Source organism: Enterobacter sp. FB, assembly GCF_000805795.1.
GTDB lineage: Bacteria > Pseudomonadota > Gammaproteobacteria > Enterobacterales > Enterobacteriaceae > Enterobacter > Enterobacter roggenkampii.
In genome coordinates this window covers 630,677-688,347 of the sequence record NZ_JSZC01000013.1, presented here as the reverse complement: position 1 = coordinate 688,347, position 57,671 = coordinate 630,677, and the positions used below count along the sequence as shown (strand labels likewise).

The 57,671-nt window shown below is 56.8% G+C and carries 47 protein-coding genes and 1 pseudogene (2 of these 48 running past the window's edge); 19 read left to right on the top strand and 29 right to left on the bottom strand.

The window, feature by feature from the left end:
- The 3 genes from focA to pflA form a co-directional block, all read left to right on the top strand.
- Positions 1-503, top strand: the 3' portion of a protein-coding gene (gene focA, locus PI91_RS25645; protein WP_008499974.1) for a formate transporter FocA. It extends 355 nt beyond the left edge of the window; the window shows 503 of its 858 coding nt (coding positions 356-858); the start codon falls outside the window, past its left edge; its stop codon occupies positions 501-503.
- A gap of 51 nt (positions 504-554) precedes the next feature.
- Complete coding sequence (gene pflB, locus PI91_RS10095) at positions 555-2,837, top strand: formate C-acetyltransferase (protein ID WP_008499975.1); 2,283 nt, start codon at positions 555-557, stop codon at positions 2,835-2,837.
- A gap of 203 nt (positions 2,838-3,040) precedes the next feature.
- Positions 3,041-3,781 (top strand): pyruvate formate lyase 1-activating protein, encoded by a 741-nt coding sequence (gene pflA / locus PI91_RS10090; protein ID WP_008499976.1) that lies wholly within the window; start codon positions 3,041-3,043, stop codon positions 3,779-3,781.
- Between the two features lie 35 nt (positions 3,782-3,816).
- On the opposite strand, the gene PI91_RS10085 is transcribed toward pflA, so the two are convergent.
- The 10 genes from PI91_RS10085 to lrp form a co-directional block, all read right to left on the bottom strand.
- Positions 3,817-4,347, bottom strand: a complete 531-nt coding sequence (locus PI91_RS10085; protein ID WP_021240880.1) for an anti-virulence regulator CigR family protein — start codon at positions 4,345-4,347, stop codon at positions 3,817-3,819.
- A gap of 123 nt (positions 4,348-4,470) precedes the next feature.
- A complete protein-coding gene (locus PI91_RS10080) occupies positions 4,471-5,619 on the bottom strand; it encodes an MFS transporter (RefSeq protein WP_008499979.1) in 1,149 nt (382 codons plus the stop codon).
- 275 nt (positions 5,620-5,894) lie between these two features.
- A complete protein-coding gene (locus tag PI91_RS10075) occupies positions 5,895-6,758 on the bottom strand; it encodes a dimethyl sulfoxide reductase anchor subunit family protein (RefSeq protein ID WP_039266073.1) in 864 nt (287 codons plus the stop codon).
- A gap of 1 nt (position 6,759) precedes the next feature.
- Positions 6,760-7,377 carry a DMSO/selenate family reductase complex B subunit gene (locus tag PI91_RS10070; protein ID WP_021240882.1) on the bottom strand — a complete coding sequence of 206 codons (618 nt, stop codon included), beginning with the start codon at positions 7,375-7,377 and terminating at the stop codon, positions 6,760-6,762.
- Between the two features lie 10 nt (positions 7,378-7,387).
- Complete coding sequence (gene dmsA / locus PI91_RS10065) at positions 7,388-9,832, bottom strand: dimethylsulfoxide reductase subunit A (RefSeq protein ID WP_039266072.1); 2,445 nt, start codon at positions 9,830-9,832, stop codon at positions 7,388-7,390.
- A gap of 211 nt (positions 9,833-10,043) precedes the next feature.
- A complete protein-coding gene (gene serS / locus PI91_RS10060; protein WP_008499983.1) occupies positions 10,044-11,336 on the bottom strand; it encodes a serine--tRNA ligase in 1,293 nt (430 codons plus the stop codon).
- A 92-nt stretch (positions 11,337-11,428) separates the two neighbouring features.
- Entirely contained in the window at positions 11,429-12,772 is a 1,344-nt protein-coding gene (gene rarA, locus PI91_RS10055) for a replication-associated recombination protein RarA (protein ID WP_008499984.1), read from the bottom strand.
- Between the two features lie 9 nt (positions 12,773-12,781).
- Positions 12,782-13,396, bottom strand: coding sequence for an outer membrane lipoprotein chaperone LolA (lolA, locus tag PI91_RS10050; protein ID WP_021240884.1), 615 nt, complete (start codon positions 13,394-13,396; stop codon positions 12,782-12,784).
- Positions 13,397-13,524: 128 nt separating this feature from the next.
- Complete coding sequence (locus PI91_RS10045; RefSeq protein WP_039266071.1) at positions 13,525-17,199, bottom strand: DNA translocase FtsK 4TM domain-containing protein; 3,675 nt, start codon at positions 17,197-17,199, stop codon at positions 13,525-13,527.
- Positions 17,200-17,334: 135 nt separating this feature from the next.
- Positions 17,335-17,829 carry a leucine-responsive transcriptional regulator Lrp gene (gene lrp, locus PI91_RS10040; protein WP_000228469.1) on the bottom strand — a complete coding sequence of 165 codons (495 nt, stop codon included), beginning with the start codon at positions 17,827-17,829 and terminating at the stop codon, positions 17,335-17,337.
- A 544-nt stretch (positions 17,830-18,373) separates the two neighbouring features.
- Here lrp and trxB point away from each other — a divergent pair.
- The 6 genes and pseudogenes from trxB (at position 18,374) to infA (ending at position 24,197) form a co-directional block, all read left to right on the top strand.
- Entirely contained in the window at positions 18,374-19,342 is a 969-nt protein-coding gene (trxB, locus tag PI91_RS10035) for a thioredoxin-disulfide reductase (RefSeq protein WP_021240886.1), read from the top strand.
- Positions 19,343-19,456: 114 nt separating this feature from the next.
- Complete coding sequence (gene cydD, locus PI91_RS10030; protein WP_039266070.1) at positions 19,457-21,223, top strand: cysteine/glutathione ABC transporter permease/ATP-binding protein CydD; 1,767 nt, start codon at positions 19,457-19,459, stop codon at positions 21,221-21,223.
- Positions 21,223-22,944: a cysteine/glutathione ABC transporter ATP-binding protein/permease CydC gene (gene cydC, locus PI91_RS10025; RefSeq protein ID WP_039266068.1), complete on the top strand. Its 1,722-nt coding sequence runs from the start codon at positions 21,223-21,225 to the stop codon at positions 22,942-22,944. Before cydD ends, cydC begins: the two co-directional genes overlap by 1 nt.
- 45 nt (positions 22,945-22,989) lie before the next feature.
- A complete protein-coding gene (gene aat / locus PI91_RS10020; RefSeq protein WP_008499991.1) occupies positions 22,990-23,694 on the top strand; it encodes a leucyl/phenylalanyl-tRNA--protein transferase in 705 nt (234 codons plus the stop codon).
- Between the two features lie 183 nt (positions 23,695-23,877).
- Positions 23,878-24,051 (top strand): annotated as a pseudogene (locus PI91_RS26615) (hypothetical protein); the annotation flags it as partial.
- The gene (gene infA, locus PI91_RS10015; protein WP_002211347.1) at positions 23,979-24,197 is read left to right on the top strand and encodes a translation initiation factor IF-1; all 219 of its coding nucleotides are present in this window, start codon (positions 23,979-23,981) and stop codon (positions 24,195-24,197) included. The pseudogene PI91_RS26615 and the gene infA, both read left to right, overlap by 73 nt.
- Positions 24,198-24,403: 206 nt before the next feature.
- On the opposite strand, the gene clpA is transcribed toward infA, so the two are convergent.
- Together clpA and clpS are read right to left on the bottom strand one after the other, a co-directional pair.
- On the bottom strand, positions 24,404-26,683 hold the full coding sequence (gene clpA / locus PI91_RS10010) for an ATP-dependent Clp protease ATP-binding subunit ClpA (RefSeq protein WP_014831269.1): 2,280 nt from the start codon (positions 26,681-26,683) through the stop codon (positions 24,404-24,406).
- Between the two features lie 27 nt (positions 26,684-26,710).
- On the bottom strand, positions 26,711-27,031 hold the full coding sequence (gene clpS / locus PI91_RS10005; RefSeq protein WP_006174393.1) for an ATP-dependent Clp protease adapter ClpS: 321 nt from the start codon (positions 27,029-27,031) through the stop codon (positions 26,711-26,713).
- Between the two features lie 267 nt (positions 27,032-27,298).
- Here clpS and cspD point away from each other — a divergent pair, with 267 nt between their 5' ends.
- Positions 27,299-27,520 (top strand): cold shock-like protein CspD, encoded by a 222-nt coding sequence (gene cspD, locus PI91_RS10000; protein ID WP_008499993.1) that lies wholly within the window; start codon positions 27,299-27,301, stop codon positions 27,518-27,520.
- A gap of 70 nt (positions 27,521-27,590) precedes the next feature.
- On the opposite strand, the gene macB is transcribed toward cspD, so the two are convergent.
- On the bottom strand, positions 27,591-29,531 hold the full coding sequence (gene macB / locus PI91_RS09995) for a macrolide ABC transporter ATP-binding protein/permease MacB (RefSeq protein WP_039266067.1): 1,941 nt from the start codon (positions 29,529-29,531) through the stop codon (positions 27,591-27,593).
- A complete protein-coding gene (gene macA / locus PI91_RS09990; protein WP_023327007.1) occupies positions 29,528-30,643 on the bottom strand; it encodes a macrolide transporter subunit MacA in 1,116 nt (371 codons plus the stop codon). Before macA ends, macB begins: the two co-directional genes overlap by 4 nt.
- A gap of 159 nt (positions 30,644-30,802) precedes the next feature.
- Here macA and PI91_RS09985 point away from each other — a divergent pair, with 159 nt between their 5' ends.
- Positions 30,803-31,759: a VirK/YbjX family protein gene (locus tag PI91_RS09985; protein WP_039266066.1), complete on the top strand. Its 957-nt coding sequence runs from the start codon at positions 30,803-30,805 to the stop codon at positions 31,757-31,759.
- Here PI91_RS09985 and PI91_RS09980 read toward each other — a convergent pair.
- On the bottom strand, positions 31,756-33,414 hold the full coding sequence (locus tag PI91_RS09980) for an ATP-dependent endonuclease (protein ID WP_021240893.1): 1,659 nt from the start codon (positions 33,412-33,414) through the stop codon (positions 31,756-31,758). The two genes, PI91_RS09985 and PI91_RS09980, sit on opposite strands and share 4 nt — an antisense overlap.
- A 290-nt stretch (positions 33,415-33,704) precedes the next feature.
- Between PI91_RS09980 and aqpZ the strand changes: the two genes are divergently transcribed.
- The 4 genes from aqpZ to hcr all read left to right on the top strand — a co-directional run bounded on the left by aqpZ (position 33,705) and on the right by hcr (position 38,246).
- Complete coding sequence (gene aqpZ / locus PI91_RS09975) at positions 33,705-34,400, top strand: aquaporin Z (RefSeq protein ID WP_039266892.1); 696 nt, start codon at positions 33,705-33,707, stop codon at positions 34,398-34,400.
- 170 nt (positions 34,401-34,570) lie between these two features.
- On the top strand, positions 34,571-35,470 hold the full coding sequence (locus tag PI91_RS09970; protein ID WP_021240895.1) for a lysine exporter LysO family protein: 900 nt from the start codon (positions 34,571-34,573) through the stop codon (positions 35,468-35,470).
- A 144-nt stretch (positions 35,471-35,614) separates the two neighbouring features.
- Positions 35,615-37,267, top strand: a complete 1,653-nt coding sequence (gene hcp, locus PI91_RS09965) for a hydroxylamine reductase (protein ID WP_039266065.1) — start codon at positions 35,615-35,617, stop codon at positions 37,265-37,267.
- 10 nt (positions 37,268-37,277) lie between these two features.
- Entirely contained in the window at positions 37,278-38,246 is a 969-nt protein-coding gene (hcr, locus tag PI91_RS09960) for an NADH oxidoreductase (RefSeq protein WP_039266064.1), read from the top strand.
- 90 nt (positions 38,247-38,336) lie between these two features.
- Here the strand turns inward: hcr and PI91_RS09955 are convergent, their stop codons facing one another.
- Positions 38,337-38,771: a DoxX family protein gene (locus tag PI91_RS09955; RefSeq protein WP_039266063.1), complete on the bottom strand. Its 435-nt coding sequence runs from the start codon at positions 38,769-38,771 to the stop codon at positions 38,337-38,339.
- Between the two features lie 151 nt (positions 38,772-38,922).
- Here PI91_RS09955 and poxB point away from each other — a divergent pair, with 151 nt between their 5' ends.
- From poxB to PI91_RS09935, 4 genes are all read left to right on the top strand, one after another.
- A complete protein-coding gene (gene poxB, locus PI91_RS09950) occupies positions 38,923-40,641 on the top strand; it encodes a ubiquinone-dependent pyruvate dehydrogenase (protein ID WP_023343670.1) in 1,719 nt (572 codons plus the stop codon).
- A 38-nt stretch (positions 40,642-40,679) separates the two neighbouring features.
- Complete coding sequence (gene ltaE, locus PI91_RS09945; RefSeq protein WP_021240900.1) at positions 40,680-41,681, top strand: low-specificity L-threonine aldolase; 1,002 nt, start codon at positions 40,680-40,682, stop codon at positions 41,679-41,681.
- 10 nt (positions 41,682-41,691) lie between these two features.
- On the top strand, positions 41,692-43,128 hold the full coding sequence (locus tag PI91_RS09940) for an SDR family oxidoreductase (protein WP_039266062.1): 1,437 nt from the start codon (positions 41,692-41,694) through the stop codon (positions 43,126-43,128).
- 92 nt (positions 43,129-43,220) lie between these two features.
- Positions 43,221-44,234 (top strand): NAD(P)-dependent oxidoreductase, encoded by a 1,014-nt coding sequence (locus PI91_RS09935; RefSeq protein ID WP_008500006.1) that lies wholly within the window; start codon positions 43,221-43,223, stop codon positions 44,232-44,234.
- A 160-nt stretch (positions 44,235-44,394) separates the two neighbouring features.
- On the opposite strand, the gene PI91_RS09930 is transcribed toward PI91_RS09935, so the two are convergent.
- The 13 genes from PI91_RS09930 to gspE all read right to left on the bottom strand — a co-directional run.
- Entirely contained in the window at positions 44,395-46,206 is a 1,812-nt protein-coding gene (locus PI91_RS09930) for a chitinase (protein ID WP_039266061.1), read from the bottom strand.
- Positions 46,207-46,356: 150 nt separating this feature from the next.
- Positions 46,357-46,791, bottom strand: a complete 435-nt coding sequence (gene iagB, locus PI91_RS09925) for a type III secretion system invasion protein IagB (RefSeq protein WP_039266060.1) — start codon at positions 46,789-46,791, stop codon at positions 46,357-46,359.
- A 136-nt stretch (positions 46,792-46,927) separates the two neighbouring features.
- Positions 46,928-49,639, bottom strand: coding sequence for a glycosyl hydrolase family 18 protein (locus PI91_RS09920; protein ID WP_039266059.1), 2,712 nt, complete (start codon positions 49,637-49,639; stop codon positions 46,928-46,930).
- A 257-nt stretch (positions 49,640-49,896) separates the two neighbouring features.
- Positions 49,897-50,694: an A24 family peptidase gene (locus tag PI91_RS09915; RefSeq protein WP_023326999.1), complete on the bottom strand. Its 798-nt coding sequence runs from the start codon at positions 50,692-50,694 to the stop codon at positions 49,897-49,899.
- A complete protein-coding gene (gene gspM / locus PI91_RS09910; protein ID WP_021240906.1) occupies positions 50,691-51,176 on the bottom strand; it encodes a type II secretion system protein GspM in 486 nt (161 codons plus the stop codon). The genes PI91_RS09915 and gspM overlap by 4 nt, the downstream gene beginning before the upstream one ends.
- Positions 51,173-52,315, bottom strand: a complete 1,143-nt coding sequence (gene gspL, locus PI91_RS09905; protein WP_032656399.1) for a type II secretion system protein GspL — start codon at positions 52,313-52,315, stop codon at positions 51,173-51,175. Before gspL ends, gspM begins: the two co-directional genes overlap by 4 nt.
- Positions 52,316-52,330: 15 nt before the next feature.
- Positions 52,331-53,341, bottom strand: coding sequence for a type II secretion system minor pseudopilin GspK (gspK, locus tag PI91_RS09900; protein ID WP_039266058.1), 1,011 nt, complete (start codon positions 53,339-53,341; stop codon positions 52,331-52,333).
- The gene (gene gspJ, locus PI91_RS09895; protein ID WP_039266057.1) at positions 53,338-53,967 is read right to left on the bottom strand and encodes a type II secretion system minor pseudopilin GspJ; all 630 of its coding nucleotides are present in this window, start codon (positions 53,965-53,967) and stop codon (positions 53,338-53,340) included. The genes gspK and gspJ overlap by 4 nt, the downstream gene beginning before the upstream one ends.
- A complete protein-coding gene (gspI, locus tag PI91_RS09890; RefSeq protein WP_023292909.1) occupies positions 53,964-54,347 on the bottom strand; it encodes a type II secretion system minor pseudopilin GspI in 384 nt (127 codons plus the stop codon). Before gspI ends, gspJ begins: the two co-directional genes overlap by 4 nt.
- Positions 54,340-54,825, bottom strand: a complete 486-nt coding sequence (gene gspH / locus PI91_RS09885; RefSeq protein ID WP_008500017.1) for a type II secretion system minor pseudopilin GspH — start codon at positions 54,823-54,825, stop codon at positions 54,340-54,342. The genes gspI and gspH overlap by 8 nt, the downstream gene beginning before the upstream one ends.
- The gene (gspG, locus tag PI91_RS09880) at positions 54,825-55,274 is read right to left on the bottom strand and encodes a type II secretion system major pseudopilin GspG (RefSeq protein ID WP_008500018.1); all 450 of its coding nucleotides are present in this window, start codon (positions 55,272-55,274) and stop codon (positions 54,825-54,827) included. Before gspG ends, gspH begins: the two co-directional genes overlap by 1 nt.
- Before the next feature lie 3 nt (positions 55,275-55,277).
- The gene (gene gspF / locus PI91_RS09875) at positions 55,278-56,486 is read right to left on the bottom strand and encodes a type II secretion system inner membrane protein GspF (protein WP_023343664.1); all 1,209 of its coding nucleotides are present in this window, start codon (positions 56,484-56,486) and stop codon (positions 55,278-55,280) included.
- Positions 56,486-57,671 carry the 3' portion of a type II secretion system ATPase GspE gene (gene gspE / locus PI91_RS09870; protein WP_039266056.1) on the bottom strand. 293 nt of this gene lie beyond the right edge of the window, so only the last 1,186 of its 1,479 coding nucleotides appear in the window; the start codon falls outside the window, past its right edge; it ends in the stop codon at positions 56,486-56,488. Before gspE ends, gspF begins: the two co-directional genes overlap by 1 nt.

The window sequence follows — 57,671 nt, the reverse complement described above, 5'->3', positions numbered from 1 at the left end:
TGGGTAACCTGGTTGGCTGTCTGCTCTTTGTTTTGTTGATGTGGCTTTCTGGCGAGTACATGACCGCCAACGGTGGCTGGGGCCTTAACGTCCTGCAAACTGCCGACCACAAAATGCACCATACATTTATCGAAGCCGTTGCTCTCGGCATCCTCGCGAACCTGATGGTCTGCCTGGCTGTATGGATGAGCTACTCGGGTCGTAGCCTGATGGACAAAGCCTTAATTATGGTTCTGCCGGTTGCGATGTTCGTTGCCAGCGGCTTTGAGCACAGTATCGCGAATATGTTCATGATCCCAATGGGCATTGTTATCCGCGACTTTGCGAGCCCGGAGTTCTGGACCGCAGTTGGTTCATCCCCGGAAAGTTTCTCTCACCTGACTATTATGAATTTCATTACTGATAACCTGATCCCTGTCACTATCGGGAACATTATCGGTGGGGGTCTGTTAGTTGGGTTGACATACTGGGTCATTTACCTGCGTGGCGACGATCATCATTGATGGTTTTCTCAGGCAGTAAATAAAAAATCCACTTAAGAAGGTAGGTGTTACATGTCCGAGCTTAATGAAAAGTTAGCCACAGCCTGGGAAGGTTTTGCGAAAGGTGACTGGCAGAATGAAGTAAACGTACGTGACTTCATTCAGAAAAACTATACCCCGTATGAAGGTGACGAATCCTTCCTGGCTGGCGCAACTGACGCGACCACCAAGCTGTGGGACAGCGTAATGGAAGGCGTTAAACTGGAAAACCGCACTCACGCGCCAGTTGATTTTGACACCTCCGTTGCTTCCACCATCACTTCTCACGATGCTGGCTATATCAACAAAGCCCTTGAGAAAATCGTTGGTCTGCAGACTGAAGCACCACTGAAACGCGCAATCATCCCGTTCGGTGGTATTAAAATGGTTGAAGGTTCCTGCAAAGCGTATAACCGCGAGCTGGACCCAATGCTGAAAAAAATCTTCACCGAATACCGCAAAACCCACAACCAGGGCGTATTCGATGTTTACACCAAAGACATTCTGAACTGCCGTAAATCTGGCGTTCTGACTGGTCTGCCAGATGCATATGGCCGTGGCCGTATCATCGGTGACTACCGTCGCGTTGCGCTGTACGGTATCGACTTCCTGATGAAAGACAAGTACGCGCAGTTTGTTTCCCTGCAGTCCGATCTGGAAAACGGCGTAAACCTGGAAGCGACTATCCGTCTGCGTGAAGAGATCGCTGAACAGCACCGCGCGCTGGGTCAGATCAAAGAGATGGCGGCTAAATACGGCTGCGATATCTCTGGTCCTGCTACCAACGCTCAGGAAGCTATCCAGTGGACCTACTTCGGCTACCTGGCCGCAGTTAAATCTCAGAACGGCGCAGCAATGTCCTTCGGTCGTGTATCCACCTTCCTGGATGCCTATATCGAACGTGACCTGAAAGCAGGCAAAATCACCGAGCAAGACGCTCAGGAAATGATTGACCACCTGGTCATGAAACTGCGTATGGTTCGCTTCCTGCGTACCCCTGAATACGATGAGCTGTTCTCCGGTGACCCAATCTGGGCAACTGAATCCATCGGCGGTATGGGCGTTGACGGCCGTACTCTGGTGACCAAAAACAGCTTCCGCTTCCTGAACACCCTGTACACCATGGGTCCTTCTCCGGAGCCGAACATCACCGTTCTGTGGTCTGAAAAACTGCCTCTGAACTTCAAGAAATTCGCCGCTAAAGTGTCCATCGACACCTCTTCTCTGCAGTACGAGAACGATGACCTGATGCGTCCGGACTTCAACAACGACGATTACGCTATCGCTTGCTGCGTAAGCCCAATGGTTGTTGGTAAGCAAATGCAGTTCTTCGGTGCGCGTGCAAACCTGGCGAAAACCATGCTGTACGCAATCAACGGCGGCGTTGATGAAAAACTGAAAATGCAGGTTGGTCCTAAGTCTGAGCCGATCAAAGGCGATGTGCTGAACTATGACGAAGTCATGGAACGCATGGACCACTTCATGGACTGGCTGGCGAAACAGTACGTCACTGCGCTGAACGTTATCCACTACATGCACGACAAGTACAGCTACGAAGCCTCTCTGATGGCGCTGCACGACCGTGACGTTATCCGCACCATGGCGTGTGGTATCGCAGGTCTGTCCGTTGCTGCTGACTCCCTGTCTGCAATCAAATATGCGAAAGTTAAACCAATTCGTGACGAAGACGGTCTGGCTATCGACTTCGAAATCGAAGGCGAATATCCGCAGTTTGGTAACAACGATTCTCGCGTTGATGACATGGCGGTTGACCTGGTAGAACGTTTCATGAAGAAAATTCAGAAACTGACTACCTACCGTAACGCTATCCCGACTCAGTCTGTTCTGACCATCACCTCTAACGTTGTGTATGGTAAGAAAACCGGTAACACCCCAGACGGTCGTCGTGCTGGCGCGCCATTCGGCCCAGGTGCAAACCCAATGCACGGTCGTGACCAGAAAGGTGCGGTTGCCTCTCTGACTTCTGTCGCTAAACTGCCGTTTGCTTACGCGAAAGATGGTATCTCCTACACCTTCTCTATCGTGCCAAATGCGCTGGGTAAAGACGACGAAGTGCGTAAAACTAACCTCGCGGGTCTGATGGATGGTTACTTCCACCACGAAGCGTCCATCGAAGGTGGTCAGCACCTGAACGTGAACGTGATGAACCGTGAAATGCTGCTCGATGCGATGGAACACCCTGAGAAATATCCTCAGCTGACCATCCGCGTATCTGGCTACGCAGTACGTTTTAACTCCCTGACGAAAGAACAGCAGCAGGACGTTATTACCCGTACTTTCACTCAGTCCATGTAAGTGGAATTGACTGAAATCACGCGTTAAAAAGCGTACAATAAAGGCTCCACGTCAGTGGGGCCTTTTTAGCACCCTCTCCACCTCAGTCTCTTTTGTCCGCTATCTATACTGAATGGATAACAGCCAAAACAGACTTAACACAGCCGGCTTTGAGCTGTGCATACACAGGCCCCGGACGGGCCGATGATGGAGATATCACCGCAATGTCAACTATTGGTCGTATTCACTCCTTTGAATCCTGTGGCACCGTCGATGGCCCGGGTATCCGCTTTATCACCTTTTTCCAGGGCTGCCTGATGCGCTGCCTGTACTGCCATAACCGCGACACCTGGGACACGCACGGCGGTAAAGAAGTCACCGTCGACGATCTGATGAAAGAGGTGGTGACCTATCGCCACTTTATGAACGCCTCCGGCGGCGGTGTGACCGCGTCCGGCGGTGAAGCCATTCTTCAGGCTGAGTTTGTCCGCGACTGGTTCCGCGCCTGCCATAAAGAAGGCATTCATACCTGCCTCGACACCAACGGCTTTGTACGTCGCTACGATCCGGTGATTGATGAACTGCTCGAAGTGACCGATCTGGTGATGCTCGATCTCAAACAGATGAATGATGAGATCCACCAGAATCTGGTGGGCGTCTCCAACCACCGCACGCTGGAGTTTGCCAAATACATTGCCGACAAGGGCATCAAAACCTGGATCCGCTACGTGGTTGTTCCTGGCTGGTCAGATGACGACGACTCCGCGCACCGCCTGGGAGAATTTACCCGCGACATGGGCAACGTCGAGAAAATCGAGCTTCTGCCCTATCATGAGCTGGGTAAACATAAATGGGTGGCCATGGGTGAAGAGTACAAGCTTGATGGCGTGAAGCCGCCGAAAAAAGAGACGATGGAACGCGTCAAAGGTATTCTTGAACAGTACGGTCACAAAGTGATGTATTAAAGAAAAGGCTCGGTGAGAACCGGGCCTTTTTTATTCTATTTAAAGACGCCGTTAATAACGGAAGTCACAATCGCAGTACTCAGCGCAATTAAGACCAGGTCGTCACCCACTACGCGCCATTCATAGCCGGGATAGGAAGGAAGCTGGTCCAGCATTGAGGCCGGAACGGCCTTCTTCGCAATACCCGGAGGCAGTGGTTTACCGCGCGCCAGGTTTTTTGCGATCCCCGGGGGCAGTGACTTATAGCCCGTTAAGCCGTAATTCACGGCCAGATGACGGACATGATCGAAGCTCACGCGAGCATCAACGTCATTACCGACATCTTTGCTGTTTTTGAAGTTCTTATCCGATTTTCCAGGGTTATCCTGTCCGCTATTTTGCTTATTACCATGGTTACCGGAGTTACCAGAATTCCCGTTACCATGATTGCCGCCATTACCTTGTCCGCCACCGTTTCCGTGACCACCGCCGTTCCCGTTGCCAGGATTAGCCATGACCGGAGCCGCTGCAAACGTTAAAGACAACACTACGGCAAGTGCGGTAGTGGAAAAACGACGTATAGACATGATTGTTGCCTTTTAGTGGTAGAACTCATTTGAATTATCGCCAGGCGGGAAAAACAAACAATACGTAAAAGTCTTATATGTGACAGGGACAAAAAAGCCTGTCGATGACAGGCTTTTATTTAATCAGGCGTGTGCCACAGGCGTTGGATGTTCGCCCGCTTTACGCAGCAGCATTAAGAGATAAATAAACGACACGCTGGCGATCATGATAAACAGTAAATTGTCGGAATAATTTTGCATCAGCATCGCGGTAAACGTCGGCCCTAATAAGCTGCCGATGGTATAGCTCAGTAACAGCGCCTGGTTCATTGCCACGAGCTGGTGATGCTCAACTTTCTCACAGGCCCACGCCATCGCGACCGGATAAAGCGTGAAACCTGCCGCCCCAAGAATAAACAGCGCAGGTGCCATCGCGGCATTGCTGAGCATGGCGAGGCATCCCATGATCACCACGAAGACCTGAACGCGCAGCACCAGCAGACGGCCAAAGCGATCAGCCAGACGGCCTATTGGCCATTGTCCAACAATACCCGCACTCACCATCACCGCCATCCAGAAGCCAATTCCGGAGTCGCTGACGCCCTGATGGTTCAGATAAAGCGGCATCAGGCCATAGAGCGAGCCCAGTACAATCCCCGAGATAATGCAGCCGTTAACGCCCAGACGCGCCTGACGCAGTCTCAGCATGGGCCAGACGTGGGTTGCTTCCTGGTGTTCACTGTTCTGGTTCACAATGCGCGTAAAGAGCAGCGGCAGGATTGCGGCCAGCACCATGCCCGTTACCCACGGCAGAACGCTCATCAGGTCGGTTGGCAGCTTACTCACCATCAGTTGTCCCAGCACGGTGCCGACATAGTAAACCATCATGTAGGCAGCCAGCAGGCGTCCGCGGTTGCGGGAGGTCCCGCTGCACATCAGCGCACTTTCAACGACCACCCAAATCATCGCGCAGCCAACGCCGGCGATAAAGCGCCATGCCATCCAGCTCCAGAAGCCGACCATCAGGCCCAGCCCCGCACATCCGGCGGCGAAAATCAGCGAGGCCAGATAATAGCTGCGGTTAAAGCCAAAGCGCTTGATCAGGCTCCCGGTCACCAGCGTACCCAGCAGGTTCCCGGTAAAAAAGGATGAGCTGACCATACCCACCTGCCAGGTCGGTAAGTTTTCATGGGCGAGCCACAGCGGGACGAGCGTATTTAACACTGCGATCGCCAGGGTCAACAAAAGCAGGCCACAGAGCAACAGCAGCACTGGCCGGGTATAGGTGGTCATGGATTAAAAACCGCGAGGAAGTTCAGATTTCGTGCGCATCATGCCACTGGCAAAAACAAAGTCAATCCACTGATTTAGCCGCCTCGCACAATATGTTCCCTGTCGATTTAAAAAACTTATCCTGCTAATGCCACGCCTGCTATAGATATTAATTATGTCTCTGTTTTCATTTATTAATGGGGAAAATTAAAACAAAACGACAGTTGAAAAATTTCATGATCGAAAAAAGAAAAAGCCGGGCACTCTGGCCCGGCTTGATATAACCAAATGCAACGTTAACTGGCGACAGCCATACCAACGGTCATATGCAACCCGTAGAACACGCCGCGACCAATCAGTTCACCCGCCAGTACCAGCACAAAAGCCAGTGACAGCAGCGGCAGCGCCGGCTGATAACCTTTGAGCTGAGGGGCAATCCAGAATACCAGCGCGGCGACCAGCAGAACGATACGCCAGGCCATCAGCGCACCGTAGTCCGGCACCAGGGCAGAGGCCTGCTGAATAGAGCTGTGAATGGTTGCCAGTTCAGAACCCTGCATCAGGGCGACTATCGCACTCACTACCAGCGCCAGCAGCGAAACAGCGGGTAGCAGACGCATTGCCCATCCGTCGACACCCGCCACGCGCAGCAGCAGGTAGCCCAGCAGCGGCCCGCCAATAAACATCGTCAGGAAGAAGCTCATTGGCGTCCAGACGCTGTACCAGGTGGGGACGGTATCGATGGTGTTATAGACACGTATCATCATCCACACGAACACCACGCCCAGCACCATGGTCACAATCAGCCACAGGCTGCGCAGACCCGCAGGCAACTTCTTCATAGCGGCCAGCAGCCAGCCCATCCCACCGACGGCAAAGAAAATTGCGCCACTGGCAATCTCGTTACTCAGTGATGAGGCCCCCACGCGGTTCAGAGAGTTAAACGCGCGCATCGGCGAACCCAGGTGCAGCGTAGAGGCGATAAAGCCGATCCCCATCAGCACCCACAGGCCAAACATACTCAACACCAGGCGCTGCTGCTGTTCAGCATTGAGACGACCTTTCAACAACGCCAGCGCGAGCACAGTGAAGCCGCCCGCTACGCACTGACCAAAGACCGTGAAGATCATCAGCGGCCATTCATGCCATCCACTTCCCATCTCACACCTCCTTCGGATTTGCCAGGTAGCCGGTGGTGTCACCTGTAGGACGGCTGTTGGCGTTAGGTTTAATCACAATACTCGGCTTCGTGAAGTGCGCAGACGGCAGTGGTGCCACTGCGGCAAGCTGACCGTGTTTTTGACGCAGCTCTTCAATCGGGCCGAAGTCCAGCGCGCGCAGCGGACAGGACTCAACGCAAATCGGCTTTTTGCCATCCGCTACGCGGGTGTGGCAGCCGTCGCATTTGGTCATGTGGCCTTTAGCGGCGTTGTACTGCGGCGCGCCGTACGGACAGGCCATATGGCAGTAGCGACAGCCAATGCAGACATCTTCATCCACCACCACAAAACCGTCTTCTCGCTTGTGCATCGCCCCGCTCGGGCAGACTTTTGTACAAGCGGGATCTTCACAGTGGTTACAGGCAATTGACAGGTAATACGCAAAGACGTTCTGATGCCAGACGCCGTTATCTTCCTGCCAGTCGCCCCCGGCGTATTCGTAGATGCGACGGAAGCTCACGTCCGGCGTCAGGTCTTTGTAATCTTTGCAGGCCAGCTCGCAGGTTTTGCACCCGGTACAACGGCTGGAATCAATAAAAAATCCATACTGAGTTGTCATCGGTTACTCCTTAAACCTTTTCAACCTGGACAAGGTTAGTGTGGGATGGGTTACCCTTCGCCAGCGGCGACGGACGCTGTGTGGTCAGTACGTTAATACTGCCCGCCTGGTCGATGCGGTTGGCATCCGGGCTGTACCAGGCCCCTTCCCCTAACGCCACCACGCCGGGCATCATGCGCGGGGTGACTTTGGCTTCAATATGCACCTCGCCGCGACCGTTGAAGATGCGCACGCGATCGCCATTGCTGATGCCGCGCGCTTTCGCGTCCATCGGGTTGATCCACATCTCCTGGCGGCAGGCGGCTTTCAGCACGTCGACGTTACCGTAGGTGGAGTGAACACGCGCTTTGTAGTGGAAACCGGTCAATTGCAGCGGGAATTTCGCCGTCAGCGGATCGTTATAGTTTTCAAAGCCCGGCGTGTAGATCGGCAGTGGATCGATAACATCCCCTTCCGGCAGCTCCCAGGTGGAGGCGATTTTTTCCAGCGCTTCGGAATAGATTTCGATTTTGCCCGACGGCGTGGTCAGCGGGTTCGCCTGCGGATCTTCACGGAACGCTTTGTACGCCACGTGGTGTCCTTCCGGATCGCGCTGTTTGTACATCCCCTGCTTGCGGAAGGTATCAAAGTCAGGGAGGTCAGGAATTGCCTTACGGGAGAGTTCATGCAGATGGCGCATCCACCCTTCCTGAGTACGCCCCTCGGTGAACTGCTGCTCAACGCCTAGACGTTTCGCCAGCTCAGAGGTCATCTCATAAATGGTTTTGCACTCGAAGCGCGGTTTAATCGCCTGGTCGGTAAAGATCACGTAGGACATGTTGCCGCAGGAGGCGTCCAGCGCGAAATCCATCTGCTCAGAGGCGGTGCAGTCCGGCAGCAGGATATCGGCATATTTTGCCGAGGAGGTCATGTGACAATCGATCACCACAATCATCTCGCACTTCTTGTCGTCCTGCAGGATTTCATGGGTGCGGTTGATTTCAGAGTGCTGGTTGATGAGACAGTTGCCGGCGTAGTTCCAGATCATCTTGATCGGCACGTCCAGCTTGTCCTTACCACGCACGCCGTCGCGCAGGGCGGTCATTTCCGGGCCACGTTCAATCGCATCGGTCCACATAAACATGGAGATGCTGGTCTGAACCGGGTTATCCAGCGTTGGCATACGTTCAAACGGCACTTCATATGAGCCTTCACGCGCGCCGGTGTTACCGCCGTGAATACCGACGTTGCCGGTCAGAATAGAGAGCATGGAAATGGCACGGGTCGCAATTTCACCGTTCGCATGACGCTGCGGACCCCAGCCCTGGCTAATGTAAGCTGGTTTGGCTGAGCCAATCTCACGCGCCAGCTGAACGATACGCTCTGCCGGGATGCCGGTGATGGTGGACGCCCACTCCGGCGTTTTTGCCACGCCATCGCTACCCTGACCGAGAATGTAAGCTTTGTAATGTCCGTTTGCCGGTGCGCTGGCTGGCAGGGTTTTCTCGTCATAGCCGACGCAGTATTTATCCAGGAAAGGCTGATCGACGAGGTTCTCGGTGATCATCACCCACGCCAGCGCTGAGACCAGGGCCGCATCGGTACCCGGACGTATTGGGATCCACTCGTCTTCACGTCCGGCACCGGTGTCGGTATAGCGCGGATCGATGATGATCATGCGGGCATTGGATTTGGCGCGCGCCTGTTCGAGGTAGTAGGTTACCCCGCCACCGCTCATGCGGGTTTCCCCCGGGTTGTTACCAAACAGCACGACCAGCTTGCTGTTTTCGATATCTGACGGGCTGTTGCCGTCCGCCCAGCCGCCGTAGGTGTAGTTCAGTCCCGCTGCGATCTGCGCCGAGGAGTAGTCGCCATAGTGATTGAGATAACCGCCGCAGCAGTTCATCAGGCGCGCCACCAGCGTTTTTCCCGGCGGCCAGGAACGGGTCAGCGTGCCGCCGAGCGTCCCGGTACCGTAGTTCAGGTAGATGGATTCGTTGCCGTACTCTTTAATAAGGCGCTGCATATTGGTGGCGATGATGTCGTAGGCCTCATCCCAGCTAATCCGCTCGAACTTCCCTTCCCCACGCTTACCGACACGCTTCATCGGATATTTCAGGCGGTCCGGATTATAGACGCGGCGACGCATGGAGCGACCACGCAAACACGCACGAACCTGATGTAACCCTTCGTAGTTATCGTCCCCGGTATTGTCGGTTTCGACATATTTAATTTCGCCATCCACCACATGCATACGCAGCGGACAACGGCTACCGCAGTTAACGGTACAGGCACTCCACACCACTTTTTCCGGCGAAGTGGCCGGAGACAGAGCATCTGCCGCCGACGCCAGTCGGGTAAAAGGGAGCGTGAAGGCACTACTGGCTACAGCCAGGCCGCCTATTGCCGTGGTTTTCATCAACCCACGGCGAGTGACCTCGGCAGCCATTAATGCTTCAGGCGCGTTGATTTTCATAGAGACTCACTTTGGTTGCTCACAAAGAAAAGAGAGGCGGCGCAAACCGCTATGTAGTTTTATATATAACGAATATTATCGTTATCAGCTTTTTATGCTGACTTTCATTCGAAGGAGTATTACTACTTTAGAGGGAGAGGTTATTGCGTCGTATCAAACCAAAGGCATAAAAAAAGCGCCCTGAGGCGCTTTTTTGTTTTAAGACAAATTATTAGCCGATGTACTGCTGGCCTTTCATGTATGGACGCAGCACTTCAGGGATCTCGATACGACCGTCTGCCTGCTGATAGTTTTCCAGCACGGCAACCAGGGTACGGCCCACAGCCAGGCCAGAACCGTTCAGGGTATGCACCAGACGGGTTTTCTTATCAGATTTGCTGCGGCAACGTGCCTGCATGCGGCGCGCCTGGAAATCCCAGACGTTAGAGCAGGAGGAGATTTCACGGTAAGTATTCTGCGCAGGTACCCACACTTCCAGATCGAAGGTTTTGCAAGCACCAAAGCCCATATCACCGGTGCACAGCGCCATACGACGGTATGGCAGACCCAGCAGCTCCAGCACTTTTTCAGCGTGGCCGGTCATCTCTTCCAGCGCGTCCATGGATTCTTCAGGACGGACGATCTGCACCATCTCAACTTTGTCGAACTGGTGCATACGGATCAGACCGCGCGTGTCGCGCCCGTAAGAGCCTGCTTCAGAACGGAAGCACGGAGAGTGCGCCGTCAGTTTGATTGGCAGGTCGTCTTCGTCGATGATCTCATCACGCACGAGGTTAGTCAGCGGCACTTCCGCGGTTGGGATCAGCGCGTAGTTGCTGCTGTCTGCTTCCTCGTCCAGCGGACGGGTATGGAACAGGTCGCCGGCAAATTTCGGCAGCTGGCCCGTACCGTACAGCGTATCGTGGTTGACCAGATACGGCACATAGGTTTCGCTGTAGCCATGCTGCTCGGTGTGCAGATCCAGCATGAACTGCGCCAGCGCACGGTGCAGATGGGCAATCTGGCCTTTCATTACCACGAAGCGAGAGCCGGTCAGCTTAACAGCAGCCGCAAAATCCAGGCCCGCGTGCATTTCGCCCAGCGTCACGTGATCGCGCACTTCAAAGTCAAACTCACGAGGCGTACCCCAGCGTTTCACTTCAACGTTGTCGTTTTCATCTTTACCGACAGGCACGCTGTCGTCAGGAATATTCGGGATAGCCAGGGCAATATCACGAATTTCGGCCTGAAGAACATCCAGTTCAGCTTTAGCCTGATCCAGTTCTTCACCCAGCTTGTTCACTTCCAGGCGTAATGGCTCAATATCTTCCCCGCGCGCTTTCGCCTGGCCGATGGATTTCGATCGAGAGTTACGCTCTGCCTGCAGATTTTCAGTTTGTACCTGCAGTACTTTACGACGCTCTTCAAGAGCGCGCAGCTTATCTACATCCAGCTTAAAGCCCCGGCGTGCCAGTTTTTCAGCGACTGCGTCTGGCTCATTACGCAGCAGATTGGGATCGAGCATGCTTATCCTGTGCTTATCGAATTAAAATAGGAAATGTGACCACAGCCTGCGGCCACAAGGATACAATTGCCAACATTACCGCAACGATTGAACTAACGGTAGCGTTTTATAGGGCTATTTTGATCCTGTCCGGCGAGCCAGGTGAGCTTTTCACCAATCTTGCCTTCAAGACCTCTGTTTGTGGGGTGATAATAGCGCGTTTGTGCCATCTCCTGCGGGAAATATTCCTCCCCGGCAGCGTAGGCATTGGGTTCATCATGAGCGTAGCGGTATTCCTGCCCATACCCCATCTCTTTCATCAGTTTGGTCGGCGCATTACGCAGATGAACCGGTACATCGTAGTCCGGGCGTTCGCGTGCGTCAGACATCGCGGCCTTAAACGCGGTATAGACGGCATTGCTTTTCGGCGCACAGGCCAGATAAACAATCGCCTGCGCAATGGCGCGCTCACCTTCTGCGGGTCCAACCCGGGTGAAACAGTCCCAGGCCGACAGCGCGACCTGCATGGCACGCGGGTCGGCATTGCCGACATCTTCTGAGGCAATCGCCAGACAGCGGCGCGCGACGTATAGCGGATCGCCACCCGCAGTAATAATACGCGCATACCAGTACAGCGCCGCATCCGGCGCACTGCCGCGCACGGACTTATGCAGCGCCGAAATCAAATCGTAAAAACGGTCACCTTTATTATCGAAACGCGCGCTGCGTTCCCCGGCAATTTCGGTGAGCAGTTCCGGTTTTAGCACCCGCTTGCCGGCATCGTCGACCTCGGCCATGTCGGCCATCATTTCCAGCGTGTTCAGCGCCCGACGCGCATCGCCGTTAACCAGCTCGGCAATCGCACGACGCGTCTCGTCAGGCAGCACGATATCCTGTCCGCCGTAGCCGCGCGATTTGTCGTCCATCGCCTGAGTGAGAACCTTTTCGATATCCTCGGTCGTCAGCGATTTGAGCAGATAAACGCGCGCACGGGAAAGCAGCGCCGAGTTCAGCTCAAACGACGGGTTTTCGGTGGTCGCCCCAATGAAGAAGATCGTGCCGTCTTCAATATGCGGCAGGAAGGCATCCTGCTGGCTCTTGTTGAAGCGATGGACTTCGTCGACAAAAAGAATGGTGCGGCGTCCGGCGTTGCGGTTCTGACGCGCACGCTCGATAGCCTCACGGATCTCCTTCACGCCGGACGTCACCGCTGAGATACGCTCAACGTCCGCGTTGGCATAACGGGCAATCACTTCTGCAAGCGTAGTCTTGCCGGTGCCTGGGGGGCCCCAGAGGATCATGGAGTGCAAATGCCCCGCCTCAATGGCGCGCGGCAAGGGCTTCCCGGCAGCCAGCAGGTGCTGCTGACCGATGTACTGCGCTAAATTTTCTGGCCGCATACGGGCGGCCAGAGGTTGAAACGCGTTATCTGAAAAATCGAGCGACAGATTGCCCACTCACGCCTCTTACTTATTGCGTTGGTCGTCCACCGTTACGCCCTTCGGCGGGGTAAAGGTGAACTTCGATGCATCAACGGCGCCGTTCTGCTGAGATTTGAGCTGATAGCTGCTACGCTGATCGTCCTGCTCAACCGCGCCGAACTGATTAATGGTACCGTTGGTGCTGACATTGATGGTGAACTGCTTCAGGTTGCCGTTGCTGCCTTTCGGCGTAAGGACAAACTCGTCACCCGTCTGTTTAATATTGTACTGCTGCCAGTCGCTGGCCTGGTTACGGGCAATCAGCATAAATGGCGTATTGCTGGTGGCATCTTTCAGCCAGGTCGCAGTAGCCTGCTCAACGAACGGGTTGTAGAACCATAAGGTTTTACCGTCAGACACCAGGATGCTTTCATCCGGCTGGGTCATGTGCCAGTTAAACAGATTTGGGCGTTTTACCCACAAGTCCCCCTGACCTTCCTGCACCGCGTTGCCGCTGCCGTCCGTCACTTTCTGCGTGAAGCTGGCGTGGAAGCTGCTTACTTTATCCAGTCGGCTTTTAAGGTCGCTGGCTGCATCAGCCCAGACGCTGCTGGCGACAAAACTGGTGAGTAATGCACAGGCGATGGCGATTTTTTTCATTGTTATTCCTTAAAATACGTCTTCCCGAAATGGGGTTTCCGTCTTCTATTCTGGGCCTGCCCGGAGGCAGGCGACAGAAGAAAATGCTTAATTTTGGCTGATTTACCCTTCTTTGCAATCGCGAAAGGTTAATCAAACGGTGGCGGAGCCAGCACCTCGCGGTTACCGTTATGCCCCTGCTCGCTCACAATGCCCTGCGCTTCCATCTGCTCGATAATGCGCGCAGCGCGGTTATAGCCGATGCGGAACTGACGCTGTACGCCGGAGATAGACGCTTTACGTTTTTCGGTAACGAAATTCACCGCCTGATCGAATAACGGATCCAGCTCTTCACCGCCGTCAAAGCCACCGCCGCCGCCTTCGCTTTCCGTATCGCTGGTGATGCCATCGACGTATTGCGGACGACCGCGCGCTTTCCAGTCCTGCACGACCGCGTGCACTTCCTGGTCGCGCACGAACGCGCCGTGAACACGCACCGGAGAGGTGGAGTTCGGCCCGGAATAGAGCATGTCACCCATTCCCAGCAGCGACTCTGCACCGCCCTGGTCAAGAATGGTACGGGAGTCAATTTTACTTGATACGGTAAAGGCGATACGCGTCGGGATGTTCGCTTTAATCAGACCGGTGATAACGTCTACGGAAGGACGCTGGGTCGCCAGCACAAGGTGAATACCGGCCGCACGCGCTTTCTGCGCCAGACGGGCAATCAGCTCTTCCACTTTCTTACCGACGGTCATCATCAGGTCAGCGAATTCGTCGACCAGCACCACGATATAAGGCAGTTTTTCCAGCACCGGATGCTGGGCATCCATGCTGTCACCCGGCTTCCAGTACGGATCCGGAATCGGACGGCCCATGCGCGCCGCTTCGGCGATTTTCTCGTTATAGCCGGCCAGGTTACGCACGCCCAGCGCAGACATCAGCTTGTAGCGGCGTTCCATCTCATTCACGCTCCAGCGCAGGGCGTTGGCGGCGTCTTTCATGTCGGTGACCACTTCAGTCAGCAGATGTGGAATACCTTCATAGACCGACAGTTCGAGCATTTTCGGGTCGATCATGATGAAACGCACATCTTCCGGCTGCGCTTTATAGAGCATGCTGAGGATCATGGCGTTCACACCGACGGACTTACCGGAACCGGTGGTACCCGCGACCAGCAGGTGAGGCATTTTTGCGAGGTCTGCCACCACCGGATCGCCAGCGATATCTTTACCCAGCACCACGGTCAGTGGAGATGGGTTATCACGGAACTTGGTGTTATCCAGCACTTCACGCAGGTAGACGGTCTGACGTTTCTTGTTCGGCAGCTCAAGACCAACGTACGGTTTGCCCGGTATCACTTCCACCACGCGCACCGCCACGGTTGACAGAGAACGCGCCAGGTCGCGGGACAGGTTGGAAATACGCGCGGCTTTTACGCCCGGCGCCAGGTTCAGTTCAAAACGGGTGATCACCGGACCCGGCGAGTAGTTCACCACGTCCGCCTTGATACGGAAGTCAGCCAGACGGGCTTCAACCAGACGGGCCATCTGCTCCAGCGCGAAGGTATCGACCGGCTCCACTTCTGACGGCGGCGGCGTCAGCAGGTCCAGCGACGGCAGGGGCGTGCTTGGACGCTGCAGCGGACGGCTGTCACCGTTACGCATCAGCAGCGGGTGAATCAGGCTCTCCTGCGGCTGTGGCGCAGGCTGCTGGAACTGCTGTTGCTGCGGCTGCTGTGGTTGCACATACGGCTGTTGAACAGGTTGCTGTGCGTAGGTCGATGGTGTCTGCTGGCGCACAGGCTCCGCTTCCGGCATCACGCTCGGTGTAAATAAAGGCTCGCTTGGGCCATCATCCACCAGATCTTTCATCGGCGAGAATTCAAAGTCCGACAGCGAGAACGGATTTGCCCCTGCCGGCTGTTCACCGGAGTAACGCTGCTGCTGCGTTGCCGCAAACTGGCGCGCTAATTCAGCTTCTGCCGCATCATCTTCGTCTTCCAGCGCAGGTTCGTCGTGCTGATAGTCTTGACCGTAGCGCTGATTCTGCTGCGCAGCGAACTGGCGGGCCAGCTCGTCCTGCTGCATTTCATCAGCCTCATCGTCGTACTCAGACTCGCGCGCTTTTTCTTCAGCCATGCGCTGGGAAGGCAGCTTGATGCCATAAGACGCAAGCTCGCGGCGAGTTGGCACGCGGACGCGGTTAGGACGAGGCAGTTGCGGACCAATCCCCTCTTTCACCTGAGGACGCGGTGCGCCCCCTGTTGCCAGGCTAAAGACCGGTGCCGCCGCTGCTGCGGCCGCAGTAGCCTGCTTAACGCCTTCCGCTACGGGTGCTACAGCAGGCGTCGGGTCGACCGGCGGAACGGAAACAGAAGGCGCCTTCGTAACCGGCTCCTGCACCGGTTCAGGCACAGGCTGATACCAGGCGGCCAGCTGTTCGCGTTCACGCGCACGACGCTCTTCGACTTCTTCGAAATAGTATAGCGGCGGACGAGCAGGCTTCACCTCTTCCACGATTTCAGGCTCAGGTTCAGGCTGCGGTGCCACGTAAGGCTGCACAGGTTCAACGGGTTCAGGCACGTACTCCTGATAAGGCTGGGACACTGGCTGCTGATATTGCTGCGGTGCATACTCAGGCTGCGGCGGCTGATAAGGCTGCTGCCACTGTTCCTGCTGCACGGGGATGTAGCTTTCAGGTTCAGGCGCAATAACGGGCTCCGGCGTGTGAACACCCGGCGCAGTCTGCCAGTCAACCTGAGGTTGCTGAATAACGGATTCCGGCGGCGGGACCGGCGCGGATGGCATCACGGCGTCGACAGGCGCGGCATACGCCTGCGCAGCGGTCGTCGCGGCGGCGGCAGCCGCAACCGGCTCGGTAACCGAGTGGCCGTTCAACAGTGGATCGTATTCGTCGAAGTCACCCGGCGTGGCACGGCTACCGGAAAAAAGCACATCATCAGGATCGACGGCGGTACCTGCTGCACGATACTCAACCTGCTCGTCTTCATCCATGCGTTTACCGGAGAAGAGCGCCGCATCGGTTTTACGGCCCAGCGGGTTGGCAAATTTCTCAGCAACACGCTGGCGACGCGCCAGCGCACCGCGCAGAATTCGGGCACGACGAGACTCGCGACGCTGCACAGGCGCATCGTCTTCCTCTTCATCTTCGTATACGTCTTCATCCACCCACGTATCGTCACGACGGGTACGGTTACTGGCGAAGGTCAGAATGGTGAGGATAAAGCTGCCAATTTTCTCGGCAATGCTCACCCAGGACCAGCCGGTAAACAGCGTCAGCCCGGCGGCCCAGATGCACAGCAGCGCCAGCGTGCCGCCGCTGCTGTGCAGCATCGGCTGAAGCGCGGAACTTAATAAGCTGCCGATTACCCCGCCAGAGGCGAAGTACCAGATATCATCCGCATTGATCGCTGCCAGCCCGCAGGAAGTGAGAATCAGCGCCAGCGCGCCAATCAGGCGCAGCGAGACGGCGAAATAGTCGATGTAATCATCGTTCTGACGATGACGCCACGCAAACCAGCATCCGCCAATGATAATGACGGGAAGGGTGTAGGCCATCACACCGAAAATGAAAAACAGCGTGTCCGCAAGCCAGGCACCGGGGACACCGCCTAAATTATGGATAGGCTCATGCCATGCAGTTTGTGACCAGCTGGGATCAGAGGGGTTGAAACTGAGTAAGGCTGCCATCAGCCAGACGGCAAAAAGGGCAATAACAATCAGCAAAGCCTCGAGGAGACGACGTCCGCTGCTTAGCTTCGATAGTGTGACTTCTTTGTCTTCAGTGTATTCCTGGCTCAAGAAAGGCTCTCCAGGTATCAGGCATATCCTGCCTGTTTGCTAAAACGGACAACAGCGCCGGGACTCCCCGGCACTGTTGCTGTATGGATTAACAGGAGTGTAATCAAACTACGCTGATTTTGCACCTGTTCCGTGTTAGCGCGTCTTAATAACCAGACGATTGCTCTGTTTGACCTCTTCCATTACCACATAAGTACGGGTGTCGTTCACGCCCGGCAGACGCAACAGGGTTTCCCCCAGCAGCTTACGGTAGGCGGACATATCAGGCACACGGGTTTTCAACAGGTAGTCGAAATCACCGGACACCAGATGACACTCTTGAATTTCTTCAAGTTTTTGTACAGCGGCGTTAAATTGCTCAAACACATCCGGCGCACCACGATTCAGAGTAATCTCAACAAATACCAGAAGTGAGGCATCCAGATAATGCGGGTTCAGCAGAGCCGTATAGCCCTGAATAAAACCCTGTCTTTCCAGTCGGCGCACACGCTCAAGGCACGGCGTCGGGGAAAGTCCCACACGTTTTGAAAGCTCGACGTTGGAAATACGCCCATCCTTTTGCAATTCATTCAGAATGTTACGATCGATACGGTCGAGATCTTTGCCAGGGCGCTTCTTGCTATCTACCATTATTATTGTCTCTCTGTATTCCTTCCCTACTCCTGCCTGGACCCTGTGCACATCACTGTTCAGAGCCTGTACCCGTTAGTCATCACATCGCCTGGTTTTGTATTAGACGCGATGCGGATTCGGGTTCTGTTGGTAAGAAGACCGTTGCCCGAAGGCTGTCACCGACATCACGTATGGCGTCTGTCCACGCCATGCGTAGATTTCACTGACCCGGTAAAAATGGCATTTACGTGCATGCCTATGCGGCATACGGTTAACGCGGTTTTTTTTCTTCCTTGAATGTTTTCGCAAAAGCGCAGGGGATTGTCAAAGCAAAACATCGTTTTTTAGTACAACATGCCGGATATTCATTACGACAGGGTATTAATCCTCATTTTATTGCCTTATAAACGACCGGTTTTCTTAAGAAAGCGTGATGTTATCGCGCGCGATTCATCGTCCACGGCTATTACACAGATTGATATCAAAATTGCTGCGCTCTTTTTTTACGGCAACAAATTCCCTACAATCCAGCCAAATGTCTGCCAACAACAATGGGGATCTCATGGGCACGGCCAAACACAGTAAGCTGCTAATCCTTGGTTCTGGACCTGCGGGATATACCGCGGCGGTCTACGCTGCACGCGCTAACCTGCACCCGGTACTCATCACCGGCATGGAAAAAGGCGGTCAGCTGACCACCACCACCGAAGTGGAAAACTGGCCAGGGGACCCGAACGACCTGACCGGGCCGCTGCTGATGGAGCGCATGCACGAGCATGCCGCTAAATTCGAAACCGAAATTCTGTTCGATCACATCAACAAGGTCGACCTGCAGAACCGTCCGTTCCGCCTGACGGGTGACAGCGGTGAATACACCTGTGACGCGCTGATCATCGCTACCGGCGCCTCTGCCCGTTATCTCGGTCTGCCATCCGAAGAAGCGTTTAAAGGCCGCGGGGTTTCTGCCTGCGCCACCTGCGACGGTTTCTTCTATCGCAACCAGAAAGTCGCGGTTATCGGCGGCGGTAACACCGCGGTGGAAGAAGCGCTTTATCTGGCCAACATTGCCTCTGAAGTGCACCTGATCCACCGTCGCGAGACCTTCCGCGCGGAGAAGATCCTGATCAAACGCCTGATGGACAAAGTGGCAAGCGGCAACATCGTGCTGCACACCAACCGCACCCTGGAAGAGGTGACGGGCGACCAGATGGGCGTTGCCGGTCTGCGTATCCGTGATACCCAGAACACCGATAACGTCGAAACGCTGGAAGTGGCGGGTCTGTTCGTGGCTATCGGCCACAGCCCGAACACCGCAATCTTCGAAGGCCAACTGGAGCTGGAAAACGGCTACATCAAAGTGCAGTCCGGCATTCACGGTAATGCGACTCAAACCAGCATCCCGGGCGTATTCGCGGCCGGCGACGTGATGGACCATATTTACCGTCAGGCGATCACCTCTGCGGGCACCGGCTGTATGGCCGCGCTGGATGCTGAACGCTACCTCGATGGACTGGCTGAACAAGGTAAATAATCTTTACAAGTCAGTAACAAACGTAAATAAAGGCGGCGATAAGTCGCCTTTATTGTCTCCCCGTTGTAACATTGCGCTGCCCAACTTCTAATAACGTCACCTGCAAAGTACGCAATGGAAAAAACCCGTCAACAAGAGTTAACACGCTGGCTGAAACAGCAAAGCGTTCTTTCCCGCCGCTGGCTTACGATTTCCCGTATTTTGGGTTTCATCAGCGGTCTGTTGATTGTTGCCCAGGCATGGCTGCTGGCCCGCATTCTTAATCACATGATCATGGAGAACATTCCCCGCGAAGCGCTCCTGCTGCCCTTTATTGTCCTGATCCTGATTTTTATCCTGCGCGCCTGGGTGGTGTGGCTGCGTGAGCGCGTCGGTTTTCACGCCGGACAGCACATCCGCTACGAGATCCGCCGTCAGGTGCTCGACAGGCTTCAGGAAGCCGGGCCCGCGTGGATCCAGGGTAAACCGGCCGGTAGCTGGGCGACGCTGATCCTTGAGCAGATTGACGATATGCATGACTACTACGCGCGCTATCTGCCGCAGATGGCCCTTGCCGTCTTCGTTCCGCTGCTGATCGTGATCGCCATTTTCCCGGTGAACTGGATGGCAGCGCTAATTCTGCTGGGCACCGCCCCGCTGATCCCGCTTTTTATGGCGCTGGTCGGGATGGGGGCCGCGGATGCCAACCGCCGAAACTTCCTGGCACTGGGTCGCTTGAGCGGTCATTTTCTCGATCGCCTGCGCGGCATGGAGACGTTACGCATTTTTGGCCGCGGTGAAGCAGAAACTGAAAATATTCGCCTGGCGTCGCAGGACTTTCGTCAGCGCACCATGGAAGTGTTACGCCTCGCCTTCCTGTCCTCCGGCGTACTGGAATTCTTCACCTCACTGTCGATTGCCCTCGTGGCGGTCTACTTCGGCTTCTCCTACCTCGGCGCGCTGGATTTCGGCCATTACGGCACGGCGGTGACCCTTTCCGCCGGGTTCCTGGCGCTGATCCTGGCGCCGGAGTTTTTCCAGCCGCTTCGCGATCTGGGGACCTTCTATCACGCCAAAGCCCAGGCGGTTGGCGCCGCCGATAGCCTGAAAACGTTCCTGGAAACGCCGCTGGCCCACCCGGAGCGCGGTGATGTAACGCTGAATGCTAAAGACTCCGTGACCATTGAAGCGCAGGACTTTTCCATTCTGTCGCCCGAAGGCAAAGTGCTCGCCGGTCCGCTGAACTTTACCTTACCTGCCGGACAACGCGTGGTGCTTGTCGGCATCAGCGGTTCCGGGAAAAGTTCTCTGCTGAACGCGCTATCCGGTTTTATGGCCTACACGGGTTCACTGCGAATCAACAAAACCGAACTGCGCAACCTTGATCCTGACGCCTGGCGTAAACAGCTCAGCTGGGTAGGCCAAAACCCGCAGCTTCCCGCCGCGACGCTGCGTGAAAACGTGCTTCTGGCGCGCCCGGACGCGCGAGAAGATGAACTGCAATCGGTTCTCGACCGCGCCTGGGTCAGCGAATTTCTGCCGCTGCTGCCGCAAGGGGTGGATACCGTAGTCGGCGACCAGTCCGCCGGGCTGTCGGTCGGGCAGGCGCAGCGTGTGGCCGTTGCACGCGCGCTGCTTAACCCATGCCAGCTAATGCTGCTGGACGAGCCCGCAGCCAGCCTTGACGCACACAGCGAGCAGCGCGTCATGGAAGCGCTTAACGCCGCCTCCCTGCAGCAAACCACCCTGATGGTCACCCACCAGCTGGAAGGGATTGCCGACTGGGACCAGATCTGGGTCATGGAAAACGGCCGTATTGTTGAGCAAGGCGACTACGCCTCTCTCGTTGCCGCCCAGGGGCCATTTGCGACCCTGCTGGCAAACCGTCAGGAGGATATCTGATGCGCGCTCTGCTGCCTTATCTTGCGCTCTATAAACGCCACAAATGGATGCTGACGCTGGGGATTGTGCTGGCGATTATCACGCTGCTCGCCAGCATCGGCCTGCTCACGCTTTCCGGCTGGTTCCTGTCGGCCTCGGCCGTCGCGGGGTTCGCCGGATTATACAGCTTCAACTATATGCTTCCGGCCGCCGGGGTTCGCGGTACCGCCATCACCCGTACTGCCGGACGCTATTTCGAACGGCTGGTCAGCCACGACGCCACTTTCCGCGTACTGCAGCACCTGCGTATCTATACCTTCAGCAAACTGCTGCCCCTCTCCCCTGCCGGGCTGGCGCGTTTTCGTCAGGGCGAGTTGCTTAACCGCGTGGTGGCGGACGTTGACACGCTGGATCACCTTTACCTGCGCGTGATTTCCCCTATCGTGGGCGCGTTTGTGGTGATTGTGGTGGTCACGCTGGGGCTGTCTGTTCTGGATGTTCCCGTTGCGCTGACGCTGGGCGGGATCATGCTGCTGACGCTTATCGTTCTGCCGCCGCTGTTTTACCGCGCCGGGAAATCCACCGGGGAAAACCTGACGCGCCTGCGCGGGGACTACCGCCAGCAGCTGACCGCCTGGCTTCAGGGGCAGGCAGAGCTGACCATTTTTGGTGCCAGCAAGCGCTACCGCGCGCGGATGGAAAGTACGGAGCTGAACTGGCATGAGGCCCAGCGCCGTCAGTCGGAGCTGACGGCCTTCTCTCAGGCGCTGATGATGCTGATCGGCGGCGTGGCGGTGATTGCCATGCTGTGGCTGGCTTCCGGCGATATTGGGGGAAACACACAGCCGGGTCCGCTTATTGCCCTTTTCGTTTTCTGTGCGCTGGCCGCATTTGAAGCGCTGGCTCCGGTGACGGGCGCCTTCCAGCATCTGGGACAGGTCATCGCCTCTGCCCTGCGCATCACCCAGATTGCCGAGCAGGAGCCTGAAGTCACGTTCAGTGCCGGGCAGACCGCTGTCCCTGAGCAGGTTGCGCTGACGCTTGAAGATGTTACCTTCAGCTATGACAAACAGGCGCAGAACGCGCTGGACGGTATCACCCTTTCTGTGAATGCCGGTCAGCGGATTGCGATCCTCGGCCGTACCGGCTGCGGTAAATCGACGCTGCTGCAGCTGTTGACCCGCGCCTGGGACCCGCAGCGCGGTCAGATTCGTTTTAATAATACGTTGCTGACCGATTTCAGCGAGCAGGCCCTGCGCAAAACCGTCAGCGTCGTTCCGCAGCGCGTGCATCTGTTTAGCGCCACCCTGCGTGATAACCTGCTGCTGGCTGCGCCAGAGGCCTCTGATGATGCGCTTCGCGCCGTGCTGGAACAGGTCGGTCTGCATAAGCTGCTTGAGGGCGATGGACTGAACAGCTGGCTCGGTGAAGGCGGTCGTCAGCTTTCCGGCGGAGAGCTGCGCCGTCTGGCGATTGCGCGCGCGCTGCTGCACGATGCGCCGCTGATGCTGCTTGACGAACCCACCGAAGGGCTGGATGCCACGACCGAGAGCCAAATCCTTGATTTGCTGGCCAATGTCATGACCGGTAAAACCGTCCTGATGGTCACGCACCGCCTGCGCGGACTGGCGAGTTTTGATCGGATAATTGTGATGGACAACGGACACATTATTGAGCAAGGTAGTCACGCAGAGCTGTTGGCGAAACAGGGTCGCTACTTCCAGTTTAAACAGCGTCTGTAGACTATATTTGTAGCGTCCTCACTCGCGTACTGGAGTTTTGCTGTCATGCGCCTGGTCCAGCTTTCTCGTCATAACATCGCGTTCCCTTCTCCTGAAGGGGCGCTGCGTGAGCCCAATGGGCTGCTGGCCCTTGGTGGTGACCTCAGCCCTGCGCGGCTGTTGATGGCGTACCAGCGCGGCATCTTCCCCTGGTTTTCTCCCGGCGACCCGATTTTATGGTGGTCTCCCGATCCGCGTGCCGTGCTGTGGCCAGAGCAGTTTCACCTGAGCCGCAGCATGAAGCGTTTCCATGCAAAATCACCGTACCGCGTCACCCTGAACCACGCCTTTGGTCAGGTCATTGAAGGCTGTGCCGAAGACCGGTTTGAGGGAACATGGATAACCCGCGATATCATTACCGCTTACCACCAGCTTCACGAGCTTGGCTACGCGCACTCCATTGAGGTGTGGGACGGCGGAGCACTGGTCGGCGGCATGTATGGCGTGGCGCAGGGGACGCTGTTTTGTGGTGAGTCGATGTTCTCCCGCGCGGTTAACGCCTCGAAAACGGCGCTGCTGGTCTTCTGCCAGGCGTTTGCCCAGCGCGGCGGACGCCTGATCGATTGTCAGGTGCTCAATGAGCACACGGCTTCCCTCGGCGCCGTTGAGATACCGCGACGCCAGTACATCGAGCATCTGGATGCCAGCCGTCAGGAAAAGCTCCCGCGCGACTTCTGGATACCGAGAACGCTCTTTATGCCCAATGCCTAAATGTTTTCCGCATATTTTTTGTGAGGGTGTTATAATTACGCCGCAGAGTAGCTTCTGCCTGTTGCCCCGCCGCCGTTTGGGACCTTCGCTTCAGATAACGTCCTGACGTTTATCCTGTTGTATCCCCTTTACGAATGCGCTTTCCGTTCGGTTGTACCGTGACGCTTGGGCAATGCGCCGAAACTGTTTTGCTGCGTTTCAAACGCGCAATTCTTTACTTAATTGATGAATTTCGGCATTATCTTGCCGGTTCAAAACTTGGTAGTGATACCCCAGAGGATTAGATGGCCAAAGAAGACAATATTGAAATGCAGGGTACCGTACTTGATACGTTACCTAATACCATGTTTCGCGTAGAGCTGGAAAACGGTCACGTGGTAACTGCGCACATCTCCGGTAAAATGCGCAAAAACTACATCCGCATTTTGACGGGCGACAAAGTGACTGTTGAACTGACCCCGTACGACCTGAGCAAAGGCCGCATTGTCTTCCGTAGTCGCTAATTGTTTTCGCCTGTAATGGCAGATGAATATTTAAAAGGTCGGGTTAAACCCGGCCTTTTTTATTTGTGGCTTTAATTTGGCTATGCCGGGGGATGTATTTTTTGGCAACCTGGTGGCCTCATCCCAGCCCTCTTCCACAGGGAGAGGGCGAAAGCGGGCATAAAAAAACCGGGCTATTGCCCGGTTTTTAAGACCTACGTAAGAAATCAGTGAGCCGCTTCCGGCTTGTGCTTCGCCGCACTCTGGAAATCGTACGTCAGTTCGTTCTTCGCCTGGTCCAGCGCCACGGTCACCTGGCCGCCGTCCACCAGCGAGCCAAACAGCAGCTCGTTCGCCAGCGGTTTCTTCAGGTTGTCCTGAATCACACGCGCCATTGGACGGGCCCCCATCGCACGGTCGTAGCCTTTCTCGGCCAGCCAGTTGCGGGCCTCCTGGCTTACTTCCAGCGACACGCCTTTCTGATCCAGCTGAACCTGCAGCTCGACGATGAACTTGTCCACGACCTGATGGATCACCTCGGTAGAGAGGTGATCGAACCAGATAATGTTGTCCAGACGGTTACGGAACTCCGGCGTGAAGATCTTCTTGATCTCCTCCATCGCATCGGTGCTGTTGTCCTGGTGGATCAGGCCGATGGATTTACGCTCGGTTTCACGTACCCCGGCGTTGGTGGTCATCACCAGCACCACGTTGCGGAAGTCCGCCTTGCGCCCGTTGTTGTCGGTCAGCGTCCCGTTGTCCATCACCTGCAGCAGGATGTTGAACACGTCCGGGTGCGCTTTCTCGATTTCATCGAGCAGCAGTACCGCGTGCGGATGCTTGATCACCGCGTCGGTGAGCAGGCCGCCCTGGTCAAAGCCCACGTAGCCCGGAGGCGCACCAATCAAACGGCTGACGGTGTGACGCTCCATATACTCGGACATATCAAAGCGCAGCAGCTCAATGCCCAGCGCTTTGGAGAGCTGAACCGTTACCTCGGTTTTCCCCACGCCGGTCGGGCCGGCAAACAGGAAGGAACCGACAGGCTTGTGCTCATGCCCCAGTCCTGCGCGGGCCATCTTGATCGCTTCGGTTAAGGCCTCAATGGCTTTATCCTGACCAAAGACCAGCATTTTCAGGCGATTGCCAAGGGTGCGCAGCGTGTCGCGGTCGCTCTGAGAAACGCTCTTCTCAGGGATACGCGCGATGCGGGCCACCACGGACTCAATATCCGCCACGTTAACGGTTTTCTTACGCTTGCTGGCCGGCATCAGTCGCGCACGCGCCCCAGCCTCATCAATCACGTCAATCGCCTTATCCGGCAGATGACGGTCGTTGATGTATTTCACCGCCAGCTCCACCGCCGCACGCACCGCTTTCGCGGTGTAACGCACGTCGTGGTGCGCTTCATACTTCGGCTTCAGGCCGTTGATGATCTGCACCGTTTCCTCGACGGACGGTTCGGTCACGTCGATTTTCTGGAAGCGGCGCGCCAGCGCACGGTCTTTCTCAAAGATGTTGCTGAACTCCTGGTAGGTGGTGGAGCCAATCACGCGGATCTTGCCGCTGGAGAGCAGCGGTTTGATCAGGTTAGCCGCATCCACCTGGCCACCGGAGGCCGCCCCTGCGCCGATGATGGTGTGGATTTCATCGATAAACAGGATGCTGTTGGTGTCCTGCTCCAGCTGTTTTAACAGCGCCTTGAAGCGTTTTTCAAAATCACCACGGTATTTGGTGCCCGCCAGCAGCGAGCCGATGTCCAGCGAGTAGATGGTGCAGTCGGCAATCACTTCCGGTACGTCGCCCTGCACAATGCGCCAGGCAAGGCCTTCGGCAATCGCGGTTTTACCCACGCCAGATTCCCCCACCAGCAGCGGGTTGTTCTTGCGGCGACGGCACAGCACCTGGATCGCGCGCTCCAGCTCTTTATCGCGACCAATCAGCGGGTCGATACCGCCAACGCGAGCAAGCTGATTAAGGTTGGTGGTGAAGTTTTCCATACGATCCTCCCCGCCTGCTTGCTCTTCATTGTTATTGACCTGATTGCTGGAATCCGATGCCTGGTTAGGCTCGTCTTTGCGCGTTCCGTGAGAGATAAAGTTAACCACATCGAGGCGGCTGACTTCGTGTTTGCGCAGCAGATAGGCAGCCTGTGACTCCTGCTCGCTGAAGATGGCGACTAAGACGTTTGCGCCAGTCACTTCGCTACGTCCGGAAGACTGGACGTGGAATACCGCGCGCTGCAGCACGCGCTGGAAGCTGAGCGTCGGCTGCGTGTCGCGCTCCTCTTCACTGGCTGGCAGCACCGGTGTGGTTTGTTCAATGAAGGCTTCGAGTTCCTGACGTAGCGCCACCAGATCCACGGAGCAGGCTTCCAGCGCTTCGCGGGCAGATGGGTTGCTAAGCAGTGCGAGCAGTAAATGCTCGACGGTCATAAACTCATGTCGGTGCTCACGCGCTCTGGCGAAAGCCATGTTTAAACTGAGTTCCAGTTCTTGATTGAGCATAGGCACCTCCCCCAATTTTATGCCTTATCAGGCCTTTTCCAGCGTACACAGCAACGGATGCTCGTTCTCCCTCGCATAGTCGTTCACCATCGCCACTTTGGTTTCCGCCACTTCGGCTGTGAAGATGCCGCAGATAGCTTTGCCACGATAATGAACGGTAAGCATCAGTTGCGTTGCACGTTCTACATCATAAGAAAAGAACTTTTGTAGCACGTCAATAACAAATTCCATCGGCGTGTAATCATCGTTCATTAACATAACTTTATACATAGATGGCGGTTTTAGCGCGTCACGCACTTTGTCTTCCGCCAGCTGGTCAAAATCCAGCCAGTCGTTGGTCTTACCCATTTTGCATAACCACTTTGAATCTACCTCAGATGTTAGATAACAATCATCTATTACTGTCATCCGCGATGTCTGTCACAAACTGTTGCAATAGCGTTAACTGCTTCAAACTTTGGTTGATTATTGTCCCATCTCCAGCGCCAAACGCTTGACGACGTCTTTCGTTTCTCTAAATTGTACAAGCGTGAGATGGCGAGGTTTTGAACAGCCCCCACTCCACCACCGGTTCATTCCATCTTAACTTATAAGATTTACGAAGGATGTCGAAGCATGGAAATGGGTACTGTTAAGTGGTTCAACAACGCCAAAGGGTTTGGCTTCATCTGCCCCGAAGGCGGCGGCGAGGATATCTTCGCTCACTATTCCACCATTCAGATGGATGGTTACAGAACGCTCAAAGCCGGGCAGTCCGTCCGGTTCGATGTCCACCAGGGACCAAAAGGCAATCATGCAAGCCTTATCGTCCCCATTGAAGCAGAGACGGTTGCATAGCTCTCTGTTTTATTGTGTACATCCCGCAGTCAAAATGCCAGCCCGATCGGCTGGCATTTTTATTTTCGGGTTATTCCCGAGCCAGCGCATCCACCGGATCCAGCCGCGCCGCGTTGCGGGCGGGCAACCAGCCAAACAAAATGCCGGTAAAGGTTGAACACAAGAATGCGGTAATAATGGCCACCGGCGAGAAGCCAATCTCCCAGCCGGGTAAAAAGAGCTGGAGCGCGAAGGCGATCATCATCGAGAGCGCAATCCCCATCGCACCGCCGACCAGACACACCAGCACGGCTTCAATCAAAAACTGCTGCAGCACGTCGCTGGCTCTGGCCCCGACCGCCATGCGGATGCCAATCTCCCGGGTACGCTCGGTTACCGACACCAGCATGATGTTCATCACCCCGATACCGCCGACGACCAGCGAAATCACCGCCACCAGCGTGAGGAACAGCTGAAGAGTACGTGTGGTCTTTTCTGCCGTTTTCAAGAGGCCGTCCATATTCCAGGTGAAGAAATCTTTCTTCCCGTGGCGCAGGGTGAGCAGCCGCTCAAGCTGCTGTTCGGCCAGCGCGCTGTCGTAGCCCTCCTTCACGCGCACGGTGATGGAATTGAGCCAGGACTGGCCCATAATCCGCCCGGAGATGGTGGTGTACGGCAGCCAGACGCGCAGGATCTTGCTGCTGCCAAACATCGACTGCTTCTCTTCCGCCACGCCGATGACCGTGGCAGGCATGTTGCCGACCAGGATCACTTCGCCCACCACGTTGGCTTTATTGGGGAAGAGCTGCCTGCGCGAGTTTGCGTCCAGCACCACTACCTGCGCCCTGCCCGCCAGCTGTTCGGCGTTAAAGGTGGCGCCTTCGCTGAAGGTCATACCGTAGACGTTGAAATAATCCCCGCTGACGCCGTTCGCGCTGGCCGCCACGTCAACATTGCCCACGCGCAGGCGCAGGTTTTGCGACACCGCAGGCGTGGCGGAGTTGACCCACGGCTGCTTCTGAATGGCCGCCAGATCGTCGTATTTCAGCGCCTGCTGATACTGAGGCTCGTCGTCGCCAAAGTCTTTGCCGGGATAAACGTCGATGGTATTGGTGCCGATAGCGCGGATATCGGCCAGCACCAGCTGCTTGGCCGCGTCGCCCACCACCACAATCGACACCACCGAGGCGATACCGATGATGATGCCGAGCATGGTCAGCAGAGTACGCATTTTATTGGCCGCCATCGCCAGCCAGGCCATGGTCAATGCTTCACGAAAGCCGCTGGAAAATTGCCCCCATCCGGTTGATGCCGGAAGCACTTCTTTCGGCGCCGTAGCCCTGGACTCACGCGGCGGCGGGTTGCTGACCAGCTCGCCGTCGTGGATCTCAATGATTCGCTCCGCCTGCGCCGCCACCTGCGGATCGTGGGTCACGATAATGACCGTATGCCCCTGATCGCGAAGCTGGTGCAGGATCGCCATCACCTCTTCGCCGGAATGGCTGTCGAGCGCCCCGGTTGGCTCATCCGCGAGGATCACCTGCCCGCCGTTCATCAGGGCGCGGGCAATACTCACGCGCTGCTGCTGGCCGCCGGACAGCTGCGAGGGCTGATACTCCACCCGCTCCGCCAGCCCCAGGCGCGTCAGCAGCATCTGCGCGCGCTCGAGGCGTTTTTTCCGCTCGACGCCCGCATAGACCGCCGGTACTTCTACGTTCTGCGCGGCATTGAGGTGAGAAAGCAGATGGTAACGCTGGAAGATAAAGCCGAAGTGCTCCCGACGCAGCTTCGCCAGCGCGTCGCCGTCCAGCGTTGAGACGTCCGTCCCGGCCACGCGGTACGTGCCGCTTGTCGGTTTATCCAGGCAGCCGAGAATGTTCATCAGCGTCGATTTACCGGAGCCCGATGCCCCGACAATCGCCACCATCTCGCCCGCCTCCACCCGAAGGGAGATGCCTTTTAGCACCTCCACCGGGCCATCGCCCGACGGATAGCTGCGGCGAATGTCTTTCAGCTCAAGCAATGCCGTCATTTCGCGGCTCCGGGCAGGCTTTCGCTGATGACAACCTCCTCACCCTCTTCCAGCCCTTTCACCACCACCACGTCGGTGTCGTTGCGCGCGCCAATCACCACTTCGCGCTCGCGCGTTTCACCGTTGCGCAGCACTTTCACTTTATAGCGGCTATCACCGGCGGACTCACCCAGCGCGGAGAGGGGAATGGTCAGCACGTTCTTCACGCCGGTCAGTTGGATATGCACCTGCGCGGTCATGTCGAGACGCAGCACGCCCTGCGGGTTCGGCACTTCAAAACGGGCATAGTAGAAGATGGCGTCGTTAACCTTTTCCGGCGTCGGGAGAATGTCTTTCAGCACGCCTTCGTAGCGCGTCTGCGGATCGCCCAGCACCGTAAACCAGGCATTCTGCCCCGGTCTGAGATGGATAACGTCCGCCTCCGAGACCTGAGCTTTGACCAGCATGGTGCTCATGTCCGCCAGCGTCAGAATGTTGGGCGCCTGCTGCGCGGCAATCACCGTCTGCCCCTGCAGCGTGGTAATTTGCGTCACTTCCCCGGCCATCGGCGCAACGATTTTGGTGTAGTCGAGGTTGGTTTTCGCCGTATCCAGCGAGGCCTGGTTGCGTTTGATTTGCGCGTCAATCGTGCCAATCTGCGCCTGCTTCACCGCCAGTTCCGTGGTGGCCGTATCTAAATCCTGCTTCGAGATCGCCTGGGTTTTGGCCAGCGCCTGCTGACGGGTCAGCGTCACCTGGGCAAGGTTACGCTCTGCCTGCGCCTGCGCACGCTGCGCGCGCAGCTCCATCAGCGTGGCTTCCACCTCGCGGATCTGGTTCTCGGCCTGTTCAGGATCGATCACGCCGAGCAGCTGGCCTTTTTTTACCTTATCGCCAATCTCAACCGACAGCGTTTTCAGCTGACCGCTGACCTGTGCGCCAACGTCAACCTTGCGCAGGGCATCAAGTTTGCCCGTCGCGAGGACGTTTTGTTGCAGTTCGCCCGGACGAACAATCAGCGTCTGATACTGCGGCACCGGCGCATTCAGCACCTGCCATAGCCAGTACCCACCGGCTAACACCACGACCGCCAGCAGCAGAAACAGCGTTCTGCGTTTTCCCTTGAGGTTCATAAATATTCCAAATAAATGTTCTGGCAATGATAAATGCTGATTCTATCTAAACGAATCCTCAACGAAACCCCTGTTCTCCGAAATCGTCACAATTTGTTTACGAGACGTTGAACGTTCGCCTGCTGAAATAGAAATCTTCATCAAGAAGCAGGATCTAACATGTCTTCCATCGTCGATACACCTTTTTCAAACCTGCCACAGCCTGCATCGGGTTGGCAGCTCTTCAGTCATCTGGCTTCCGGTAAGCTCACGCCAGGGCTGGCGTGGCAAAACCCCGCCTATCGACGTAAATTCATGCTACGTTCGCTGGCGACGCCTGTAAGTACCGCTCGCCTGTTGACGAGCCTTGCAAAACAGCCGAGCCTGATGCAAATGCTGCAGGTGCAACCAGGACTGCCGTGCCGTCTGCATCGCCCCTGGCTGACGGTGAATATGGATCGCCGGCAGGCCCTTGAGTCCCTTAACTGGCACTATCAAACGATGAGCCGCCATATGCCGGCATCGCTGCTCTCGGGCTATCTGTCGAAAAAGGGCTTCACGCTGCTCACCTTAACCGGTAAAGATGAAGAGCAATTTACCGTCCGCCTGTGCGCCGATGCGTTTCTGGATAAAGAAGGGGAAGCCACCCTCGCCTTCTGCGACCACCAGAATACGGTGCTGGCCGAGATGACCTTCACCCTGTGCCAGTTTGAGGGAAAATCGACGCTGTTTATCGGCGGCCTGCAGGGCGCAAAAGCCCACGTTCCCCATGAGCTGATCCAGGGTGCGACGAAGGCCTGCCATGGTCTGTTCCCGAAACGTCTGCTGGTCGAAGCCGCCATGACTCTCGGCACCGCCTTCCCGGTAGAACAGATTGTCGCCGTCAGTAACGACACCCATATTTATCGCAGCTGGCGCTACCGCAAGAAAAAAGAGGGGAAACTGTTGGCCGATTACGACAGTTTCTGGATCTCCATCGGCGGCGAAAAGCAGGATAGCGGCAACTTCATGCTGCCACTCGTCATGCCGCGTAAACCGATGGAAGAGATCGCGAGCAAAAAACGCTCCGAATATCGCCGCCGCTACGCGCTGCTGGACAGCCTGATTCAGCAGGTGAAACAGGCGACTCAACGTTAATCCGCTCTCCCGCGTGCCAGCCACAGCACGCGGGAGAACATCTTCCGCAGCAGGGTCGGCACCGCCTCCACGCCCCGCCTCCCCGCTTCCGTCGCCACTTCAATGGCTAAATCCGGTTTCGAAGAACGATGAATAGCTTTGGCGATCACGCGCCGCATGTTCATCGGGACATCGACCGGCACCATGGCAATTCGGTGGAATACGTCGTCGAACCCCTGACGATACATAAAGTGTTCCATGTCCATGGCGGGCAGCATGGTTAAATGGTCGCGCTCTTCCTCGCGCTCGTTATTCAGCAGGCTGCGTACGGTCGAGGCATATTTTTTGCCCGCCTCATCACCGTCGACCAGCACATGCCACTCGATCCCCATCCGGCGGGCAAATTTGATCAGCGGCTTGAGTCCCGACTGGGCAAATTCAATCACCTTAATCCCTTCCGCATCAAAATGGTGGCCGCACTGGCGCGCCAGTTCGTTGATGACCCAGGTTTCCGTCTCTCCTTCCACCAGCAGCCAGCAGCGGGCAAAGAGCGACGACGCGCGGTTAAAGCGAATATGAAACGCGATACGCCGCCCGTCTTCCGCGTTCAATCCCCCCGGCCCTAAGCGGAAGGCGGAGACGCGGGAAGATTCACGCACCAGACGACAGACGTGCTCGACCGGCGTCAGCGATAATAATTCACCGGAATTGGTGGTCGTAACGCGCTGGAGCGGCAGCAGGTTCAGCAGATGCCATGCCACGGAGAGCATGATGGGATGCAGGCGCGTTTCCGGGTCTTCCACCAGCAGCAGCGGCCTGGCGTCCCGGTCAAGACGAACGGTGCCTTTGGCCTGCAGAAGCGTTGAAAACAGCCCCAGCAAAATCACCCGATGGGTACGACCACCGGGCCGGTCGATCATCCGGTTAATGATATCGAGGTAGCGCCAGCTGCGCTGTTCGTCATGAGAGCGGCGGCGCATCAGGCGATGGCGCGACTCCGACGTTCCCTGCTCGGAAAAATAGTGCTCCAGCAGCTGTACCATTGCGGACAACCCCTGACGAATTTGACCGTCGGTCAGATTCTGCGGACGCGACACCAGCTCTCTCGCCAGAAAATCCAGCTCGCGGGCGGTGACTTCCACTTCCGGCATATTTGGTACGGTACCGTTACGAATGCGCCGCATAAAACGCGCGTCGCGCAGGCGCAGCACCGGCGTCAGGCGGATCAGATGGCGGGCCAGATCGTCGATATTGTCCAGCGGGATCGGGCTGGCCTTCTCATCAAGAAAATCACGCAGGGTCAACACGCCCTCGTTTTCCGCCATCTCCCCTTCCAGCCGGTAGAATATCCGGTGGAAACCGTCATCGCACGGCACCCAGCAGGGTGACAGCGGGCGGAAGCGACGCACCCGATGGCGTCCGGGTTCGGATTCGCGGAACGTCAGGATAATATGCAGGTGCTTCTCGCGCCCCGTCACGTCGCCGGGGGGGAACCAGAAATCGTCGCGAACGAAGTGATACAGATCGTCTTCGGGCGAAAGCAGTAACGTCAGCGCATCCAGCAGGCTGGACTTACCCCAGGCGTTCTCGCCGATCAGGACGTTGTTCTGTTCCAGCTGCAGCGACAGGCGGTTAATACCGCGAAACCCGACAATTTCCACACGTTCGAGAAGCATAAATCCCCCGCGCAATGTTCACTTTTTCCTTTAAGTTATCAGCAGTATAGCGGGAGGCGCCCTGTCACGACAGCACAACATTCACCCTTACGAGAATTGGTCTATGCTCTATTTACCGCTGATTTGAACAAGGATTGACATCACATTGCCTTAAATCAAATTAATCGAATTTATTTAAGTGGCGAAGGGGTGTTATTGGTTTCTAAAATACGGACTCTTTGAGTCGTCATCCCTTTATGGCGATATATCCCGCGCGCGGGAAAGCGTGCGGAAAATTATTTGAGGTGGTTATGTTTAGAAAATTGGCAGCAGAATGCTTTGGTACATTCTGGCTGGTATTTGGTGGCTGCGGTAGCGCCGTTCTGGCAGCAGCATTCCCGGAATTAGGTATCGGTTTTGTCGGCGTCGCGCTGGCATTTGGTTTAACCGTATTAACCATGGCCTTTGCCGTGGGGCATATTTCCGGCGGTCATTTTAACCCGGCAGTGACATTAGGTTTATGGGCCGGCGGTCGTTTTCCGGCGAAAGAGGTGATGGGTTATATTGTCGCTCAGGTGGTGGGCGGTATTATCGCAGCGGGCGTTCTGTACGTCATTGCCAGCGGTAAAGCTGGCTTCGACGCGGCGGCCAGCGGCTTCGCCTCTAACGGCTTCGGCGAGCATTCTCCGGGCGGTTATTCCATGCTGTCTGCCATCGTGATTGAAATTGTGCTGACCGCAGGTTTCCTGCTGGTGATCCACGGCGCAACCGACAAACACGCGCCAGCCGGTTTCGCGCCGATTGCCATTGGTCTGGCACTGACGCTTATCCACCTGATCTCCATTCCGGTCACCAACACCTCCGTTAACCCGGCACGCAGCACCGCCGTCGCCATCTTCCAGGGCGGCTGGGCGCTTGAGCAGCTCTGGCTGTTCTGGGTGATGCCGATTATCGGCGGTATCCTGGGTGGCGTGCTGTACCGCACCCTGCTGGAAAAACGCGATTAATTGCGCGCGGTGTCGGGTGGCGCTAACGCTTACCCGACCCACGTGAGTGTGCACTTGTAGGCCGGGTAAGGCGCAGCCGCCACCCGGCTTTTTTATTGCCGCTTTACTGAACAGTCTTTATTGGGTAGTGTCTCTGGCGCTCAACAGATACTCAAAAGGACCGGCTGTTCATGTTTTCAGGACTCCTCATTATTCTGCTGCCCCTGATTGTGGGCTATCTCATCCCGCTGCACAGAGAATCCGCATTACGGCTTATCAACCGTTTTCTCAGCTGGATTGTTTACGTCATTCTTTTCTTTATGGGGATCAGCCTGGCCTTCCTGGATAATCTGGCGACGAATCTGCTTTCCATCCTGCATTATTCTGTGGTCACCGTGGTGGTTATTTTGCTGTGTAATATCGCCGCATTATTCTGGCTTGAGCGCACCGTTCCGTGGAAAAACCATCATCATCAGGAAAAACTGCCTTCCCGAATTGCGATGGCGCTGGAATCATTAAAACTGTGCGGCGTCGTGGTGCTCGGTTTTCTTCTTGGGCTGACCGGCTGGGCATTTTTACAGCACGCGACAGAGGCCAGTGAATATACGCTAATTTTCCTGCTGTTCCTGATCGGTATCCAGCTGCGAAATAATGGCATGACGCTGAAGCAAATTGTTTTAAACCGTCGGGGAATGATGGTTGCGGTCATTGTGGTCGCCAGTTCCATGGTGGCGGGCGTGATTAACGCTTTTATTCTCGACCTGCCGCTGAAAACCGGTCTGGCGATGGCGTCAGGCTTTGGCTGGTATTCCCTCTCCGGTATCCTGCTGACCGAATCCTTTGGCCCGGTCATCGGCAGTGCCGCCTTCTTTAACGATCTGGCGCGCGAGCTGCTCGCCATTATGCTGATCCCGGGGCTGGTTCGCCGCAGCCGCTCTACCGCGCTGGGCCTGTGCGGCGCGACGTCTATGGACTTTACCCTGCCAGTGTTGCAACGCTCTGGTGGACTGGAGATGGTGCCCGCCGCCATTGTTCACGGCTTTATTTTAAGCCTGCTGGTTCCGGTTCTGATGGCCGTCTTCTCGGCCTGATACCTCTTTGGCGGTAGGGTGCCTGCCGCCAAAATTGCGCTAAATCAATCTCCCTCTATTTTGTAGCAGAAAGCCCTTTTCTCCGTTCTGGCACAGGCATAACCTTAAACATGTATATCAAATATAACTTTAACAGGTGTGATTATGTTTTGTGTGCAATGTGAACAAACCATCCGTACCCCGGCAGGCAATGGCTGCTCTTACGCACAGGGTATGTGCGGCAAAACCGCAGAAACATCTGACCTGCAGGACCTGCTGATTGCGGCCCTGCAAGGCCTTTCCGCATGGGCGTGCAAAGCCCGCGAATATGGCATCATCGACCACTACGTCGACAGCTTCGCCCCGCGCGCCTTCTTCTCCACGCTGACCAACGTTAACTTCGACTCTCCGCGCATTGTCGGCTATGCCCGCGAAGCCATTGCCCTGCGTGAAGCGCTGAAGGCGCAGTGCCTGAAGGCGGATGCTAACGCCCGCGTGGAAAACCCGATGTCTGACCTCCAGCTGGTAAGCGACGATCTCGGCGATCTGCAGCGTCAGGCGGCCGAATTCACCCCAAACAAAGACAAAGCGGCGATTGGCGAGAACATTCTCGGCCTGCGCCTGCTGTGCCTGTACGGCCTGAAAGGCGCTGCGGCCTATATGGAACACGCGCACGTGCTCGGTCAGTACGATAACGACATCTACGCCCAGTACCATAAAATCATGGCGTGGCTGGGCACCTGGCCTGCCGATATGAACGCGCTGCTGGAATGCTCAATGGAAATCGGCCAGATGAACTTCCGCGTGATGAGCATTCTGGATGCGGGTGAAACCGGCACCTACGGCCACCCGACGCCGACGCAGGTCAACGTCAAAGCGACCGAGGGCAAATGCATCCTGATCTCCGGTCATGACCTGAAAGATCTCTACAACCTGCTGAAGCAAACCGAAGGCACCGGCGTTAACGTCTATACCCACGGTGAAATGCTGCCAGCGCACGGCTATCCGGAGCTGCGTAAATTCAAGCACCTGATCGGTAACTACGGCAGCGGCTGGCAGAACCAGCAGGTGGAATTTGCCCGCTTCCCTGGTCCTATCGTGATGACCTCTAACTGCATCATCGACCCGACCGTGGGCGCGTATGACGACCGCATCTGGACCCGCAGCATCGTCGGCTGGCCGGGCGTGAGCCATCTTGAAGGTGACGATTTCGGACCGGTGATAGCGCAAGCGCAGCAGATGGCAGGCTTCCCGTACAGCGAGATCCCGCATCTGATCACCGTCGGCTTCGGTCGTGAAACCCTGCTCGGTGCCGCCGATTCGCTGATCGATCTCGTCAGCCGCGAAAAGCTGCGCCACATCTTCCTCGTCGGCGGCTGCGACGGCGCGCGCGGCGAGCGTAACTACTTTACCGATTTCGCCACCCGCGTGCCGGAAGACTGCCTGATCCTGACCCTGGCGTGCGGTAAATACCGTTTCAACAAGCTGGACTTCGGCAACATCGAAGGCCTGCCGCGCCTGATCGATGCGGGCCAGTGTAACGATGCTTACTCGGCCATCATTCTGGCCGTTACCCTGGCGGAAAAACTGGGCTGCGGCGTGAACGATCTGCCGCTCTCGCTGGTGCTCTCCTGGTTTGAGCAGAAAGCGATTGTCATCCTGCTGACCCTGCTCTCTCTGGGCGTGACCAACATCATGACCGGCCCGACAGCGCCAGGCTTCCTGACGCCGGACCTGCTGGCCGTGCTGAACGAGAAATTCGGCCTGCGTTCCGTGACCAACGTTGAAGACGATATGAAGCAGCTGTTGAGCGCGTAAGGAGTAATTTATGACCATGCCAACCTCACAATGCCCGTGGCGGATGCAGGTGCATCACATCCATCAGGAGACGCCGGATGTGTGGACGCTGTCGCTGCTGTGCCACGACTACTATCCGTACCGAGCCGGTCAGTATGCGCTGGTCAGCGTTCGCCATTCTGCGGACACCCTGCGCGCCTACACCCTCTCCTCCACGCCGGGCGTGAGCGAGTACATCACGCTCACCGTCCGCCGCATTGATGACGGCGCGGGCTCGCAGTGGCTGACCCGTGACGTGAAGCGCGGGGATTATATCTGGCTCTCCGACGCGCAGGGTGAATTCACCTGTGACGGCAAAGCGGAAGATAAATTCCTGCTGCTGGCGGCGGGCTGTGGCGTGACGCCGATCATGTCGATGCGCCGCTGGCTGGCAAAAAACCGCCCGCAGGCCGACGTGCAGGCGATCTTCAGCGTGCGCTCTCCGGACGATGTCATTTTTGCCGAGGAGTGGCGTGATTATTCGGTGACGCTGGTGGCTGAGCACAACGCGACGCACGGTTTTGTGCCCGGTCGCCTGAGCCGCGAGCTGCTGCAAAGCGTGCCGGATATCGCGAACCGCACCGTGATGACCTGCGGCCCGGCGCCGTACATGGATATCGTCGAGAAAGAGGTGAAAGCGCTCGGCGTGACCCGCTTCTTCAAAGAGCAGTTCTTCACGCCGGTGGCGGAAGCGGCAACCAGCGGGATTCAGTTCACCAAACTGCAGCCTGCGCAGACCTTCTTTGGCCGCGTGGGCACGACGCTGCTGGAGGCGCTGGAAAGCAACAACGTACCGGTGGCGGCGGCCTGCCGTGCCGGGGTGTGCGGCTGCTGTAAAACAAAGGTGGTTTCCGGGGAGTACACCGTCACCAGCACCATGACGCTGTCCGACGCGGAAATTGCCGAGGGTTACGTGCTGGCGTGCTCGTGCCATCCGCAGGGCGATCTGGTCCTCGCATAAACAATAAACGTTCGTTCGTAGGCCCGGTAAGCGTCAGCGCCACCGGGCTTTTTTGCCGGGTGGCACTGCGTTTACCCCGCCTACAACCCCCTACCGCCATGCAGGTGTTTTCCCCAGCGCAAACCGCCCTGCCCCTAAAAACGCCACCGCCAGCGAGCCGATAAAGAAGTACACCAGGCTTTCAATCGCCCATGCGCCGACCTTGTCGAGCGCGAATGTCTCATCCAATCCCACCATCAGCCACGCCACGATCATCGTAAACGCCAGCACCAGCGCGGCCGGGCGCGTAAAGAGCCCGACAATAATCAGGATCGGCGCCACCACTTCGCCAATCAACACGCCGTAGGCGATAAACCCCGGCAGCCCTTTCTCCACCAGCATGCCGCTGATAAAGCCCACCCCACCAAACAGCTTATGCAAACCGTGAAAGAGCATCAGCCCGCCGACGGCAAGTCGTAACAAGAGTTTGCCGAGATCGTCGCACGATAGCTTTTCATTAACAGCAATTAACAATGATTTAACAATTTGAAATGATTCCTGTTTTCACTGAGGTATCATCAGATTATGCCGAAGCGTTGCGCGTGAAAAGCACCTTTTAATTGGGGGGATGTGACGGGCAATACGGAGACTTTCTTCTAAGCTTGTAAGCGTTATCACAAAAAGGAGACGGACAACCATGAAACAAACCGTGGCTGCATATATAGCGAAAACGCTCGAACAGGCTGGCGTAAAACGTATCTGGGGCGTCACCGGCGATTCTCTCAACGGACTCAGCGACAGCCTCAACAAGATGAAGACCATCGAATGGATGCCGACCCGCCATGAAGAGGTTGCCGCGTTCGCCGCAGGGGCTGAAGCGCAGCTTACCGGTGAACTGGCCGTCTGCGCCGGATCCTGCGGGCCGGGTAACCTGCACCTGATCAACGGCCTTTTCGACTGCCACCGCAATCACGTGCCGGTGCTGGCGATTGCCGCCCACATCCCCTCTTCCGAAATCGGCAGCGGCTATTTTCAGGAGACGCATCCGCAGGAGCTGTTCCGTGAATGCAGCCACTATTGCGAACTGGTTTCATCCCCGGAGCAGATCCCGCAGGTTCTGGCGATCGCCATGCGCAAGGCCGTGCTGAATCGCGGCGTGTCCGTGGTCGTTATCCCGGGCGACGTGGCGCTCAAGGCCGCGCCGGAAGGAGCCAGCACCCACTGGTATCACGCGCCGCAGCCGGTGGTGACCCCAGCCGAGGAGGAGCTGAAAAAGCTGGCGCAGCTGCTGCGTTACGCCAGTAATATCGCCCTGATGTGCGGCAGCGGCTGTGCGGGCGCGCATAAAGAGCTGCTGGAATTTGCCGGAAAGCTGAAAGCCCCGATCGTCCACGCCCTGCGCGGCAAAGAGCACGTTGAATACGACAACCCTTACGATGTGGGGATGACCGGTCTGATCGGTTTTTCCAGTGGCTTCCACACCATGATGAACGCCGACACGCTGATCCTGCTCGGCACCCAGTTCCCGTACCGCGCGTTTTACCCGACGGATGCCAAAATCATTCAGATTGATATCAACCCGGCCAGCATCGGCGCGCACAGCAAGGTCGATATGGCGCTGGTGGGCGACATCAAATCCACCCTTGCCGCCCTGCTGCCGCTGCTGGAAGAGAAAACGGACCGCAAATTCCTTGATAAAGCATTGAGCGACTATCGCGATGCCCGCAAGGGTCTGGACGACCTGGCCAAACCGAGCGACAAAGCCATTCACCCGCAGTATCTGGCGCAGCAGATCAGCCATTTCGCGGACGACGACGCCATTTTTACCTGCGACGTCGGCACGCCAACCGTCTGGGCGGCACGCTACCTGAAAATGAACGGCAAACGCCGACTGCTCGGCTCGTTCAACCACGGCTCGATGGCTAACGCCATGCCGCAGGCGCTGGGCGCAAAAGCGACGGCGCCTGAGCGCCAGGTGGTGGCGATGTGCGGCGACGGCGGGTTCAGCATGCTAATGGGTGATTTCCTGTCGGTGGTGCAGATGAAGCTTCCGCTGAAAATCGTGGTCTTTAACAACAGCGTGCTGGGCTTCGTGGCGATGGAGATGAAGGCCGGCGGCTATCTGACGGACGGCACCGAGCTGCACGATACCAACTTTGCCCGCATCGCCGAGGCCTGCGGCATCACCGGCATCCGTGTCGAGAAAGCCTCCGAGGTGGATGAAGCCCTGCAGCGCGCCTTCTCCATCGACGGTCCGGTGCTGGTCGATGTGGTGGTCGCCAAAGAGGAGCTGGCGATCCCGCCGCAGATCAAGCTGGAGCAGGCCAAGGGCTTTAGCCTGTACATGCTGCGCGCGATCATCAGCGGGCGCGGTGACGAGGTGATCGAACTGGCAAAAACCAACTGGCTCAGGTAAAACATCTGGCATCGCCTTTTTAAATATAAGGACATGCCATGATTGATTTACGCAGTGATACCGTTACCCGCCCGAGTCGCGCCATGCTCGAAGAGATGATGGCCGCCCCGGTCGGGGACGACGTCTACGGCGATGACCCGACGGTCAACGAGCTGCAGCGCTATGCCGCAGAGCTGAGCGGAAAAGAGGCCGCCCTGTTCCTGCCCACCGGCACGCAGGCCAACCTGGTGGCGCTGCTCAGCCACTGCGAGCGCGGTGAAGAGTATATCGTCGGCCAGGGCGCGCATAACTATCTCTACGAAGCGGGCGGTGCCGCGGTGCTCGGCAGCATTCAGCCGCAGCCGATCGACGCTGCGCCGGACGGCACCCTGCCCCTTGATAAAGTCGCGGCGAAAATCAAAGCCGATGATATTCATTTTGCCCGCACTCGGCTGCTCAGCCTCGAAAACACCCACAACGGCAAGGTCCTGCCGCGCGAATACCTGAAGGCGGCGTGGGAGTTTACCCGCGAGCGCGGGCTCGGTCTGCACGTGGATGGCGCGCGCATCTTCAACGCCGTGGTGGAATACGGCTGCGCGCTGAAAGAGATTACGCAATATTGCGACTCGTTCACCATCTGCCTCTCTAAAGGGCTGGGCACCCCAGTGGGTTCCCTGCTTGTCGGCAACGCGGACTACATCAAGCGCGCCAACCGCTGGCGTAAAATGACCGGCGGCGGCATGCGCCAGGCGGGTATTCTGGCGGCTGCCGGGCTGTATGCCCTGAAAAACAACGTGGCGCGCCTGAAGGACGATCACGACAACGCCGCGTGGATGGCGGCGCAGCTGCGTGAAATTGGCGCCGACGTGATGCGCCACGACACCAACATGCTGTTTGTCCGCGTGGGCGATGACCACGCCGCTGCGCTTGGCGAGTTCATGAAAGCACGTGGCGTGCTGATCAACGCCTCACCTGTGGTGCGTCTGGTCATGCATCTCGACGTCAACCGCGAGCAGCTGGCCGACGTGGTAAAACACTGGCAGGCGTTTTTACAGCGATAAGGAGCATCACGTGCCGCAACGCATTCTGGTGCTCGGCGCCAGCGGGTATATCGGTCAGCATCTCACCGCGGCGTTAAGCCAGCAGGGGCACCAGGTGCTGGCTGCGGCACGCAATACCGAACGCCTGCAAAAACTCGGTTTGCCGGGCGTTACCTGTCACAACGTTGACCTCAACTGGCCGAAGGCGCTTCCCGCGCTGCTGGAAGGGGTCGACACGCTTTACTACCTGGTGCACAGCATGGGTGAAGGCGGAGATTTTATCGCCCACGAGCGTCAGGTAGCGATGAATGTCCGCGATGCCCTGCTGCAAAGCCCGGTGAAGCAGGTGATTTTTCTCAGTTCACTTCAGGCACCTGAACGCGAGCAGTCCGATCACCTGCGCGCCCGCCAGCTGACGGCGGACATCCTGCGGGGGGCCAATATCCCCGTCACCGAACTGCGCGCCGGGATCATCGTTGGCGCCGGTTCTGCCGCCTTCGAAGTGATGCGCGATATGGTCTACAACCTGCCGGTGCTCACGCCGCCGCGCTGGGTCCGTTCGCGCACCACGCCGATTGCGCTGGAGAACCTCCTGCATTATCTGGTGGCCCTGCTGGATCACCCGGCGGAGCAACACCGCGTGCTGGAAGCCGCTGGTCCTGAAGTATTGAGCTATCAGGCGCAGTTCGAACATTTCATGCGCGTCAGCGGCCGCCGCCGCTGGCTGATCCCCATTCCCTTCCCGACGCGCTGGATTTCGGTGTGGTTTTTGAATGTCATCACCTCGGTGCCGCCGACGACCGCCAAAGCGCTGATTCAGGGGCTGAAGCACGATCTGCTGGCCGACGATCGCGCGCTGCGCGCCTTAATTCCTCAGGATCTGATCCGCTTTGACGATGCCGTGCGCAATACGCTCAAGGAAGAAGAACAGCTGGTGAACTCCAGCGACTGGGGCTACGACGCCCAGGCCTTTGCCCGCTGGCGGCCTGAGTATGGTTTTTACCCGAAACAGGCGGGCTGCACGGTGAAAACCTCCGCGAGCCTGGCCGCGCTCTGGGAGGTGGTGAACCAGATTGGCGGCAAAGAACGGTATTTCTTCGGTAATCTCCTCTGGCAAACGCGCGGGGCAATGGACCTGCTGGTGGGCCACCGGCTGGCAAAAGGCCGCCCGGCACGCCCGTATCTTGAGGTGGGTGACGCGGTTGACAGCTGGAAGGTGATTATTGTCGAGCCGGAAAAACAGCTGGCGCTGCTGTTCGGCATGAAAGCCCCGGGGCTGGGCCGACTCTGCTTTACCCTGAAAGACAAAGGCGATCATCGTGAACTGGACGTCCGCGCATGGTGGCATCCGCACGGAATGCCGGGTCTGTACTACTGGCTGTTGATGATCCCTGCCCACCTGTTTATCTTCCGGGGCATGGCGAAACGCATTGCGCAACGGGCAGAACAAAAGACGGAAAAGATCTAAATAAAACTCTCTTTCTTTCACCTTTCCCATTGCATAGCGCCGTAATTCACGAAAGAATGCGCACGAAATTCTTTTCAACACAGTGGATAGCTATGAAGGTACTGGTTACCGGGGCGACCAGCGGCTTAGGCCGAAATGCGGTCGAATTTCTGCGCAACAAGGGCATCAGCGTCAGGGCTACCGGTCGCAACGAAGCGATGGGTAAGCTGCTGCAAAAAATGGGCGCAGAGTTCGTCCATGCCGACCTGACGGAGCTGGTCTCCTCGCAGGCGAAGGTGATGCTCGCCGGTATCGACACGCTATGGCACTGCTCCAGTTTTACCTCCCCGTGGGGGACCCAGGAAGCCTTCGATCTCGCCAACGTGCGGGCCACCCGCCGTCTGGGGGAATGGGCCGTTGCCTGGGGCGTGCGTAACTTTATTCATATCTCGTCACCGTCACTCTATTTCGACTATCACCACCATCGTGACGTGCAGGAAGATTTCCGCCCTGCTCGCTTTGCCTGTGAATTTGCCCGCAGCAAGGCGGCCAGCGAAGAGGTCATCGACCTGCTGGCACAGTCAAACCCGCACACCCGCTTTACGGTCCTGCGTCCGCAGAGCCTGTTCGGGCCGCACGATAAGGTATTTATTCCGCGTCTGGCGCAGATGATGCACCATTACGGCAGCGTGCTGCTGCCGCGCGGCGGCGATGCGCTGGTGGATATGACCTATTACGAAAACGCCGTTCACGCCATGTGGCTGGCCAGCCAGCCGGACTGCGATAAGCTGATCTCCGGTCGCGCCTACAACATCACTAACGGCGAACCCTGCACGCTGCGCAGCATTGTGCAGCGGCTGATCGACGAGCTGCAGATCAACTGCCGTATCCGTTCCGTGCCCTACCCAATGCTGGATATGATTGCCCGCAGCATGGAGCGCTTTGGCAGTAAAACAGCCAAAGAGCCTGCGCTGACGCATTACGGCGTCTCTAAACTCAACTTTGACTTCACGCTGGATATTTCGCGGGCGGAGAATGAGCTGGGGTATAAACCGGTTGTGACGCTGGATGAAGGGATTATGCGCACGGCGGCGTGGCTGCGGGATCACGGGAAGCTGCATCGCTAGCCTTTTTGCCCGGTGGCGGCTTCGCCTTACCGGGCCTACAACGGCTCCGTACTGACCCCTCGCCCCTTAGCCTCATGTAGGCCGGGTAAGCGCAGCGCCACCCGGTAAAAGACAGAGGGTGCAAATACGAAAACGGCAACCCGAAGGTTGCCGTTTGCTTTTACAGAGCCGTCCAGGCATCAGCCCACGCCAGGCCAGCGCCGGGTTCGTAGTATGCCGGGGCATTGTTACACCAGCCGCTGTACGGGAACGGTTTGCACTGGAACAGTTTACCGTGGTTGTTCACGATATCACCTGCGTTGTACTTGCTGTTCGCGCTCCACGCGGCGTAAGAGCCGGAAGTGCCTTCGTCCTTAGACTCGGCTTTCGCTTTCACATTCAGCAGGTAGGACGTGGTGCTGGTCAGTTCACCATCGCTGACGGTCAGGCCGATTTCGTACTGCTGAGCCGTTGCAGACTCTGGCGCCTTGAAGGTCACCACCGCTTTGTCCTGACCGGTCACGGTCTGGCCATCCTGGGAACGCCAGGTGTAGGTCAACTTGTTACCGTCGGCGTCAGTGGAGCCTTCCGCGCTCAGGGAAACCTGCGCACCCGCTTCAACCGCCCCGATTGGGCCCGCAATCTGCGCCACAGGGGCGTGATTCACGGTAGCCGGTTCAACAGGGGTGGTATCTTCCGCTGGCGTCGTATCCGCTGGCGGCGTGGTGTCTGCCGGGGTTTTGTCTTCTCCTGGGGTCACGGCTGAGCCGTCGTCGTTAATGATGTTCACGTTATAGAACTTCTTAACGCAGTTGGTGTAGTCACCCTCTTTGAACGCGCTGAACGGCGTCTGGTACCCCACCAGCTGGCAGGAGTAGGTCTTACCGTCCGGCGTATCCGGGCTCCACCCCCAGTCCTGCTCCCAGTAGATCTTCAGCACGCCGGCGCCGCCTTCATCGAACTGCTTCATGTTGGCGCAGCCCAGCACTTCATTCGCCGGAACAGGCACTTTCAGGTAGTTCGCGAACTCTTTGTAGTACTTGATGCGGTTTTCAGACTGGGCAATCTCGGTTGGGCCGCCGCACTCTACGCCACCGTTGATGATCTGGGTGGTCACGCCGAAGCCCGGAACCAGGCCGTTGGCTTTATCGTGATCGTTTGGCTGCCAGGTGCCGTCGATAACCTGCAGCATGCTTGGTTTTGGCGGCTGCGGATAGGCGAAGAAGAAGATCGCACTTGCCAGGTTCAGCCAGGTATCCGCCACCAGCTCAGGCTTGTCGAGCAGGGTGCGGACGGTGCCAAACATCGCTTCAGAGAACGGACCGTAGTTATAGTTGTAAGACAGCTGCTTCGCGCCGCGGCCAAAGTAGCTTACGAAGTCGCCGTCTTTGTCTTTACCGCATGGCCAGGTCTGCCCCTGCCAGATGTCTGGGTTACATTCGCCGTTATAGCCGCCTTTCTGGCCTTCGGTCCAGCCCATTTCACGGACGTGAACCAGGGCCTGACGCCATTCGGCTTCCGGACGCGAGCTCTCATGGCCGCCGGTTTCCTGCGCAAAGTGGGCGAACATGGTCGCCAGCTCTTTGCGGCAGATGGCGTCGCTGTCGCGACCATCGTTATAGGTCTTACACAGTGCCGGGAATTTACCAACAGCCTTCAGGAAGTTACTGTAGGTATAAGACTGAGCGCGCAGCGGGAAGAGATATTCCCAGTCGCTGGCCTTCACGATCCCTTCAACGCGCTTGACGTTGTCAGGGTTCGAGGCACGACCTGGCTCAATCTGCTCAACGAGGCTATTGTCCAGGGTCGCAATGGTATCCTTCACCGAAACCATCAGCGGGAAATTGGTCAGCTCTTTTTCCTTTTTCGCCAGATCGCTGGCTTTCATGGTGTACGGCTCACTGCTGGCCGCCTGCAGTGATGCAGCCTGGGCCATAAAGGGTGCAATACATGCCCCCGCCACGAGAACGCTCAGTAATGTCCTTTTCGTCATTTCAAATAATCCTGTATTTAAGCAACTAGGGTGAGTACATTCCCGGCTTATGTATTACTCCCTTAATAAATAAGCCAGAGAGTGTGGTTCTTTTTCATTTTCTGAAGAACACCGAAAGGAATTCTTCAAAAAATAAAAATAATGCCACGGTTATTTACCCGATTTTATTTGTTGATACTTCGTCCACACTTTATGGGCATAACGCATGCGCTGCGGATAATTTTCTTTTTTCAATCCGGCGTTATACGCGCCCACCGCTTCCCAGTTATAGCCATACACGTTTATCATCCCGGACAGGATGGAGGCGCCGACCATAATGGAGGTACAGGGCTCATTAATAAGCTGATTCTCATCAATACCCTGACGTGCTAACTCACTGAAGTGTGAGCTGTTAATCTGCATCAACCCGACGTCACGCGTGCCGTCGTGGTTCCAGCCTACCGCGTGGGGATTCATTCCGGATTCGACTTTGGCAATTGCATACAATAACCACGGATCGACATGATAATAATGTCCGGCGTTATCCCAACAGTTCGCGAATACGCTTTGACTAAACAGCAGTAAAAATATAATCACGCGTTTCATGAGCACCTGCTTTTTAAATACTGAACCTCTTTCCGCTCATCATTAGCGATAATTCTGACGTGTTGGTCACACCCGAAGTGGGGTGTGACCAACTATTGCGGGTGGATATCATTCCCGCAATCCACGGTTCAGAAGGTTATTTGCAGTCTGTTGAAGGACCTTCTTTCACCCATACATCGCTGTTAGCCGGGTTGTCACCGCGGGTCCACCATTTGGCACGGTAAACGTTGCCCTGGTAGGTTGTGGTTTCGCCGCCGTTATAAACCAGGTCAGAACGCCAGTTCATCTTCACGTTGCTGACCAGCTCCCAGGCATCCACACCGAAGCCAGGCTGGTTGCCTTGCGTCCAGTACTTCGCTTTCCACACCAGATGGTCGAAGCTCACGGTATCGCCACTGTTGTAGATTTTGCTGGCATCCCACGCGGCATATTTGCTGGCGTTAGCATCGACAGGCGCATCGCAGCTACCGGTTGCAGACCCTTCGTCAGATGGCGGGGTCACGTCATCAGACGGAGGCGTAACTTCATCAGAGGGTGGCGTTACGTCATCAGACGGAGGTGTAACGTCAGCCGGTTTCGGATTCACGGTTACCTGCACGTTAGACTGCACGCTGGTTTTGCCGTCGCCTACAACTACGCTCAGCGTATAGGTAGACGTGGTGGCAACGTCTGGTGCAGTGATCGTCACGTTCGCGGTATCGGTACCGGTTGCATGCATATCCGCTGGCACGCTCCAGGAGAAGGTCATCGCATCACCGTCTGGATCCACAGCCTGCGCGTGCAGAGCATAGGTTTCTCCTGCCTGCAGCGTCACTGCCTCCATTGCGTTCACGACTGGCGCCTGGTTAGCTTTTGGCGCTTTGTTCACAACCTGCACATCAATGGCGTTGCTCAGGCCTTTAGCATCCGTAACCGTCAGGCGGAACACCATGGTCTGGTCGCTGGTTGCTGCCGCAACGTTGAAGGTGGCTTTCGCTTTGGTGCTGTTGGAGAGAGTTACAGATGGGCCAGAAACCTGGGTCCATTTGTAGGTAATCGCATCGCCGTCTGGATCGCTGGAAGCAGAACCATCAAGCGTGACGGTTGCCGGGCCAGAGACGTTCTGATCCGCAGAAGACGCGATTGGCGCATGGTTGGTGACGACCGGGTCGACCGGGGTAGAACCGCCCAGCAGACTTTCGTTCATCGCGTTCAGGATGTCGCCAGTATCAGAGTCAATAGACCAGGCAAAGAGTCCGCCCAGGTTTTTCGACAGCACATACTTGCCTTTAGCGGCGGTAGAGCGTGCATCTTCATAGGTGATCAGGTCGCCGGTAGACTTATTGAAGACATATGGCGCTTCAGCATTCGCGTCGTAACCATATTCCCAGCCAGGCTTGCCTTTGTACTCGTTAACGATCTGACGGTAGTCGACCACGCCAGGTTCCCAGGTACCTTTCACCATACCGGTTGCGGTACCCGTGAATGGATTGTCACCGGTGTAGCCATGCACGCCAGTCCAGCCGCGGCCATACATGCCCGCACCCACCACGATCTTGCCTGGCTGTACGCCCTGAGCAAGCAGCGCGTCCACGCCGTTCTCGGTGGTGTAGTTTGTGTCCGGACGCCATGACGGTGCGCGCAGTGCGGCCTGGTGGCCCAGCTCGGTGTTGCTCCAGCCGCCGTAGAAGTCATAGCTCATCAGGAAGATGTGGTCGAGGTACTGCTGAGCAGCGGTGTAATCCACGTCTTCGATCTTATCGCGGCCCGCACCGATGGCGCTGGTCAGTTCATAGGTACGGCCAGTCTGTGCAGACAGCTCGTTCAGCATGGTGCGCAGGTCATGCATCAGGGCGGTATACGTCGCTTTATCCTGCTGCGGGTTACCCAGGTGTTCGCTCACGCCGCCGCCGCCAGGGAATTCCCAGTCGATATCCACACCGTCAAAGAACTTCCAGGTCTGCAGGAAATCTTTCACAGAGGAGACGAAGCGGGCACGGATTGCCGGGTCGCCCATGTGGAAGAACGGATCGGACAGCGTCCAGCCACCGATGGATGGCAGCACTTTCAGGTCCGGATGCGCTTTTTTCAGCGCCATCAGCTGGCCAAAGTTACCTTTGTACGGGTCGTCCCAGTTGGAGACGCCAGACTGCGGTTTTTGCAGCGCAGCCCACGGATCGTGAATGGCGACGGTATAGTCCGGACGACCCGCGCAGTCGCGCTGCAGTACGGAGAAGCTGTTACCGCCTTCAACGGTTTTCAGGCCATCGTTGATGCCGTCGCCGCCACAGATTGGAATGAAGCCATAGAGGATGTGGTTAAGGTTCGCTGCCGGGATTTTATCAACCGGGAAGTTACGATCGTAAACGCCCCATTCAGGGAAATACGCCGCAACCACTTTATCAGTATGTTTGGCGAACGTTTTGTTGTTCTCCTGCAGCGGCGCGTTCAGCGGCAGCAGATGGCTGCCGTCGGTGTCCGCCACGATGATCAGCTTGCTGGCGCTTTTGGTACAGCCGCTGGCATTACAGACTTCCACCTGCTCCTGATAACGTCCGCCCTTTTTCACTTTAAAGGTGGCTGAGCCGCTTGCACCAGCTGCGCCGGTCCACACGGTTTTACCATCCAGCAGCACTTTTGCAGAGGTTGGCGCGTCGCCGCTCCACACGTTCCACTCGACTTTCACATCCACGCCGTCGTTATGTACCTTGACGAGGCTGTTGTAATCCTGCGCGGCCTGATCCACCTCGACCAGCGCAAATTTGTCATTGCCGGAGCCGATGGTCGGCGCACCTGGCGCAGCAGCGAATGCAGAACCGGTTGCCGCTGCAATAAAGAGCGCCAGATATTTAGGCTTAATAAATTTCATTTTTCTTTCCTGATAAATTTATTCGTAAACGAAATTGATCCATGTCTTCCTTTAGAACATGGAATGATATTCACATAGTGCGTTTTTAAATACGCAGACAGCCGTTATCCAAACCTTAAAGACGCGTTGTATTCCTCCATTAAAAGATACAAGCTAAAAATCCGTGTAGCTTATGCCTTTTACGATACACTGAGGATAAAAGGTCGTCCTTCTCTTTCCTCGTCGAAAATATTGATAAAAAAACTTGACCCGGTTATTTAATAGGTATTCACAAATAGCTGGCAGGTATAGAGCGCTATTCCAGCAAAAGCCAGATAAGGTCCGAAAGCGATGGTTAGGTTATTTTTATTCGATTTATTTAATAGCAAATAGCCCACTATGCCACTTAATGCGGCAATTAATTCAATTGCAGGCAGTGACTGCCAGCCGCACCAGGCGCCCAGCGCCGCCAGCAGCTTGAAATCGCCGTAGCCCAGCCCTTCCCGACGGGTAAGCAGACGAAACGCCCAGTACACCAGCCAGAGCGAAAGATAGCCTGCCACCGCGCCGAGCAGCGCATCACGCAGGGGCAGCCCGTGGCTGAAGGCGTGGAACAGCAGCCCGGCCCAGAGCAGCGGCTGCGTCAGGCAGTCGGGCAGCAGCTGGTGCTGTCCGTCAATCATCGCCAGCGGCAGCAGAAAGGCCGCCAGCACCCACAGCGAGAAAAGGGATGCTAAGTCCGGTATCCACCGGGCGGTGAGGCCAAAGAACACCGCCGTCAACAGCTCGAGTAAAAATAACCGCAGCGGAATCGGCGACTTGCAGCAACGACAGCGTCCCCGCAGCGCCAGCCAGCTCAGCAGCGGGATGTTCTCCCATGCGCGCAGAGCATGCTGGCAGACGGGACAGTGTGACGCCGGGAAAAGCAGGTTGCTGCGGCTCTCCTCCTCTAGCACCATCCCCGGCACGCGATCCACCACAACGCCGAGAAAGCTCCCCAGGATCGCGCCGAACACGCCGCTCATCGCGGCAAACCCGACGGGATAACTCTCCCGGACGAGTATCAGCCCGTTCATGCCACTTTTTTCCAGGTCAGCTGGATTTCGGCCTTCACGTCGCTCAGGTGATCCACGGGCGTGAGGTTCATTTTCTCCAGCCTGACGCCTGACGCGAGGTTCATCTCCCGCAGCCAGTTTTTTAATTCATACACGTTGACCCGGTTCACGACAAAGGCCAGAGTCTGACCATCCTGACGAATATCGGTCAGCGTCAGGTTGATTTCATGCGCGCTGTTCTCCACCACGCTGCGTGGATTATCGGTTTTCACCTGTAGCACCGGCAGATGATTTTTATCAATTTCTGTTTTCATCCAATTTACCGTTTCAATTTGTCGCGCCAGCGTCGCCTGGCTATTTTTTATCATGTTATCCAGGGGAATTATCCCTGCGTAATAGATGACGGCGCTGCATAAAGCTCCCGCCGCTATTTTTAAAATGAATTTTTCTCTGGTGCTGTATTGTTGATAACGAGATGTAAACTGTGCAATTCGCGCTTTCATTTATATTTCCCTGTAATCATGGCCGTATACGGCGCGTCCTTTGAAATAGGCTGTAACGTAAAATCAAAATTCGTGCTGGCCTGATGAATGAATTCCTGTAATGCCTGCGCGTTTTGCGCACTCACGCTTAATGTCAGGGCTCCCTGCGTGTCGTCATATTCAAACAGCGTAATTTCCATCGACGGAACGGACTGACGGATCTTTTCCAGTTCGTCCATCTGCAAAAAAATGCCTTTGGGCTGCTTCTTGATGTTCTGTCCAAAATGGTACTTAAGGTTGGTCTGGTGACGCATACTCGGAAAATGGTGTTGATAAAGCTCGACCATCTCCTGCTGCACCTGATTTTCCCGATCTGCCAGCATCCACGCCAGGGTGATGCGGGGGCCGAGCAGCAGGCCCAGTGAGAGAAGTCCCATCACCGCGATGGCGGCCTTCATCCCTTTCGCCGCCCTCGCGCTGGTCGCTTTCGCGCTGAACGCACCGTGCAGCACGTTGACGCGGCACGCCCGCCACTGCGGCTGGATCAGCACCAGCGGATGTTCTGCCGCCAGCTGTTCGTCAACCTCAATGCCCGGCGGGATGTCCCCGTAGCAGCGGACCTCGCCCTCTCCGGCTTTTTGCATCAGCAGCGGCAACAGGCCAACCTCAACGTTACAGGCGATATGCGGGGACAAGCGCAACCAGTAGTTCTCTTCCCGCGCAACCAGCGTGCTTCCACCCGCCGTGACCGGCAGCAGCCAGGCGTCAGGCAGGACCTGAATGACCTTCAGGCCCGCCTCGTGAAAGCGGGTCAGCCACTGCTGCAGGCGGGCGGAATCTATCGCCACGGCGTCCACCTCGGCGCCTTTTTTGTTCAGCACCGTCCAGTGGAGATCGTCCACCTCACCAATCAGAGTCTCCTCCGCCATCCACGAGAAGGCGGTCGCCTGCGACGCCATTTTCTTCGGCAGCGTAAAGTGGCGGAAGATCATCTCACTGGCGGGCAGCAGCAGACACACGCGCGCAGCCAGAGGATGGTCGGCAAGGGTATGCAGCGCCTGCGGGGTGTCCAGGGTTGTAACCTGTTCGCTTCCCGACTCACACCACATGATTTTCCCGTCCTCACGGCTGTCGGGACGAACAAAAAGGACCTGTTTCATAGCGTTCTACTTTTCTTATTCAATCATTCGGTAACGACGTTGCCACGTCACAATTTCACCGGCTTCGTTATTCACCTGAAGCTGGCTCACCACGCGAAGCGTTAACTCATCGGTATTGCCGGTGTAGTTGACGCGAAAATACCGGCTGTTGATGGAGAGCAGCCCGGCCACCTGCGGCAACTCTTCCTTCAACTGCGGGAAGGCCTGTTCCAGCGCTTTGCTGAAGACGTCCATACTTTCCCAGCCGGTTTCCGGCCGCGACGCAATCAGGCGTACGGCATCGTCCGCGGTGAGTTTTCCCGGGAACAGGGCTGCCAGTAAGGGCGCCTGCTCCGGCGTCAGGGTATTGACATCCACCTTGCTGGCCGCGTCCGGCAGCGCGCATAACAGCTTGCTCACTTTCGGGTACGCTGCAGCAGGAAACGCCGGCAGCAGCTTGATCTCAGCAAGGGTGCGCATCATCTGATTCGCAGGCTGACGCGCCGGCACTACGCCAGACCAGGCGTCCATCTCCGCGCCCTCTTTCACCGTCGTGGCGTCGCCGTCGAGATAATCCACCAGCTGCTGATAAATTTCTTCCGCCGCCGTCTGGCTGATGCCGCCGTCCGTCAGGATCTGCTCGACAATCTTCTCTTTTCGCGGTTTTTCCGGCACGGTTGACGCATTTTGATCCTGAGCCACTTTGTCTGCGGCCAGCAGGTTATTGACGTTGAAGCAGTCCTGCGCGTCGTCGACCTGGCTGACCACCGTATAGTCTTCACCCTGCGTCTCCAGCGGCTGGTGCCAGTCGCCCGCCGGGTCGAGCGGTTTGCTCTCGCCGCTGGCGTCGTTCTGCAACCGGTCTTTCACCACTTTTTCCTGCGCCTGCATTGCCCAGCGCAGCTGCTGCTGGCTCACCTGATAGTGGGTTTTCTGCAAATTACGGCAGAACTGCTGGCTGATTTTGGCCGCCAGGGCCGACATCATGACCAGCAGGATCAGCACAACCAGCAGGGCAACACCGCGTTGCTGATGGACCCGGCTCATGGCTTCACGTCCGGCGCAGGCGCATTTTGCGGGGCAGGCGCGTTTTCTGCCGCCGGTGCCACCGCTTCTGGTATCTCTCCCGGCGTGGTAAACACCCAGCGCCAGGTGTCGCCATTTTCCATGGTCAGCGTAAGCTCCACGCCGTCTGGCAGATGGGCAGAGTCACCCCAGCTTTTTTGCCAGCCCTGGTGATAAAACCGCCACTGCATCGCTTTCACCTCGCTGACGATAGGCACTTCATCGGGTTTGACGTCCGCCGGGCTGTCAATCACCGGCCAGACGTCGCGATACAGACGCCCTTCTTCCAGCCGCCAGCGCACGCGCTCCAGCTGGACCGTGCCACTCACGCCGTTCAGCGTGGTAAATTCCACGGCATCGCCAACCTGTAAAAACAGATCCGGCGCGTTGCGCGGCGCCCGCGCCTGCAGCTGGAAAAAATCGCGCTCCATCAGGCTCCAGGCACGCTGAAGCTGATTAAGCTTCGCCGCGCGGGTATCGGTTGCCGAACTGGTGCGCATCGCGCCGTCGAGAATTTGCCAGGCCAGGGTGCTGATGACCGCAAAAATGGTCAGCGCAATCATGATCTCCAGCAGGGTAAAACCGCGCTGGCGTCGGCTCGTCTTCACTTGCTCTCTTCTCCCGGCCCAATGATCTGAAGCGAAATGACCGGCTGGCTTTTATCGCCTTCGGCGTAAACGCGGATGGCATTGGCCCAACCGCTATTGGCGGTTTTCACCCGCTGCTTATGCCAGTACCAGCTGCGCCCCCCCATGATTTCCGTCCCCTGCTCCTCGGCATCGGGAAAATCGGTTTTGCTAAGCTGGGCTTCAGCCAGCTGATTTTCTGCAACCCAGCTGGCCTGCAGCGTTTCGGCCAGCCCATGGGTGAAGCGCACGTTCAGGGAGACGGAATTCATCAGCGCCAGCGCGGCGGTGGAGAAAATGACCAGCGCCACCATCACCTCCAGGAGCGTCATCCCGTTCTGCTTAACCTTGCCTTTAGTCATCGTTCTCTACCGAAACCGGGGCCGCGCCCTGCGACACCACGCGGAAGTGATGCTGTTTGTCGTAACTTTGCAGCGTCAGCGTAAAACGGCCAATCTCACCGTCCGGCAGAAAGAGGATCTGGGGGTCGGCCTCGACGTTAGCCGCCAGACGCTGAGGCGAGAGCGACACGTGCATCTCTTCCGGGAAATCGCCCTTCGTGGTAATACGGCCGGCGGATAACGGCACCCAGTGACGTTCGCCGTTTTTATCGTCGAGCGTGACCAGCTGATATTTATCGGTAGCGATCACCAGCCCGACAATATTTCCGTCCATGACCGCGCGGTCTGAACCATAATCAACGAGGGCTTTTAATTGCTGACCAAATATATCCGCACCGCTGCGTGAGGGTATTGTTGAGACAACCATCATGGCGCAACTGGCAAATATCACCAGCGCCAGAATAATTTCCAGCAACGTAAAGCCGCGTTGATTCTTCATTATTTCTCTTTCTTATCCAGAGACCAGTTCGTAATATCGTCTGCGGTGTTGGCTTCGCCATCAGGACCGGCAGAGAAGACGTCTACGGCGCCGTGTTCACCCGGGCTGACGAGCAGATAATCGTTGCCCCACGGATCCTGCGGCAGGCGGCGAATATAGCCGTCGGCGCGGTAGCCGTTGGGAATAGGCGCGATCTCAGGCTTGGTCACCAGCGCCTGCAGCCCCTGCTCGGTCGTTGGGTAGCGGTGGTTATCGAGCTTATACATATCCAGCGAGCCTTCGAGCGCAACAATATCGCTGGTCGCCTTTTGCGCGTCCGCTTTTTCTTTATTACCCATTAAATTGGGCACCACCATACTCGCTAAAACGCCGAGAATAACGATCACCACCATTAATTCGAGCAAGGTGAACCCCGCCTGGCGAGCCAGACGTTTTGTTTTTATAGCCATGATTTAACCTACCATATTATTAAGTTGCAGAAGCGGCTGTAATATTGACAGCACGATGAATAAAACAATCGTCGCCATGGAGACCACCAGCGCCGGTTCAAATACCGAGAGCGTTAACGTAATACGATGCTGTAGCGCCGACTCCTGGTTCTCCGCCGCGCGGTCCATTAAGTTGCCTAACTCGCCGCTCTCTTCGCCGGAGGCAATCATGTACAGCATGGTGGGCGGGAATAATTTCGCCTGCTCCAGCGCGGCATAGAGCGAGGCCCCCTGACGCACGGTATCCGCCGCCTGCTCCAGCACCTGCCGGGCGTAGAGGTTTTCGATACCGTCCATCGCGATATACATCCCTTCAAGCAGCGGCACGCTGCTCGCCTGCAGGATGCTGAGCGTGCGGATATAGCGGGCGCTGTTGATCGCGCACACCAGCTTTTTAATCGGCGAGCCGTTCACCAGCCAGCTGTGCCAGCGAAAACGGTTTTTGGCGTTTCTGAGCCAGGTCTTAAAGCCAACAAACCCGCCGCCGAGGATCCCCACGATGTAGATCCCGTACGCCTGCAGGAAATCGCTCACCGCAATCAGCGTGCGGGTGGTGATCGGCAGCTGCTGCTTCATGTGGGTGAACTGCTCGATCACCTGCGGCACCACCGCCACCAGCAGAATGCTGATGACCGCGATGGCGACCACGGTGAGGGTAATCGGGTAGACCATCGCCTGCGTCAGCTTGCTCTTCATCTTCTGGCGCTGCTCGTTGTACTCCGCCAGCTTCTCCAGCACGTCGCCCAGGTGGCCGGTCTTTTCACCGGCCATCACCAGCGTGCAGTAGAGCTTGTCAAAGGTGCGCGGGAACTGGCTGAAGGCGTCGAACAGGGTGTGACCTTCCACCACCTTCTCGCGGATCTCCACCACCATTGCCGCCAGCTTTTTGTCTTCCGTTTGCTTCGAGATCGCTTTCAGCGCGCTCTCGAGCGGCAGTGCGGCGTTGACCAGCGTGGAGAGCTGACGGGTAAACATCGACAGCACCGGCGTGGAGAGCCTGGCTCCGGTTTTTGCTTTTCCGGCAGACGCCGCTTCACGGGTTTCGCTGATGCTGACGGGCATCAGCTTTTGCTCGCGCAACATCTGGCGAACCTGCTTTTGCCCCTCGGCCTGCAGCGTGCCGCGCTGGGTTTTGCCTGCGACATCCGTCGCCGTCCAGGCGTAGAAGGCCATTACGCCTCCCCCCCGCGCTCGGCGGTCACACGCATCACCTCTTCCAGCGAGGTGACGCCGCTAATCACCTTCAGCAGCCCGTTTTCGCGCAGGCTGTAAGCCTGCTTAAAGAGCTGCGTCTCGATGGACATTTCGTCTTTATCTTCATGAATGGCGCGGCGCATGGCGCTGTCCACCACCAGGAACTCGTGAATACCGGCACGGCCCTGATAGCCGCTCTGGCGGCAGTGTTCACAGCCCACCGCGCGATAAATGGCTTTTGGCGGCGCGTCCATAAAGCTGAACAGCGCTTTTTCATTGGCATCCAGCGGACTGGTGGTCCGGCAGTGCGTACACAGCCGACGCACCAGACGCTGGGCAATGACACCGAGCAACGATGAACCGATTAAAAAGGACTCCAGCCCCATGTCCCGCAGACGCGTAATCGCCCCGGCGGCGCTGTTGGTGTGCAGCGTAGACATGACCAGGTGACCGGTGAGCGACGCCTGCACCGCAATTTGCGCGGTTTCACCGTCACGAATTTCCCCGATCATCACCACGTCCGGGTCCTGACGCAGAATAGCGCGCAGCCCGCGGGCAAAGGTCATGTCCACGCGCGGGTTAACCTGCGTCTGCCCCACCCCTTCCAGCTCATATTCGATCGGGTCTTCCACGGTCAGGATGTTGCGTTCGTGGCCGTTCAGCGCCGAAAGAATGGCGTACAGGGTGGTACTTTTACCGGAGCCTGTCGGCCCGGTGACCAGGATAATGCCGTGCGGGCGCTCAATCAGCCCTTTTAACTTCTCCAGCTCTTCATCGATCAGGCCCAGCTTGTTGATGTCGGGCTTGAGATTGCTTTTATCGAGCAGGCGCATGACCACGCGCTCGCCGTACTGGGACGGAATGGTCGAGACGCGCACGTCGATCGCCTTGCGGCCAATGCGCAGTGAGATACGGCCATCCTGCGGCAGACGTTTTTCGGCAATGTCGAGTTTCGACATCACCTTGATACGCGACACCAGCAGCGGGGCGAGCTTACGCGCCGGTTGCAGCACCGGGCGCAGCACGCCGTCAACGCGAAAGCGAATGCTCAGCGTGCGCTCGAAGGTTTCGATATGGATATCCGACGCGCCGTCCTTAACCGCCTCGCCGAGAATGGCGTTGATCAGGCGGATCACCGGCGAGTTTTCGTCGTTATCAAGCAGA

Bases quoted from the DNA above. Each gene is read 5' to 3' on its own strand.
- hcr (WP_039266064.1), top strand. From the start codon at position 37,278: ATGACCATGCCAACCTCACAATGCCCGTGGCGGATGCAGGTGCATCAC.
- gspF (WP_023343664.1), bottom strand. From the start codon at position 56,486: ATGGCCTTCTACGCCTGGACGGCGACGGATGTCGCAGGCAAAACCCAG.
- aat (WP_008499991.1), top strand. From the start codon at position 22,990: ATGCGCCTGGTCCAGCTTTCTCGTCATAACATCGCGTTCCCTTCTCCT.
- cydC (WP_039266068.1), top strand. From the start codon at position 21,223: ATGCGCGCTCTGCTGCCTTATCTTGCGCTCTATAAACGCCACAAATGG.
- infA (WP_002211347.1), top strand. From the start codon at position 23,979: ATGGCCAAAGAAGACAATATTGAAATGCAGGGTACCGTACTTGATACG.
- PI91_RS09985 (WP_039266066.1), top strand. From the start codon at position 30,803: ATGTCTTCCATCGTCGATACACCTTTTTCAAACCTGCCACAGCCTGCA.
- gspL (WP_032656399.1), bottom strand. From the start codon at position 52,315: ATGAAACAGGTCCTTTTTGTTCGTCCCGACAGCCGTGAGGACGGGAAA.
- gspM (WP_021240906.1), bottom strand. From the start codon at position 51,176: ATGAAAGCGCGAATTGCACAGTTTACATCTCGTTATCAACAATACAGC.
- gspH (WP_008500017.1), bottom strand. From the start codon at position 54,825: ATGAAGAATCAACGCGGCTTTACGTTGCTGGAAATTATTCTGGCGCTG.
- clpA (WP_014831269.1), bottom strand. From the start codon at position 26,683: ATGCTCAATCAAGAACTGGAACTCAGTTTAAACATGGCTTTCGCCAGA.
- PI91_RS10085 (WP_021240880.1), bottom strand. From the start codon at position 4,347: ATGTCTATACGTCGTTTTTCCACTACCGCACTTGCCGTAGTGTTGTCT.
- trxB (WP_021240886.1), top strand. From the start codon at position 18,374: ATGGGCACGGCCAAACACAGTAAGCTGCTAATCCTTGGTTCTGGACCT.
- pflB (WP_008499975.1), top strand. From the start codon at position 555: ATGTCCGAGCTTAATGAAAAGTTAGCCACAGCCTGGGAAGGTTTTGCG.
- macB (WP_039266067.1), bottom strand. From the start codon at position 29,531: ATGACGGCATTGCTTGAGCTGAAAGACATTCGCCGCAGCTATCCGTCG.
- PI91_RS09935 (WP_008500006.1), top strand. From the start codon at position 43,221: ATGAAGGTACTGGTTACCGGGGCGACCAGCGGCTTAGGCCGAAATGCG.
- PI91_RS10080 (WP_008499979.1), bottom strand. From the start codon at position 5,619: ATGACCACCTATACCCGGCCAGTGCTGCTGTTGCTCTGTGGCCTGCTT.
- clpS (WP_006174393.1), bottom strand. From the start codon at position 27,031: ATGGGTAAGACCAACGACTGGCTGGATTTTGACCAGCTGGCGGAAGAC.
- gspI (WP_023292909.1), bottom strand. From the start codon at position 54,347: ATGACTAAAGGCAAGGTTAAGCAGAACGGGATGACGCTCCTGGAGGTG.
- serS (WP_008499983.1), bottom strand. From the start codon at position 11,336: ATGCTCGATCCCAATCTGCTGCGTAATGAGCCAGACGCAGTCGCTGAA.
- PI91_RS09915 (WP_023326999.1), bottom strand. From the start codon at position 50,694: ATGAACGGGCTGATACTCGTCCGGGAGAGTTATCCCGTCGGGTTTGCC.
- aqpZ (WP_039266892.1), top strand. From the start codon at position 33,705: ATGTTTAGAAAATTGGCAGCAGAATGCTTTGGTACATTCTGGCTGGTA.
- hcp (WP_039266065.1), top strand. From the start codon at position 35,615: ATGTTTTGTGTGCAATGTGAACAAACCATCCGTACCCCGGCAGGCAAT.
- poxB (WP_023343670.1), top strand. From the start codon at position 38,923: ATGAAACAAACCGTGGCTGCATATATAGCGAAAACGCTCGAACAGGCT.
- gspK (WP_039266058.1), bottom strand. From the start codon at position 53,341: ATGAGCCGGGTCCATCAGCAACGCGGTGTTGCCCTGCTGGTTGTGCTG.
- ltaE (WP_021240900.1), top strand. From the start codon at position 40,680: ATGATTGATTTACGCAGTGATACCGTTACCCGCCCGAGTCGCGCCATG.
- dmsA (WP_039266072.1), bottom strand. From the start codon at position 9,832: ATGAAAATCAACGCGCCTGAAGCATTAATGGCTGCCGAGGTCACTCGC.
- gspG (WP_008500018.1), bottom strand. From the start codon at position 55,274: ATGGCTATAAAAACAAAACGTCTGGCTCGCCAGGCGGGGTTCACCTTG.
- cydD (WP_039266070.1), top strand. From the start codon at position 19,457: ATGGAAAAAACCCGTCAACAAGAGTTAACACGCTGGCTGAAACAGCAA.
- PI91_RS10070 (WP_021240882.1), bottom strand. From the start codon at position 7,377: ATGACAACTCAGTATGGATTTTTTATTGATTCCAGCCGTTGTACCGGG.
- PI91_RS09930 (WP_039266061.1), bottom strand. From the start codon at position 46,206: ATGACGAAAAGGACATTACTGAGCGTTCTCGTGGCGGGGGCATGTATT.
- iagB (WP_039266060.1), bottom strand. From the start codon at position 46,791: ATGAAACGCGTGATTATATTTTTACTGCTGTTTAGTCAAAGCGTATTC.
- PI91_RS09980 (WP_021240893.1), bottom strand. From the start codon at position 33,414: ATGCTTCTCGAACGTGTGGAAATTGTCGGGTTTCGCGGTATTAACCGC.
- PI91_RS09920 (WP_039266059.1), bottom strand. From the start codon at position 49,639: ATGAAATTTATTAAGCCTAAATATCTGGCGCTCTTTATTGCAGCGGCA.
- macA (WP_023327007.1), bottom strand. From the start codon at position 30,643: ATGAACCTCAAGGGAAAACGCAGAACGCTGTTTCTGCTGCTGGCGGTC.
- cspD (WP_008499993.1), top strand. From the start codon at position 27,299: ATGGAAATGGGTACTGTTAAGTGGTTCAACAACGCCAAAGGGTTTGGC.
- lrp (WP_000228469.1), bottom strand. From the start codon at position 17,829: ATGGTAGATAGCAAGAAGCGCCCTGGCAAAGATCTCGACCGTATCGAT.
- PI91_RS09970 (WP_021240895.1), top strand. From the start codon at position 34,571: ATGTTTTCAGGACTCCTCATTATTCTGCTGCCCCTGATTGTGGGCTAT.
- pflA (WP_008499976.1), top strand. From the start codon at position 3,041: ATGTCAACTATTGGTCGTATTCACTCCTTTGAATCCTGTGGCACCGTC.
- PI91_RS10075 (WP_039266073.1), bottom strand. From the start codon at position 6,758: ATGGGAAGTGGATGGCATGAATGGCCGCTGATGATCTTCACGGTCTTT.
- lolA (WP_021240884.1), bottom strand. From the start codon at position 13,396: ATGAAAAAAATCGCCATCGCCTGTGCATTACTCACCAGTTTTGTCGCC.